This is a genomic window from Burkholderia sp. 9777_1386 (genome assembly GCF_015712265.1).
Taxonomy (GTDB): domain Bacteria; phylum Pseudomonadota; class Gammaproteobacteria; order Burkholderiales; family Burkholderiaceae; genus Burkholderia; species Burkholderia cenocepacia.
The window spans coordinates 1-54,365 of the sequence record NZ_JACCQB010000046.1 but is presented as its reverse complement, the minus strand read 5'-3'; the positions used below and the strand labels follow the sequence as shown (position 1 = coordinate 54,365).

The 54,365-nt window shown below is 67.3% G+C and carries 54 protein-coding genes; 20 read left to right on the top strand and 34 right to left on the bottom strand.

Features of this window, described 5'->3' with window-relative positions; translation table 11 throughout:
- Positions 1 to 4: 4 nt before the first annotated feature.
- The 3 genes from speE (at position 5) to H0X91_RS27065 (ending at position 2,152) form a co-directional block, all read left to right on the top strand.
- Positions 5 to 862, top strand: a complete 858-nt coding sequence (gene speE / locus H0X91_RS27075; RefSeq protein WP_006496731.1) for a polyamine aminopropyltransferase — start codon at positions 5 to 7, stop codon at positions 860 to 862.
- A gap of 88 nt (positions 863 to 950) precedes the next feature.
- Positions 951 to 1,367 (top strand): VOC family protein, encoded by a 417-nt coding sequence (locus H0X91_RS27070; RefSeq protein WP_006485715.1) that lies wholly within the window; start codon positions 951 to 953, stop codon positions 1,365 to 1,367.
- Between the two features lie 17 nt (positions 1,368 to 1,384).
- Positions 1,385 to 2,152, top strand: a complete 768-nt coding sequence (locus tag H0X91_RS27065) for a 16S rRNA (uracil(1498)-N(3))-methyltransferase (protein WP_062884123.1) — start codon at positions 1,385 to 1,387, stop codon at positions 2,150 to 2,152.
- Positions 2,153 to 2,306: 154 nt separating this feature from the next.
- Here the strand turns inward: H0X91_RS27065 and H0X91_RS27060 are convergent, their stop codons facing one another.
- The 3 genes from H0X91_RS27060 to H0X91_RS27050 all read right to left on the bottom strand — a co-directional run bounded on the left by H0X91_RS27060 (position 2,307) and on the right by H0X91_RS27050 (position 6,036).
- Complete coding sequence (locus tag H0X91_RS27060; RefSeq protein WP_006476945.1) at positions 2,307 to 2,870, bottom strand: barstar family protein; 564 nt, start codon at positions 2,868 to 2,870, stop codon at positions 2,307 to 2,309.
- 16 nt (positions 2,871 to 2,886) lie between these two features.
- A complete protein-coding gene (locus tag H0X91_RS27055; protein ID WP_006490731.1) occupies positions 2,887 to 3,318 on the bottom strand; it encodes a ribonuclease domain-containing protein in 432 nt (143 codons plus the stop codon).
- 375 nt (positions 3,319 to 3,693) lie between these two features.
- Entirely contained in the window at positions 3,694 to 6,036 is a 2,343-nt protein-coding gene (locus tag H0X91_RS27050) for an NADP-dependent malic enzyme (protein WP_034178301.1), read from the bottom strand.
- 134 nt (positions 6,037 to 6,170) lie between these two features.
- On the opposite strand from H0X91_RS27050, the gene thiL reads away from it, so the two are divergent.
- Genes thiL through H0X91_RS27035 form a run of 3 tightly spaced genes read left to right on the top strand, consistent with a single transcriptional unit; the run spans position 6,171 to position 8,236 of the window.
- Entirely contained in the window at positions 6,171 to 7,169 is a 999-nt protein-coding gene (gene thiL, locus H0X91_RS27045; protein ID WP_062911022.1) for a thiamine-phosphate kinase, read from the top strand.
- The gene (locus H0X91_RS27040; RefSeq protein WP_062884125.1) at positions 7,159 to 7,704 is read left to right on the top strand and encodes a phosphatidylglycerophosphatase A family protein; all 546 of its coding nucleotides are present in this window, start codon (positions 7,159 to 7,161) and stop codon (positions 7,702 to 7,704) included. Before thiL ends, H0X91_RS27040 begins: the two co-directional genes overlap by 11 nt.
- Positions 7,705 to 7,735: 31 nt before the next feature.
- On the top strand, positions 7,736 to 8,236 hold the full coding sequence (locus tag H0X91_RS27035) for a CinA family protein (RefSeq protein WP_006488662.1): 501 nt from the start codon (positions 7,736 to 7,738) through the stop codon (positions 8,234 to 8,236).
- A gap of 32 nt (positions 8,237 to 8,268) precedes the next feature.
- On the opposite strand, the gene H0X91_RS27030 is transcribed toward H0X91_RS27035, so the two are convergent.
- From H0X91_RS27030 to mpl, 18 genes are all read right to left on the bottom strand, one after another.
- Positions 8,269 to 9,327 carry a hypothetical protein gene (locus H0X91_RS27030; RefSeq protein ID WP_006496736.1) on the bottom strand — a complete coding sequence of 353 codons (1,059 nt, stop codon included), beginning with the start codon at positions 9,325 to 9,327 and terminating at the stop codon, positions 8,269 to 8,271.
- Positions 9,328 to 9,567: 240 nt separating this feature from the next.
- Positions 9,568 to 10,395 (bottom strand): orotidine-5'-phosphate decarboxylase, encoded by an 828-nt coding sequence (pyrF, locus tag H0X91_RS27025; protein ID WP_006483119.1) that lies wholly within the window; start codon positions 10,393 to 10,395, stop codon positions 9,568 to 9,570.
- A 39-nt stretch (positions 10,396 to 10,434) separates the two neighbouring features.
- On the bottom strand, positions 10,435 to 11,496 hold the full coding sequence (locus tag H0X91_RS27020) for an aldose 1-epimerase (protein WP_034201038.1): 1,062 nt from the start codon (positions 11,494 to 11,496) through the stop codon (positions 10,435 to 10,437).
- Positions 11,497 to 11,546: 50 nt separating this feature from the next.
- On the bottom strand, positions 11,547 to 12,353 hold the full coding sequence (locus H0X91_RS27015) for an SDR family NAD(P)-dependent oxidoreductase (RefSeq protein WP_062911023.1): 807 nt from the start codon (positions 12,351 to 12,353) through the stop codon (positions 11,547 to 11,549).
- A 28-nt stretch (positions 12,354 to 12,381) separates the two neighbouring features.
- Entirely contained in the window at positions 12,382 to 13,398 is a 1,017-nt protein-coding gene (gene araH, locus H0X91_RS27010) for an L-arabinose ABC transporter permease AraH (protein ID WP_006491027.1), read from the bottom strand.
- A 69-nt stretch (positions 13,399 to 13,467) separates the two neighbouring features.
- Entirely contained in the window at positions 13,468 to 14,979 is a 1,512-nt protein-coding gene (araG, locus tag H0X91_RS27005; protein WP_006493228.1) for an L-arabinose ABC transporter ATP-binding protein AraG, read from the bottom strand.
- Between the two features lie 67 nt (positions 14,980 to 15,046).
- Positions 15,047 to 16,042 (bottom strand): arabinose ABC transporter substrate-binding protein, encoded by a 996-nt coding sequence (locus H0X91_RS27000; RefSeq protein WP_006491025.1) that lies wholly within the window; start codon positions 16,040 to 16,042, stop codon positions 15,047 to 15,049.
- A 111-nt stretch (positions 16,043 to 16,153) separates the two neighbouring features.
- A complete protein-coding gene (locus H0X91_RS26995) occupies positions 16,154 to 16,933 on the bottom strand; it encodes an SDR family oxidoreductase (protein WP_043205483.1) in 780 nt (259 codons plus the stop codon).
- Complete coding sequence (locus H0X91_RS26990) at positions 16,933 to 17,610, bottom strand: 2-dehydro-3-deoxy-6-phosphogalactonate aldolase (RefSeq protein ID WP_062911024.1); 678 nt, start codon at positions 17,608 to 17,610, stop codon at positions 16,933 to 16,935. Before H0X91_RS26990 ends, H0X91_RS26995 begins: the two co-directional genes overlap by 1 nt.
- Positions 17,611 to 17,632: 22 nt before the next feature.
- The gene (locus tag H0X91_RS26985) at positions 17,633 to 18,658 is read right to left on the bottom strand and encodes a 2-dehydro-3-deoxygalactonokinase (RefSeq protein WP_006496741.1); all 1,026 of its coding nucleotides are present in this window, start codon (positions 18,656 to 18,658) and stop codon (positions 17,633 to 17,635) included.
- Entirely contained in the window at positions 18,655 to 19,554 is a 900-nt protein-coding gene (locus H0X91_RS26980; protein ID WP_012492967.1) for an IclR family transcriptional regulator, read from the bottom strand. The genes H0X91_RS26985 and H0X91_RS26980 overlap by 4 nt, the downstream gene beginning before the upstream one ends.
- 350 nt (positions 19,555 to 19,904) lie before the next feature.
- Complete coding sequence (locus tag H0X91_RS26975; protein ID WP_196433510.1) at positions 19,905 to 20,306, bottom strand: EF-hand domain-containing protein; 402 nt, start codon at positions 20,304 to 20,306, stop codon at positions 19,905 to 19,907.
- Positions 20,307 to 20,391: 85 nt separating this feature from the next.
- Positions 20,392 to 22,002 (bottom strand): S10 family peptidase, encoded by a 1,611-nt coding sequence (locus tag H0X91_RS26970; protein ID WP_006496743.1) that lies wholly within the window; start codon positions 22,000 to 22,002, stop codon positions 20,392 to 20,394.
- A gap of 426 nt (positions 22,003 to 22,428) precedes the next feature.
- Entirely contained in the window at positions 22,429 to 23,166 is a 738-nt protein-coding gene (gene mtgA / locus H0X91_RS26965) for a monofunctional biosynthetic peptidoglycan transglycosylase (RefSeq protein ID WP_006484660.1), read from the bottom strand.
- A gap of 14 nt (positions 23,167 to 23,180) precedes the next feature.
- Positions 23,181 to 24,047 (bottom strand): shikimate dehydrogenase, encoded by an 867-nt coding sequence (aroE, locus tag H0X91_RS26960; RefSeq protein WP_062911026.1) that lies wholly within the window; start codon positions 24,045 to 24,047, stop codon positions 23,181 to 23,183.
- Positions 24,044 to 26,128, bottom strand: coding sequence for an RNB domain-containing ribonuclease (locus tag H0X91_RS26955; RefSeq protein WP_006496746.1), 2,085 nt, complete (start codon positions 26,126 to 26,128; stop codon positions 24,044 to 24,046). Before H0X91_RS26955 ends, aroE begins: the two co-directional genes overlap by 4 nt.
- Positions 26,129 to 26,207: 79 nt before the next feature.
- A complete protein-coding gene (locus H0X91_RS26950) occupies positions 26,208 to 26,777 on the bottom strand; it encodes a YqiA/YcfP family alpha/beta fold hydrolase (protein WP_006489407.1) in 570 nt (189 codons plus the stop codon).
- A complete protein-coding gene (gene mpl, locus H0X91_RS26945; protein WP_006489410.1) occupies positions 26,774 to 28,159 on the bottom strand; it encodes a UDP-N-acetylmuramate:L-alanyl-gamma-D-glutamyl-meso-diaminopimelate ligase in 1,386 nt (461 codons plus the stop codon). Before mpl ends, H0X91_RS26950 begins: the two co-directional genes overlap by 4 nt.
- Before the next feature lie 246 nt (positions 28,160 to 28,405).
- Between mpl and H0X91_RS26940 the strand changes: the two genes are divergently transcribed.
- The 10 genes from H0X91_RS26940 to H0X91_RS26895 all read left to right on the top strand — a co-directional run bounded on the left by H0X91_RS26940 (position 28,406) and on the right by H0X91_RS26895 (position 36,714).
- Positions 28,406 to 29,050: a hypothetical protein gene (locus tag H0X91_RS26940; protein ID WP_034201043.1), complete on the top strand. Its 645-nt coding sequence runs from the start codon at positions 28,406 to 28,408 to the stop codon at positions 29,048 to 29,050.
- Between the two features lie 7 nt (positions 29,051 to 29,057).
- The gene (locus H0X91_RS26935) at positions 29,058 to 29,609 is read left to right on the top strand and encodes a TlpA family protein disulfide reductase (protein ID WP_080331128.1); all 552 of its coding nucleotides are present in this window, start codon (positions 29,058 to 29,060) and stop codon (positions 29,607 to 29,609) included.
- A gap of 194 nt (positions 29,610 to 29,803) precedes the next feature.
- The gene (gene aroQ / locus H0X91_RS26930) at positions 29,804 to 30,256 is read left to right on the top strand and encodes a type II 3-dehydroquinate dehydratase (RefSeq protein WP_011350880.1); all 453 of its coding nucleotides are present in this window, start codon (positions 29,804 to 29,806) and stop codon (positions 30,254 to 30,256) included.
- Between the two features lie 66 nt (positions 30,257 to 30,322).
- Complete coding sequence (gene accB, locus H0X91_RS26925) at positions 30,323 to 30,796, top strand: acetyl-CoA carboxylase biotin carboxyl carrier protein (protein ID WP_006496751.1); 474 nt, start codon at positions 30,323 to 30,325, stop codon at positions 30,794 to 30,796.
- Positions 30,797 to 30,882: 86 nt separating this feature from the next.
- Entirely contained in the window at positions 30,883 to 32,250 is a 1,368-nt protein-coding gene (gene accC, locus H0X91_RS26920) for an acetyl-CoA carboxylase biotin carboxylase subunit (RefSeq protein WP_006490723.1), read from the top strand.
- 2 nt (positions 32,251 to 32,252) lie between these two features.
- Positions 32,253 to 33,155, top strand: a complete 903-nt coding sequence (gene prmA / locus H0X91_RS26915) for a 50S ribosomal protein L11 methyltransferase (protein WP_062911028.1) — start codon at positions 32,253 to 32,255, stop codon at positions 33,153 to 33,155.
- A gap of 45 nt (positions 33,156 to 33,200) precedes the next feature.
- Entirely contained in the window at positions 33,201 to 34,622 is a 1,422-nt protein-coding gene (locus tag H0X91_RS26910) for a zinc-ribbon and DUF3426 domain-containing protein (RefSeq protein ID WP_196433509.1), read from the top strand.
- Positions 34,623 to 34,693: 71 nt separating this feature from the next.
- The gene (gene tpx, locus H0X91_RS26905) at positions 34,694 to 35,197 is read left to right on the top strand and encodes a thiol peroxidase (RefSeq protein WP_006476975.1); all 504 of its coding nucleotides are present in this window, start codon (positions 34,694 to 34,696) and stop codon (positions 35,195 to 35,197) included.
- A gap of 85 nt (positions 35,198 to 35,282) precedes the next feature.
- The gene (locus H0X91_RS26900) at positions 35,283 to 36,221 is read left to right on the top strand and encodes a carbohydrate kinase family protein (RefSeq protein WP_006490717.1); all 939 of its coding nucleotides are present in this window, start codon (positions 35,283 to 35,285) and stop codon (positions 36,219 to 36,221) included.
- A 19-nt stretch (positions 36,222 to 36,240) separates the two neighbouring features.
- Entirely contained in the window at positions 36,241 to 36,714 is a 474-nt protein-coding gene (locus H0X91_RS26895) for a glycine zipper 2TM domain-containing protein (RefSeq protein WP_006476977.1), read from the top strand.
- Between the two features lie 228 nt (positions 36,715 to 36,942).
- Here H0X91_RS26895 and H0X91_RS26890 read toward each other — a convergent pair whose 3' ends face one another.
- From H0X91_RS26890 to H0X91_RS26860, 7 genes are all read right to left on the bottom strand, one after another.
- The gene (locus H0X91_RS26890; protein ID WP_006490719.1) at positions 36,943 to 37,593 is read right to left on the bottom strand and encodes a histone H1-like DNA-binding protein; all 651 of its coding nucleotides are present in this window, start codon (positions 37,591 to 37,593) and stop codon (positions 36,943 to 36,945) included.
- Positions 37,594 to 37,621: 28 nt separating this feature from the next.
- A complete protein-coding gene (locus tag H0X91_RS26885; RefSeq protein WP_077021886.1) occupies positions 37,622 to 37,948 on the bottom strand; it encodes a hypothetical protein in 327 nt (108 codons plus the stop codon).
- Between the two features lie 82 nt (positions 37,949 to 38,030).
- Complete coding sequence (locus tag H0X91_RS26880) at positions 38,031 to 39,242, bottom strand: ribonucleotide-diphosphate reductase subunit beta (protein WP_006476978.1); 1,212 nt, start codon at positions 39,240 to 39,242, stop codon at positions 38,031 to 38,033.
- 365 nt (positions 39,243 to 39,607) lie between these two features.
- On the bottom strand, positions 39,608 to 42,610 hold the full coding sequence (locus H0X91_RS26875) for a ribonucleoside-diphosphate reductase subunit alpha (protein ID WP_059721672.1): 3,003 nt from the start codon (positions 42,608 to 42,610) through the stop codon (positions 39,608 to 39,610).
- A gap of 451 nt (positions 42,611 to 43,061) precedes the next feature.
- Positions 43,062 to 43,652: a 1,6-anhydro-N-acetylmuramyl-L-alanine amidase AmpD gene (gene ampD / locus H0X91_RS26870; RefSeq protein WP_006490721.1), complete on the bottom strand. Its 591-nt coding sequence runs from the start codon at positions 43,650 to 43,652 to the stop codon at positions 43,062 to 43,064.
- Entirely contained in the window at positions 43,649 to 43,963 is a 315-nt protein-coding gene (locus H0X91_RS26865) for a PP0621 family protein (protein ID WP_006491491.1), read from the bottom strand. Before H0X91_RS26865 ends, ampD begins: the two co-directional genes overlap by 4 nt.
- 13 nt (positions 43,964 to 43,976) lie before the next feature.
- Positions 43,977 to 44,870: a cytochrome C assembly family protein gene (locus tag H0X91_RS26860; protein ID WP_006489256.1), complete on the bottom strand. Its 894-nt coding sequence runs from the start codon at positions 44,868 to 44,870 to the stop codon at positions 43,977 to 43,979.
- An 89-nt stretch (positions 44,871 to 44,959) separates the two neighbouring features.
- Between H0X91_RS26860 and ffh the strand changes: the two genes are divergently transcribed.
- Together ffh and H0X91_RS26850 are read left to right on the top strand one after the other, a co-directional pair.
- On the top strand, positions 44,960 to 46,327 hold the full coding sequence (ffh, locus tag H0X91_RS26855; RefSeq protein ID WP_006476982.1) for a signal recognition particle protein: 1,368 nt from the start codon (positions 44,960 to 44,962) through the stop codon (positions 46,325 to 46,327).
- Positions 46,328 to 46,421: 94 nt separating this feature from the next.
- The gene (locus tag H0X91_RS26850) at positions 46,422 to 46,973 is read left to right on the top strand and encodes a hypoxanthine-guanine phosphoribosyltransferase (protein ID WP_006489240.1); all 552 of its coding nucleotides are present in this window, start codon (positions 46,422 to 46,424) and stop codon (positions 46,971 to 46,973) included.
- 84 nt (positions 46,974 to 47,057) lie between these two features.
- Here the strand turns inward: H0X91_RS26850 and H0X91_RS26845 are convergent, their stop codons facing one another.
- Both H0X91_RS26845 and H0X91_RS26840 read right to left on the bottom strand, forming a co-directional pair.
- Complete coding sequence (locus H0X91_RS26845; protein ID WP_006496761.1) at positions 47,058 to 47,666, bottom strand: MarC family protein; 609 nt, start codon at positions 47,664 to 47,666, stop codon at positions 47,058 to 47,060.
- 21 nt (positions 47,667 to 47,687) lie between these two features.
- Positions 47,688 to 49,424 carry a proline--tRNA ligase gene (locus tag H0X91_RS26840; RefSeq protein ID WP_006489236.1) on the bottom strand — a complete coding sequence of 579 codons (1,737 nt, stop codon included), beginning with the start codon at positions 49,422 to 49,424 and terminating at the stop codon, positions 47,688 to 47,690.
- A 228-nt stretch (positions 49,425 to 49,652) separates the two neighbouring features.
- Between H0X91_RS26840 and H0X91_RS26835 the strand changes: the two genes are divergently transcribed.
- Together H0X91_RS26835 and H0X91_RS26830 are read left to right on the top strand one after the other, a co-directional pair.
- On the top strand, positions 49,653 to 50,297 hold the full coding sequence (locus tag H0X91_RS26835) for an RNA pyrophosphohydrolase (protein ID WP_006496762.1): 645 nt from the start codon (positions 49,653 to 49,655) through the stop codon (positions 50,295 to 50,297).
- Between the two features lie 63 nt (positions 50,298 to 50,360).
- Positions 50,361 to 50,918, top strand: coding sequence for a CNP1-like family protein (locus H0X91_RS26830; RefSeq protein ID WP_006489238.1), 558 nt, complete (start codon positions 50,361 to 50,363; stop codon positions 50,916 to 50,918).
- A gap of 95 nt (positions 50,919 to 51,013) precedes the next feature.
- On the opposite strand, the gene proB is transcribed toward H0X91_RS26830, so the two are convergent.
- From proB to rplU, 4 genes are all read right to left on the bottom strand, one after another.
- On the bottom strand, positions 51,014 to 52,132 hold the full coding sequence (gene proB / locus H0X91_RS26825) for a glutamate 5-kinase (RefSeq protein WP_006476997.1): 1,119 nt from the start codon (positions 52,130 to 52,132) through the stop codon (positions 51,014 to 51,016).
- Positions 52,133 to 52,221: 89 nt separating this feature from the next.
- Positions 52,222 to 53,334, bottom strand: a complete 1,113-nt coding sequence (gene obgE / locus H0X91_RS26820; protein ID WP_006489254.1) for a GTPase ObgE — start codon at positions 53,332 to 53,334, stop codon at positions 52,222 to 52,224.
- 186 nt (positions 53,335 to 53,520) lie between these two features.
- Positions 53,521 to 53,784 (bottom strand): 50S ribosomal protein L27, encoded by a 264-nt coding sequence (gene rpmA, locus H0X91_RS26815; RefSeq protein ID WP_006476999.1) that lies wholly within the window; start codon positions 53,782 to 53,784, stop codon positions 53,521 to 53,523.
- A gap of 24 nt (positions 53,785 to 53,808) precedes the next feature.
- Positions 53,809 to 54,120 (bottom strand): 50S ribosomal protein L21, encoded by a 312-nt coding sequence (gene rplU / locus H0X91_RS26810; RefSeq protein ID WP_006025184.1) that lies wholly within the window; start codon positions 54,118 to 54,120, stop codon positions 53,809 to 53,811.
- Positions 54,121 to 54,365 lie beyond the last annotated feature (245 nt).

Below are 54,365 nucleotides of genomic sequence, written 5' to 3'. Positions count from 1 at the left end.
GCCCGTGAGCACCACCCTTCTCTTTCACCCTACGCCCGACGCCACCTACGGCTTCCCGAATGCGCGGCGGCTCGCGCACGTCGCGTCCCCGCACCAGCAGATCGAAGTCTGGGAAACCCCGCAGCTCGGCCGGCTGTTCACGCTGGACGGCCGGCCGATGACGTCGGTCGGCGACGAGTACGTGTATCACGAGTGCATGACGCACCCGGCCGCGCTCGCGCATCCGTCGCCGAAGAAGGCGCTCGTGCTCGGCGGCGGCGACGGCGGCGCCGCGCGTCAGTTGCTCAAGCACGCGTGCATCGAACGGATCGTGATCGCCGAACTCGACGACGAGGTGGTCGGGATGGCGCGCCGCTATCTCGACGACGTGCACCAGGGTGCGCTCGACGACCCGCGCGTCGAGGTCGTGATCGGCGACGCCGCGCATTTCGTCGAGGCGACGATCGAACATTTCGATCTCGTCGTGTTCGACCTCACGCCGCCCGATTCGCCGGCGTCCGGCCTCTATACGCGCGCGTTCTACGCGCGGCTCAAGCGGATCCTCACGCGCTGCGGCGCGATCTCGATGCATCTCGGCTCGCCGGTGTTCCACGCCGCGCGCATCGCGGCGCTGCTCGACGACCTGCGCGCGAGCTTCGCGGTCGTCGATCCGCTGTCCGCGCACGTGCCGCTGTACGGCTCGCAATGGCTGATGGCGATCGCGAGCGACACGCTCGATGCGGCCGCGCTGTTCGCGCACGACGTCGACGAACGGCTCGCGGCCCGCCGCGTCCACGGCCTGCGCTACTACGATGCGCGACTGCATGCGTCCCTCTTTGCCCTGCCGCGCGCGCTGCGCGATACACTGGGCGTTCGCCGCTGAACATCCGGACGGCCGCAACGTTCCGTTGTTCCAGCATGAGACCGGCGCAGGCGCGAGAAGCGCCGACACTGTGCAACAGGAGATTTTCATGACCGATCCACGTCCGGCCAACGTGCCTTGGTTGACGCCCTACCTGGCCGTGCGCAACGCGCGCGCGGCCATCGAGTTCTTCCAGGCCGCATTCGGCTTCACGGTGCGCGACGTGCACGACGAGGACGGCGCGATCATGCACGTCGAGATGGCCTATCGCGGCCAGCTGATCGTGATGTTCGCGCCCGAAGGCGCGTTCGGCTCGCCCGCGCTCACGCCGAAGCACGCGAACGCCACCGCGCCGCAATCGTTCTATCTGTATGTCGACGACGTCGACGCCACCTGGCAGCGCGCGCTCGACGCGGGCGCGAAATCGCTGAGCGCGCCGCAGGATCAGTTCTGGGGCGACCGGTTCGCGCAGATCGAGGATCTCGACGGCTACCGCTGGGCGCTCGGGTGCCGTCTCGACGCATGACCGAAACCGCCACACGCATGACCGAAGCCACCACCACCGCGGCCGTGCCGCGCTTTTTCGTCGACGCCGCGCTGCGCGCCGACGCCACGCTCGCGTTGCCGGCCGACGTCGCGCGCCACGTGCAGGTGCTGCGCCTGCAGCCCGGCGACGTGCTCGCGCTGTTCGACGGCACGGGCGGCCAGTACCGCGCGCGGCTCGTCGAGGTCGACAAGCGCAGCGCGCTCGTGCAGGTCGATTCGTTCGAGCCCGCCGAGGCCGAGCCGCCCTATCGCGTGACGCTCGCGCAGGGAATCGCCGGCGGCGACAAGATGGACTGGGTGATCGAGAAGGCCGTCGAGCTCGGCGTCGCAGCGGTCGTGCCGCTGTCGACCGCGCGTGGCGTCGTGAAGCTGTCCGGCGAACGCGCGGACAAGCGCGTCGCGCACTGGCGCGGCGTCGTGCGCGCGTCGTGCGAGCAATGCGGCCGCAACCGCGTGCCCGACGTCGCGCCGGTCATCGGCTTCAATGCATGGCTCGACGCGCTGCCTGCCGCTCCGGCCGACGGCGAACTGCGGCTGCTGCTGTCGCCGCGCGCGAGCATCCCGTTCGCGTCGCTGCCCGACGCGCCGCCCGCGGCCGCCGTCACGCTGCTGATCGGGCCCGAAGGCGGGCTGTCGCCCGAGGAGGAAAATGCAGCCCGCGCACGCGGGTTCACCGCGCTGTCGCTCGGGCCGCGCGTGCTGCGTACCGAGACGGCCGGGGCGGCCGTGCTGGCGGCGTTGGCGGCGCGCTGGGGCGGGTGGTAAAAGCGCGTCGGCGCGCCGCGTTCAACGGCTCGCCCCACACCGTGCTTCGCGCGCCACGCCCTGCAGCCGGACGCGAATCGCAGACGCAAAAAAGCCCGCTCGAAGCGGGCTTTTGACGGGTCGTTCGGCGAATCGGCCACGCGGACCGATGCGCTTACGCGAACGAGTAGAACACGCGGAACGCGACCTTGCGCTCGGCCCAGAATTCGGCCGCCTCGCGAAACACGTCGAGCAGCGTTTCGCGCCCTTCCTTGTCGAATTTCTGCGCGATCGGCAGCCCTTCGAGGACGATCACGAAACCGGGCTGCGCGCCGGCCTTCGCAACGAGGTCGGTCAGGCAGTCGTACAGCGCGTCGTAGTTCTTCCCGAAATGCTTCGGAAACAGGAACGAGGTCGCGATCGTTTCCATCACTTCCTGCTTCGACTGCGCGGCGCCGCAATACGCATACAGGAAATGCTGGCCGAGCCGACCGGCTTCGTCGGCGAGATCCTGCACGCGGAACGCGCGGATCGACTGCACGAGATTGGGTCGCACGGTCGTGAAAAGGCTCATAGGCTCCTCGTTCGATGAAAGCCCGGGCTCGGCTTCCTGTTGCTCCGGCGTGCCGCCGGCCTGCGCCGCCGCGTGCAGCTGAATCACACGCTGAAACAGATTGCCGTCGCCGGCCGCGAACAGTTCCGCCGCCGCCGTATCGTGCGCGTAGATGGAGTCGCTCATGCCATTCGTCCCGAAGTCATTCAACAATACGTTTAAAACTGTTGTAGTGGTCGCCCGTGTAATAACAGTTGTCGATCCGGCGCAACGGACCGCCACAGACGATCCGGCGCGCGCCGCGATTGCGCGCACGCGGCGTCGGCACCGTGTACTCATGGTAGTAGCCGCGCTTCGCCTTCGGCAGGATCCGCTCGCGATTGCCGAATACGACGCCGTCTTTCTCGTACGGATAGGGGCCGCCGGCGGCGATCAGGCTTAGCGTGGTCACGGCCTCGCGCGGAAGACTGGCAGTCGGGATCGTATCGAGCCCGCTGGCAGCCACGTCGGCCGGAACGGCCTCCCGTGCGTAAGCGGCGGAAACCAGACTGCCCGTCGGCGTGCCGACGATACCCATCGCGAACATCGCGAAGACGGACGCGAGCGCGCCGTTGCGGAGCCACTTGCGTGCCATGAACCAGGGTTCCCGCTGTTAAATCAAGTAGTTGACGACCAACAAAGGCGTTAGCGTAGCGTTATTGGCCGCGCGAATCAATGTCCGTTTGGGAATCGAAAGCCTCGCGATGCCGCGAATTCCGCATTTTTTACCGAAATCGCACTACATTTATCTTACATAAGATAGAATGCGTGCGGCACCTCTCGGTGGGCAAGAACTACTCCTTGCCTCGCTCGCTGCCTGGAGTGGAGAGATGCTGCTGTTGCTTTGCGGGAAGCGCGTGTGCGCCCTGCCCGGCGGCGTGCCCGTTGCGGGCACGCCTCTTTTTGCTTTTGTTTACAATTTTCCCGGACGCGCCACGCCGGTTCGACCGGGTGGCGCGTTCGTTCTGGCTCAGCGCGCGGCGTTCACGTCGGCGACCAGCAGCGCCGCCATGTTGACGATGCGACGAACGGTCGCCGATTCGGTCAGCACGTGCACCGGCTGCGCGGCGCCCAGCAGGATCGGCCCGATCGCGATGTTGTTGCCGGCGGCCGTCTTCAGCAGGTTGTACGCGATGTTGGCGGCGTCGATGTTCGGCAGGATCAGCAGGTTCGCGTCGCCTTCCAGCGTCGATTCCGGCAGGATCTCCTTGCGCAGCGCCGCGTCGAGCGCGACGTCGCCGTGCATTTCGCCGTCGACCTTCAGTTCCGGTGCGGTTTCCTGCAGGATCGCGAGCGTATCGCGCATCTTCTTCGCCGACGGTGCATTGCTCGTGCCGAAATTCGAGTGCGACAACAGCGCGACCTTCGGCTCGATGCCGAACCGGCGCACTTCTTCCGCGGCCATGATCGTGATCTCGGCCAGTTCTTCCGGGGTCGGATCGACGTTCACGTGCGTATCCACGAGGAAAATCTGGCGGCCCGGCAGCACGAGGCCGTTCATCGCCGCGTACACGCTGCAGCCCGGACGTTTGCCGATCACCTGGTCGATGAAGTGCAGGTGGCGGTGCGTGGTGCTGATCGTGCCGCAGATCATCCCGTCCGCTTCGCCCTTCTTCACCAGCATCGAGCCGATCAGCGTCGTGCGGCGACGCATTTCGACGCGCGCGAGCTGCTCGCTGATACCCTTGCGCGCCATCATCTTGTGGTACGTCTGCCAGAAGTCGCGGTAACGCTCGTCGTGCTCGGTGTTGACGACCGTGAAATCGGTGCCGGGCGTGAGGCGCAGGCCGTAGCGCTGGATACGGTGCTCGATCACCGACGGGCGGCCGATTAGGATCGGCTTCGCGAGCTTTTCGTCGACGATGATCTGAACGGCACGCAACACGCGCTCTTCTTCGCCTTCCGCGAACACCACGCGCTTCTTCTCTTCCGGCGCGGCGCGCGCGATCTGGAAGATCGGCTTCATCGTCGTGCCGCTGTGATACACGAACTGCTGCAGATGGACGCGGTACGCCTCCATGTCCTCGATCGGGCGGGTCGCGACGCCGCCGTCCATCGCGGCCTGCGCGACGGCCGGCGCGATCTTCACGATCAGGCGCGGATCGAACGGCTTCGGAATCAGGTATTCGGGCCCGAACGACAGATCCTGGATACCGTATGCGGTCGCGACGATGTCGCTCTGCTCGTGCTGCGCGAGCTCGGCGATCGCGTTGACGGCCGCGATCTCCATTTCACGCGTGATCGTCGTCGCGCCGACGTCGAGCGCGCCGCGGAAGATGAACGGGAAGCACAGGACGTTGTTGACCTGGTTCGGGTAATCGGTGCGGCCGGTGGCCAGCACGGCGTCCGGGCGCACTTCGAGCGCGAGCTCCGGCAGGATTTCCGGCGTCGGGTTCGCGAGCGCGAGGATCAGCGGGCGCTCGGCCATGCCCTTCACCATCTCCTGCTTCAGCACGCCGGCGGCCGACAGCCCGAGGAAGATGTCCGCGCCGTCGATCACCTCGGCCAGCGTGCGCGCGTCGGTCTCGCGCGCGAAACGCTCCTTGTCCGGATCCATCAGCTCGGCGCGACCCTTGTAGACCACGCCGGCCAGGTCGGTCACCGTGATGTTCTCGAGCGGCAGCCCGATGTCGACCAGCAGGTCGAGACACGCGAGCGCGGCAGCGCCCGCACCGGACGCCACCAGCTTGACCTTCTTGATGTCCTTGCCGACGACCTTCAGGCCGTTCGTGACGGCCGCGGCCACGACGATCGCGGTGCCGTGCTGGTCGTCGTGGAACACCGGGATCTTCATCCGCTTGCGCGCTTCGCGCTCGACGATGAAGCAGTCCGGCGCCTTGATGTCTTCGAGGTTGATCCCGCCGAAGGTCGGCTCCAGCGCGGCGATCACGTCGACGAGCTTGTGCGGGTCCGACTCGTTCAGCTCGATGTCGAACACGTCGATGCCCGCGAACTTCTTGAACAGCACGGCCTTGCCTTCCATCACCGGCTTCGACGCGAGCGGGCCGATGTTGCCGAGACCGAGCACCGCCGTGCCGTTCGTCACGACGCCGACCAGGTTGCTGCGCGCGGTGAAACGCGCCGCGTTGAGCGGATTCTCGACGATCTCCTCGCACGCGTACGCCACGCCCGGCGAATACGCGAGCGCGAGGTCGCGCTGGTTGATCATCTGCTTGGTCGGGGCGATCGCGATTTTGCCGGGGGTCGGAAATTCGTGATAGTCGAGCGCGGCTTCGCGCAGCTTGGCTTTGGAGGAGGCTTGGGTGGACATGTGTCTCGTGACGGGCGGATTAGAATAACTGTTCGACGGCATTGTAGCGCCAATCATCGGCCGCCAGACCGGCGATTCGGGTGCAACAGCCGCGACAAAAATGTACTGGATAGTGCAGGAGCGCCGCCACTCGCCTCGTACAATGCCGTTCCTTTCACCGTTTCGGATCGCCCGCCGTGCCAGCCGCCCTCTCCGAGTTTTCGCTGATCGAACGCTTCTTCACGCGCCGCGCCGCGCAGGGCGCGCGCGCGTCGACGCTCGGCATCGGCGACGATTGCGCACTGATTGCGCCCCGATCCGGGAAATTGCTGGCCGTTTCGACGGACATGCTGGTGGAAGGCCGACATTTCTTCCCCGACGTCGCGCCCGACGCGCTCGGTCACAAGACGCTCGCGGTCAACCTGTCGGATCTCGCCGCGATGGGCGCTGAGCCGCGCGCGTTCACGCTCGCATGCGCGCTGCCGCGCGCCGATGCGGCGTGGCTCGAGGCCTTCAGCAACGGGCTGTTCGCGCTGGCCGAGCGATACGGCTGCGAGCTGATCGGCGGCGACACGACGAGCGGGCCACTGAACCTGTGCGTGACCGTGTTCGGCGAAGTCGCGCCGGACGCGGCGCTGCGGCGCGATGCCGCGCGCGACGGCGACGACGTGTGGGTATCCGGCGCGCTCGGCGACGCGCGCGCGGGCCTCGGCGTCGCCCGCGGCGAGTGGACGGCCGGCGCGGACGAAGTCGCCGCGTTCCGGCACGCGCTCGAGCGGCCCGAACCGCGCGTCGCGCTCGGCCTCGCGCTCGCGGGCGTCGCGCACGCGGCGCTCGACCTGTCGGACGGCTTGGCCGGCGATCTCCAGCACATCCTGACGCGCTCGAACGTACGCGCCGAGATCGACGCCGACGCGGTGCCGCGCTCGGCCGCGCTCGCGACGCTGCCGGCCGACGTGCAGCGCCGCTGCACGCTGGCGGGCGGCGACGACTACGAACTGTGCTTCACCGCGCCGGTGGCAGCCCGCGCGGCGGTCGAAGCGGCGGGCGCCGCGGTCGGCGTGCCGGTCACGCGAATCGGTACAATACGCGCGTTGTCCGCGCCGTCGGCGCACCCCGCCATCGCGTGGCGCGACGCCGCCGGCGCGCCCCTCGCTCTCACGTTGCACGGCTTCGACCACTTCCATGCAGACTGATCCGACGCCCGCGCCCGCCGCGGCCGAGCCCGGCGCCGCGCCACCCGCGCCGACCCGCGTGACGGCCCGCTTCATGCTGTCGCACCCTGCGCATCTCGTGTCGCTCGGCTTCGGCAGCGGCCTCGCGCCGATCATGCCCGGCACGTTCGGCTCGCTGTTCGGCTGGCTCACGTTCGTCGTGCTCAACCGCTACCTGACGGTGCCCGAATGGTGGGCGCTGATCGCCGTCGGCTTCGTGGCCGGCGCGTGGGTCACCGGTTTCACCGCGAGAAAGGCCGGCGTGTCCGATCCGGGCGCCGTCGTCTGGGACGAGATCGTCGCGATCTGGCTCGTGATGCTGTTCGTCACGCCCGCGACCTTCGTCGGTCAGCTGTGGGCGTTCGTCGCGTTCCGCTTCTTCGACATGCTCAAGCCGCCGCCGATCCGCTACTTCGACCGCCGCCTGAAAGGCGGGCTCGGCATCATGGTCGACGACCTGGTCGCCGCGTTCATGACGCTGCTCGTGATCGCTCTGTGGCGCTCCGTCGGCGGCTGACCGATTTCCCGACTCCCGTTTCCCGACGCGCATGCCAACCGATTCCGTCGTCCATCAGCTTGCGATCCGCGCAGGCAACAAGCTGCGTGACGAGCACCTCACGCTCGCCACCGCCGAATCCTGCACCGGCGGGATGATCGCCACGGCGATCACCGACATTTCCGGCAGCAGCCAGTGGTTCGAGCGCGGCTTCGTCACGTACTCGAACCAGGCCAAGATCGAGATGATCGGCGTGCCCGCCGACCTGATCGACAAGCACGGCGCGGTCAGCGAGCCCGTCGCGCGCGCGATGGCCGAAGGCGCGCTGCGCAACAGCCGCGCGCAGGTCGCGCTGTCCGTCACCGGCATCGCGGGCCCGGCCGGCGGCAGCGAGAAGAAGCCGGTCGGCACCGTGTCGTTCGGCTGGAGCAACCGGCTGCATACCGATGTCGAGACGCTTGTGTTCAAGGGCGATCGCGAACAGATCCGCACGCAGGCAGCCGCGCATGCACTGCGCGGGCTGCTGAAGCTGCTCGACGAGCGCGAAGGCTGACCGGCCCGGGCGCGTGCCGCGCCCCTGTTCGGTTATTGAATCGCGTCGGGCTTCACGACGATCCAGTTCTTGTCCGCCGTCACCGGCAGGCCGAGCGACTTCTGCTTCGCGGCCGATTCGTCCGACCACGCGCGGATCTGCGCCATCTGCTTGTCCTTCTTGTTGACCCACACGCGCACGCCGCCGCGCGCGACGTCGGTCGCGTTCAGCAGCATGTAGCCGTCGGACGTCGGCGTGTCGCCCGCGACGAGCACCGGCTTCTTCCACTGGTCGATCCAGCCGACGATCGAACCGAGCTTGCCTTCGTACCACGTCATCGGGTTCATCAGGAACGGCGTGATCACCAGCGCGCGGTTCGCGGCCTCGTCGTACTTGCCGGCCTTGATCTGCAGCCGCGACGTCGTCAGCGCGCCGGTCGCCGGATTGCGCAGCAGCGTCGTCACGCCGATCACGTTCTGCGGCTTCACGTTGTAGCCGTACTTCGGGTCGGCCAGCACGAGCCGCGCGAGCTCCTCGTGCGCGGCTGTCATCACGTAGACCTCGATGCCGTTCTCGCGCAGCGCGTTGTACAGCTCCTGCATCCCGCGGAAGAAGCGCGGCGGATTGACCGTGCCGTCGACCACCTTGTCACCCTGCCAATAGCGGATCGGGATCGGCTTGCCGTCGGCGAGCATCGCGTCGACGTGGCGCTTCAGGTCGGCGAGCGACTGGCCGGCGAACGCCTGCGCGATCCACGGATAGCAGACCAGATCGTCGATCTCGCACAGCCGGTAGTAGTAGCTCGTCAGCGACTCCTTGTAGTCGGCGGAATCCTTGAACGGGATCAGCTTCAGCGACGGGTCGAGCGCGTCGCGCGTCAGCACGCCGCGGTTCTCGAGGTACGGCAGCAGCGATTCCTCGAGGTCGTAGCGGTAGGTCGTGTTGTCGGCGTCGAACACCGCGTAGTCGCCGCGGTTCGCGTGCGCGGCGATCATCGCGTTCAGCGCCTTCGCGCTGTCGGCCGGCCAGTGCGACAGATCCGCCGCATGGGCGAACGTCATGCACAGCGACGCGGCGAACGCGCTCAGAAGACGGCGGGACAGCTTGGGCATGGCGTCGCTCCCTTTCTTGACGTTTTCGTGACGGATCGATGACAAGCCGCAGCATCGCGCGATTGGTGCGCGGGGATGCGGTGCGGAAGCGACGGGAAGTTGTCCGCGTGCGCCAGCGCGCGCCGGGCCGGCAGAGGAGCGGAAAAACGGGAGGGAAGCGGCGGGCTCGCGCGCGGGAGCACGCCGGCGCCGGCTGCCCGGGCGGGCGCTGGCGCCGGCCCGGACCACCGGTGCGGCCGATCAGCGATGCGCGTTGATCGTGTCGCGCGTCTTCTGCGCGGCGAGCGCCGCGGCTTCGGCGAAATCCTCGCCCTTGCTCGCGTACAGGATCGCGCGCGACGAGTTGATCATCATCCCGGTGCCGTCCGCCGTGCGGCCTGCGTTGACGGTCGCCTGCACGTCGCCGCCCTGCGCGCCGATGCCGGGAATCAGGAGCGGCATGTCGCCGACGATCCCGCGCACGATCTCGATCTCCTTCGGGAACGTCGCGCCGACCACGAGGCCGAGCTGGCCGTTCTTCGCGTTCCATTTGTTCGCCGCGAGGTCGGCGACCACCTGGTACAGCGGCCGGCCGTTCGTGTCGAGGAACTGCAGGTCCGAGCCGCCCGGGTTCGACGTGCGGCACAGCACGATCACGCCCTTGCCTTCATGCTCGAAGTACGGCTCGACCGAGTCGTAGCCCATGTACGGATTCACGGTGACGGCGTCCGCGCGATAGCGCTCGAACGCCTCGCGTGCATACTGCTCGGCCGTGCTGCCGATGTCGCCGCGCTTCGCGTCGAGGATCACGGGCAGGCCCGGATGCTGCAGATGGATGTGCGCGATCAACCGTTCGAGCTGGTCTTCCGCGCGATGCGCGGCGAAGTAGGCGATCTGCGGCTTGAACGCGCTCGCGTACGGCGCGGTCGCATCGACGATCTGCCGGCAGAATTCGAAGATCGCGTCGGGCTGGCCGTCGAACTGCACGGGAAAGCGCGACGGCTCGGGGTCGAGGCCGACGCACAGCAGCGAATTCGTGCGTTGCCACGCGGCGCGCAGCGATTCGATGAAAGTAAGCGGGGAAGACATGGCGGGTACTCGCGGCAAACCGTTGGTAGACCGCGTATTTTACCCGCGTCGCCGGCGCCCCTCGTGTGTCGCGGCATTGCTGCGCGCATCGGCGCGCTCGACGGTGAACGCGAAACGCCGCGTGAGCCGCTCGCCGGGCGCGAGCAGCGTCATCCCGTGCGCGGCCGCGCCGCCCGGCAGGTTCACCGCATTGATCGGATGATCGACCGGCTCGAAGCAGAAGAAATCCTCGCCCGGCGGCGTGTAGAGCACGTATGCGTCGGCGTCGGCCGCGACGGTCAGCGACAGCCGCCGGCGCGGCCAGCTCACCGTCGCGTGGCCGCCCCAGCCGGTGAACGCGTGATTGACGAGCGTGGCCGGCAGCGGATACGCGACGCCGAACTGCCAGGCCGGCGGCACGCTGACGTGCCGCACCGGCAGGAAATCGGCGCCCGACAGCCACAGGCCGCCCGCCGCCGCGGCCAGCTCGGTCGCCGCATCGCGCACCAGGAACGGATGCACGCCGAGCCCGAACGGCAGCCGCGCGCGTCCCGCGTTCTCGATCGTCAGCGCGATCGACAGCGTCGCGTCGTCGAGCTCGAACGACTGGATCGCGCGGAATGCATACGGCGCGCCGGCCGTCCGGTCGAGCGACAGTTGCAGCGACGTGTCGGTCGCATCGTCGACCTGCCACGGCGCGAGCCAGCCGTCGCCGTGGATCGGCAGCGGCTCGTCGCGACGGTTGCGCGGCACCGCGACCTTGCGCCCGTCGCATTCGAAGCGCCCGTCGCCGATCCGGTTCGAGTACGGCAGCAGCGGATAGCACGCGAGCTCATTCGGGTCCGTCGCCGTCTCCGGGTGCTCGCAACGGCGGAACACCGGCACCAGCGCGCCGTTCTCGCCGCGCCAGTCGAAGCGCGCGATGCCGCCGCCGAGGTGCGGCAGCACGTCGAGCCGCAGCGACGCGTTCGACAGCGTGACGGCCGCCGCATGCGCGGCGCCGACGCCCTGCGCGAACACGGCCGTCTGCGGGCCGGGGCTGACCGGCTGGGCGGCGGCGGCCAGGCGCGCGCGGCGCGACTGGCTGGTGGACGACGATGCGCGCGAGGACGTGGCGGTCATGGTGAGCTCCTTTCCTTCGTCGAAGAAACGATGCAGGTCGGTGCGAACGGTCAGGCCCAGCCGCCGTCGACGATCACGTCCTGCGCGGTGATCATCCGGCTGTCGTCGGCCGCGAGAAACAGCGCCATCCGGGCGAGGTCGGCCGGCAATAGTTCGGCGTCGATGCACTGGCCGGCCTTGATCGCCGCGCGGCCCGCGTCGTCGAGCCACAGCCGGCGCTGCTTGTCGGTCATCACCCAGCCCGGCACCAGCGAATTCACGCGGATGCCGAACGGGCCGAGATCGCGCGCGAGGCCGCGCGTCAGGCCCTGCACGGCCGCCTTCGCCATCACGTAGACGGGATAGCCGCCGTTCTTCAGCATCCAGCTGATCGAGCCGAGATTGATGATCGCGCCGCCGCCCTGCCGCTTCATGTCGTCAATCACCGCCTGCGCGGCGAAGAACTGGTGACGCAGGTTCACCGCGATGCCCGCGTCGAACGACGCGGGCGTCACGTCGCCAATCGCGTGGCGCGTGTCGTTCGCCGCGTTGTTCACGAGCACCGCGATCGCGCCGATGCGCGCGCGGATCGCGTCGATCGCCCCGCGCAGCGCATCGATGTCGGTCAGGTCGCACGGCAGGAACAGCGGCGCATGGCGCGCGCGCGCGAGGCGTTCGGCCAGCGCGGCGCCGGCCGCCGCGTCGAGATCGACGAACGCGACGCGCGCGCCCTGTTCGGCGAAGTGCTCGACGAACGACGCGCCGATGCCGGTCGCGCCGCCCGTGATCAGCACCGCGCGATCCTCGAGGCTCGGGTAGCGCGCGAAGCGCGCGTCGCTCGCGGCGTGCGAGTCCGGCGCGGAAGTATCGATGGTCATGCGGATCGTCTCCGTGGAAACAGGTCGGTCAGTCGCGTACGCCGCGGTTCTTCAGCTGGTCGAGCAGCACGGCCGCGAGCAGGATCGCGCCACGCACGAGGTACTGGTAGAACGCGTCGATGTTCAGCAGGTTCATCACGTTCTCGACGGTGCCCATGATCAGCACGCCGATCACGACGCCCGAGATCGTCGCGCGGCCGCCCATCAGCGACACGCCGCCGAGCACGCACGCGGAGATCACGTTCAGCTCGAAGCCCTGCGCGGCGTTCGGCTGGCCCGACGTGATGCGCGACGCGAGAATCACGCCCGCGAGGGCTGTGACCGCGCCCTGGATCAGGAAGATGTACACGCGCGTGCGTTCGACGTTGATCCCCGCGAGCCGCGACGCTTCCGGATTGCCGCCGATCGCGAGCGTGTTGCGGCCGTACACGGTCTGGTTCAGCAGCACGCCGAAGCCGATGAAGCACAGCAGCGTGACCCAGATCGGCAGCGACACGCCGAACATCGACATCCCGCCGAGCGCGATGAAGGTATCCGACGACACGCCGACCGCCTGCCCCTTCGACACGATGAAGCCGAGCCCGCGCACGATCTCCATCGTCGCGAGCGTCGTGATCAGCGCGTTGATGCGCAGGTACGCGATCACCGCGCCGTTCACGAAGCCGATCGCGGCGCCGGCCGCGACCGCCGCGACGATCGCGACGAACGTGTTGTCGGTCGCGTTCAGCACCATCGCGCACAGCACGCCCGAGAACGCGACGGTCGAGCCGATCGACAGGTCGAAGTCGCGCGACGCGAGACAGAACATCATCGTGCACGCGACCATGCCGATCTGCGAGATCGACAGCGCGAGGCCGAGCATGTTGTCGATCGAGAAGAAGTGATCGACGGTCAGCGACATCGTGATGAACATCACCGCGAAGATCGCGATCAGGCTGTATTCGGTCAGATGCTGCCACCACTTCTGGCGGTCGCTCTGCTGCGGAACCAGCGCGTCGGCCGACGGCTTCACGGCGGCGCTGGCCAGGTTTTCGTTGACTTGCATGATGTGTCTCCTGCTCCTGCATCGCGCGGCCCGCGCCGCGCGTGTTCGATTCGAATGTCGTATGCCGCGTCAGGCCGCCTCGGCCGCGCTCGTCTGCGGCAGCGCGAGGTTCAGCACCGCGTGCTCGTTCGCCTGCGCGCGCGGCAGCTCGCCGGCGATCCGGCCTTCGCGCATCACGACGACGCGGTCGGACACGCCGAGCACTTCCGGCAGTTCCGACGACACCATCACGATCGCGCAGCCGCGCTCCGCGAGCCGGTAGATCACGTCGTAGATCTCGTGCTTCGCGCCGACGTCGATGCCGCGCGTCGGCTCGTCGAGGATCACGACCTTCAGGTCGGGCTCCGCGAGCCAGCGCGACAGGATCGCCTTCTGCTGGTTGCCGCCCGACAGGAAGCGGATCTTCTGGCGCCGGTTCGGCGTCTTGATCTTCAGCCGCTGGATGAAGCGGTCGGCCGTTTCGCTCTCGGCCTTGCCGTTGATGAACAGACCCGCGCGCAGCGAATGGCGGCGGCAGCTGATGTTGATGTTCTCCGCGACCGACGCGATCGCGATGATCCCTTCTTCCTTGCGGTCCTCGGGGCACAGCACGATGCCGTGGCGGATCGCGTCGCCCGTGCGCTTCACGTCGATGCGCGCGCCGTCGAGCGTCAGCACGCCCGCGCGCCGGCGGTCCGCGCCGTACACGAGCCGCATCAGCTCGCTGCGACCCGCGCCGACGAGCCCGAAGAAGCCGACGATCTCGCCCGCGCGCACCGAGAAGCTCGCCGGTTCGCGCAATGCCGGCCCGTCGATGCCTTCGGCGGAAAACCGCACGTCGCCGAGCGCGCGCGGCGCGTAATGGTAGATGTCCGCGATCTCGCGCCCGACCATCTCGGCGACGAGCCGCTCGCGCGGCACGTCGGCCAGCGCTTCGTGCGACGCGATCTTGCGGCCGTCGCGAAAGATCGTGCACGCATCGCACAGCCGGTAGATCTCGTCCATCCGGTGCGAGATGTAGATCAGCGCGCGGCCCTGCGCACGCAGGTCGTCGACCAGCTTGAACAGCACTTCCGTCTCGCGATGCGACAGCGAGCTCGTCGGTTCGTCGAGCGCGATCACGCGCGCGTTGCGCATCAGCGCCTTGCAGATCTCGACCATCTGCCGCTGCGCGATCGACAGCCGCCCGAGCCGCGCATCGGGATCGAGATCGACGCCCATCTCGGCGAGCCGCTCGCGCACGTAACGCTTCGCCTCGCGTTTCCTCACCCAGCCGAACGCGTTCGGCAGGCGGCCGAGCAGCAGGTTTTCCGCGACCGTCAGGTCGGGCACGTACTGCAATTCCTGGTGAATCACCGCGATGCCGGCCGCGATCGACGCGGCCGCATTCGCGAACTGCACGGGCTGGCCGTCGACCAGCACGCTGCCCGCATCGGGCTGATATTCGCCGCCGAGAATCTTCAGCAGCGTCGACTTGCCCGCGCCGTTCTCGCCCATCAGGCCATGCACCTCGCCCGCATGCACGTCGAACGAAATGCCGTCGAGTGCGCGCACGCCGGGAAACACCTTGCCGATATTGTCAAAACGCAGTGCCGCTGACACGTCGTCTCTCCACTTCAGAATCGATCGACCGCCGGCCGCCGCATCGCCGCGGCAGCCGGCGGGCCGCTTACTTCGACGCGAGCCCCATCTCCTCGCGCACCTTCGCCACGTTGTCGCGCGTCGCGAGCATGCCCGTCGTCAGCGTCAGCGGCGGCGGCGCCTTGCCCTGCGTGATCCACGCGTACATCAGGTCCGAGGTTTCCTCGCCGTGGCGCTTCGGGCTGATGATCACGGTGCCGTAGAAGCCGGTCGGCTGCGGCTTCTTGAACTCGTTCAATGCCGAATCGGAACCGCCGATGCCGATGCCGATCATGTTGTCGGCCTTGAAGCCGCGCCCTTCGGCCGCGCGCACCGCGCCGAGCACGGCCTCGTCGTTCAGGCCGTACGCGACCCAGTGCTTGAACTGCGGGTTCTTGGTGAGTGCGATGTTCGCCGCGTTGAACGCGTTCTCGGTGTCGGTCTTCGCCTGCGGCGCCGCGATCACGTTCGCCTTCGGGAAGCCGGCGGCGACCAGCGCGTCGGTCGCGCCGCTCGTGCGGTCGTGCGCAGTCGGCAACTGCTCGTAGGTGATGTCGATCGCGCCGACGTCCTTCATGTCCCAGCCGCGCTTCTTGATCTCGGCCGCGATGCCGTCGCCGACCTGCTTGCCGATGTTGTACGCGGAAATCCCCATGTGCGGCACCGACTCGATCGGCTTGCCCGCGCCGTCGACGAGGCGGTCGTCGACCGTCATCATCTTCAGGTTGTGCGACTTCGCCTTCGCGACGATGCCCGGCCCGAGTTTCACGTCGGGCGTGCAGATGATGAAGCCCTGCGCCTTCTGCGCGGACAGGTTGTCGATCGCGCTCATCACCTTCTCGCCGGACGGCGCGCCGATCTTCACGAGCGTGAAGCCCTTCTGCTTCGCGGCGATCTCGGCGAATTTCCATTCGTCCTGGAACCACGGCTCCTCAGGCTGCTTCACCAGGAAGCCGATCTTGACCGGGTCGGCCGCGTGCGCGACCGGGCTGCCCATCACCACCGCGGCCGCAGCGGCCAGCGTTACGAACGTTCTGCGTTTCATCTCCAGTGTCTCCTTGTTTTCATCGAACAGGATGCAGCCGCTTGTTGGTTTCGACGCAGCGTGCGCGCGGCCGTCGCACGTGCGGTCTTTCGAATCGTTACGTCACTTGCGTCAGTCGTGATACAGCGCCGCGCGCCCGCCGTCGACGGTGATGCACGCGGCGTTGATGAACGGCGCCTCGTCGGACGCCAGGAACACGGCCGTCATCGCGACCTCCTCCGGGCGGCCGATCCGCTTCATCGGCTGCAGCGCGAGCGTCTCCGCGCGCGCGGCGGCCGGATCGGGCTGCGCGTCCCACCAGTCGCGCGTCAGTTGCGTCTCGATGTAGCCCGGCGCGATCGCGTTCACGCGCACGTTGCGCGCCGCGTATTCGATGCCGAGCGCACGCGTCAGGCCGAGCACGCCGTGTTTCGCGACCGGATACGGGAAGCAGCCCGGGATGATCCTGAACGCATGTGTCGATGCGATGTTCACGATGCTGCCGCGACCGCGCTCGACCATGCCCTCCAGCGCCGCGCGGCAGCCGTGCCACACGCCGTCGAGATCGACCGCGAAGCAGCGCCGCCAGTCGTCGTCGGTCATCGTCAACGGATCGGCGAACACGTTGATGCCCGCGTTGTTCACGAGCACGTCGAGCGGGCCGAATGCCGCTTCGGCCTGCGCGAGCGCCTCGCGCACCGCCTGCTGCCGCGCGACGTCCGCCTGCAGCGGCAGCACGCGCGCGCCGTCGCATTCGTGCGCGATCGCGGTGGCCGTGTGCTGCGCCTGCGGGAAGTCGAGATCGACGAGCGCGACGGCCGCGCCTTCGCGCACGAACGCGCGCGCGATCGCGGCGCCGATGCCGCGGCCCGCGCCCGTCACCATCGCGACCTTGCCCGCGAGGCGGCCCATCATGCGGCTCCGCCGCGCGCCGCGCGCAAGCCGACCTGGAACGCGCGCGCGTTCGCCGCGGTCGTGTCGGCAGACTGGGCCGGGCGATACAGCGCCGAGCCAAGCCCGAAGCCGTTCGCGCCGGCGTCGAGGAACGGCCGCATGTTGTCCGGCGCGATCCCGCCGACCGGAATCAGCGGCACCGCGCGGTCGATCACCGCGCGCCAGGCCTTCACGACGCTCACGCCGAGCTGTTCGGCCGGGAACATCTTCAGCACGTCGGCGCCGTTCGTCAGCGCCGCGAACGCTTCGGTCGGCGTCGCGACGCCCGGCGCGCTCGCCAGCCCGCGCTCGCGCGCGCGGCGGATCACGGCTGCGTCGCTGTGCGGCATCACGATCAGCGCGCCGCCCGCATCCTGCACGCGGTCCACGTACTCGGCGCGCAGTACCGTGCCCGCGCCAACGATCATGTCGTCGGGCAACGCGCGGCGCAGCTCCGCGATGCTGTCGAACGGCTCCGGCGAGTTCAGCGGCACCTCGACGATCCGGAAGCCGGCTTCGTAGAGCGCGCGGCCGTGGTCGGCCGCTTCGGCGGGCGTGATGCCGCGCATGATCGCGATCAGCGGGCACGCATCGAACGCGCGCATCAGCGCGGCGTGGGGCGTGTATGGCGCGGGCAGTGTCAGGTCGGACGACATCGAAAGTTCCTCTGCAAGCAGTTCATTGATCCGCGCAGACGGGCTCGCCGTCCGCGCGCACGAGCCCGGCACGCGACGCGATCCGCCACAGGCCCAGCTCGGTCGCATGCGCGGCCACGCGCGCATGCGCATGGCCGAATACCTGGAGCGCATCGACGTAACGCGAACACAAGCCGTCGTCGCCGATCAGCAGCAGCGGCTGATCGGCGAGCGCGATGCCGCGCTCCGCGAGCATCGCGTCGAGCGCATTGAGCTCATGACCGATCAGCAGGCCCGACAGGTAGTCGCCCTGCGCATCGGGCGCGAGCCGGTCGGTCAGCCCCAGCGTGCGCGTGCTGAAAATCGTCGCGAGCAGCCCCGTGTGCTGCGCGCCGCGTGCGACCGATACGCCGCGCACGAACGCGTCGCGGTCGGGCGACGCACCCGGGCGCATCGTGCGGCCGAGGATCGTGTGATCGCGCAGCACCGCGAACAGCTCGCCGGTCATGAAGGTCTGGAAGCGTTCGATCAGCCCGTCCTTCACCCACGCCCATTTCGCATGCGTGCCCGGCAAGCCGATCAGTACCCCTGAACGATCGGCGCCAAGCGTGGGATCGCTCGCGAGCGCGCCGACGATCTGCGTTTCTTCGCCGCGCATCACGTCGGGCAATTCGCCCGTCGCGATCACGCCCGGCACGATCGAGACCGTCGCGCCGCGCGACGTCGTCACGGTGATGAGCCCCGCGACGAGCGCGTCGGCGCCGGCCGGCACCGCGACGTACGGCGCTTCGCGCCAGCCCTGCGCGCTGCCGACCATCCCGGCGGCGAGCACCGGCAGGCCGGGCGTACGGTCGAGCCAGTCGCCGCACGCTTCCTCGAACACCGCGTCGAACGCGCGCGCGCCGCCGCCCGGCACGTGCATCACGCCGGCCGCCCGGCTGCGCGTGTCGATCGGCACGCCGTGCGCGTCGTACAGATACGCGCGCAGCGACGTGGTGCCCCAGTCGAGCGCGATCAGCGACGGGGAAGCGGAACTGGCATCCGGAGCGGGCCGGGTCGAAGTCGTCATCGTTTGATCCTGCGGGTACCCTGCGGCGGGCTCCAGCCCAGTTCCGCGGAAATGGCTCGCGCTTCGCGCTGCACGAGCGGAATCAGTTCGTCCATGCGGTCGTGCGGCATGTACGGAATCGTGCTCGCGACCGACACCGCCGCGACGATCGCACCCGACGCGTCGCGGATCGGTGCGGCCACGCAGCGGATCGACGCCTCGTTTTCCTCGAGATCGAACGTATAGCCGCCGGCCGCGTAATGGGCCATGCGCTGCAGGAACGCGCTCGTCTCGGGCCGGTTGTCGGGCTTGAAGTTGACGCCGGCCAGCGCGCGCCGCGCGGCCTCGAACAGCGAGCGCCACAGGTCCGGATCGAGGTCGAGCATCATCGCCTTGCCGATACCCGTCGACGCGAGCGGCATCCGGTGGCCGACGCGCGAGCGCATCTCGAGGCCGCGCGTGCCGGGAATCTTGTCGATGTACAACACGTCGTCGCCGTCGCGCACGCCGAGATGGATCGTGTCGAGCGTCGCTTCCGCGAGCGCCTCGAGATGCGGCCGCGCCACCGCGGTGAGCGGCATCTGCTCGAGCGCGATCGTACCGAGCTCGATCAGCTTCGGGCCGAGCAGGTAGCCGCCCTGCACCTGGCGCAGATAGCGCGCCTGCACGAGGCTGCTGACGAGCCGGTGCGTCGTGCTGCGCGTCGTGCCGAGCGCGGCGCCGATCGCGCGCATGTCGCGCGCGCCGTTGGCGATCGCCTCGAGGATCGCGAGGCCGCGCAGCAGCGTCTGCGTGCCGGCCTGCTGCGCGGCGAGGTCGAGCGGCGTGCTGGTCGCGCCGATGCTGTCGGTCAGCGACGCATCGTCCGGCATCGCGCGCCGGGCGTCGAGGGCAAGGGAGTCTGGCATCTTGGTCATGGGGCGGGGCTTCTTCAACGGAATCGGTGAAGCCGCCCGCGCGGCGCCGGAACTGCGTCCGATGCGGCGGCGTGGCGGCGGTCGATGCACCGAGTAAAGCGCCCGGCGAACTTCATGGAAGGTGTCTCCGTGTGCGACGGGCGCCGCGCGATGCGTGGGTCCGAAGCTGTCGATGTGCTTCGGATTGTAGGAGCGCGCGCATTCGTCTCCAATATTTGAATGCGTTGCCCAAATAATGAGAATCCCGGCGAAATCCACGGCGAGCCCGACATTCCGGCCGCGCCATGCGCACGGGGGCGGAACCCGCCGTTCCGCAGGTTCCGCCCCCGTTTGTTCGCCGCGTGCCGCGCTTACTGCTGGCTCGTGCTGCTGCGCGCCTGCATGTAGCGCTGTACGTCCGCGAACGACACGCGGCCGCTACCGGCGGCATCCATCTGCCGGAAATGGTTCGCGACATAGCCGAGGCCGGCCGCGCGCGCCTGCGCCTCGGTGATCGACCCCGTGTTCTGCGTGTCGCCCGCGCTGAACTGCCGCGCGAGCTTGCGCACCACCTGCGCGTGCAGCGCGGCGCCGGTCGTCTGCGTGCCGGCGGTCGCGTGGCGCGCGGCCGGCGGCACGTACGGGTCGCCGAGCTGCGCCTGGCGCGCGCGCGCCGGTGCGGCGGCGTCGCTCGCCTGCGCGAATGCGGAGAGGGGTGTTGCGGCGCCGGCGCATGCGAGCGCCGCGGCAACGACGATGAAACGATTCTTCATGTCAGGCTCCAGTCTGGAATGAGGTCGTCGACGGCCGGCGAGCAGCGCCCACCCGGGGCGCCTGTCGCCGGCCTCACGCATCGCATCAGTGCGCGGCCGCGCCGTAGAAGGTCACGAGATCGGCTTTCTCCTGCGGACGCGACGTATCGTCGAGATAGACCATGTGCCCGCCCTGATAGTCCTTGATCGTCAGGTTCGGTTGCGTGCCGAGCCGCGCGAGGTCGAGCTCGGTCTGGTAGAACGGCGTCGCGATGTCGTGATACCCGTTCAGCGACAGCACCTTCAACTGCGGATTCAGCGTCAGCGCCGCGGCCAGATCGGGAATCGTGTCGGGCATCGCGAGGCCGTCGTGCGTCCAGTCCCACGTGTTGATCGCATTGCTGCTCACCGAGTAGGCCGACTGCGCGGTGTACTTCAGCTCGTTCGGCAGGTAGCTGCCGATCGTGTCGGTGAACGGCTTCGTGATGAACGAGCTGGACGGATCGCCGTCGGCCGCGAGCGGGCTCGACACGGGCACGTTCACGCGTGCGTCGTAGCGGCCGATCAGCGTGCCCGGAATCAGCGACAGCTGGAAGCTGTTGTCGAAGAAGGTCGGGACCACGTTGAAGTCGGCATTCCACAACGCCTGCTTCACGCCGGTCGAATTCGCCATCGTCGTAACGAGATTCGGCGGCGGCGGCGTGTGGCTCGCGAGGTACGCGTTCACGGCCGGCGCGTAGCTGCCGGCCGTCAGCAGGCGCATCTGGTCCGCATACTGCGGCAGGTTCGACGGGTTCGGATTGTCGAGCTGATAGTACGCGCCGACCGTGCCGTACGACGGCACGAAGCCCGCGCAGCTCACCGGGCTCGCGCCCCTGTTCGAGTTGCCGACATAGTCGCTCGCCATGTCGCAGTTGGTGTTGTAGTTCAGGATCGACGACTGCAGCACGATGCCGTCGAGCTTCACGCCGGCCGTCTCGAGCAGGTTCGCGAGCACGTCGGTGCGCGGCGTGCCGTACGACTCGCCGAACAGGTACTTCGGCGAAGCGCTGCGCTGGTTCACGCTCAGGTAGCGCGTCACGAAATCGCGGAACGCGCCGGCGTCCTGGTCGACGCCCCAGAACGTCTGGTTCGTGTTCGGCGCGACCGCTTCCGAGAAGCCGGTGCCGATCGCATCGACGAACACGAGGTCGGTCGTGTCGAGCAGGGTTTCCTGGTTGTCGACGAACGGGAACGTCGACGTGTTCGCGTTCGGGTCGCCGGTCTGGATCCGGCGCGGGCCGAACGAGCCGAGGTGCAGCCACACCGACGCCGAGCCGGGGCCGCCGTTGTACAGGAACGTGACGGGCCGCTTCGCCGCGGGCTGGTTGTCGGCCGTGTAGGCGACGTAGAAGAACGATGCTTCGGGCGCGCCCGTCTGCGGATTGCGGGCGACGAGGTGGCCGGCGGTGGCCGTGTACCGGATCGTCTTGCCGTTCAGCGTGATCTGATGGTGCGTGACGGCGGCCTTCTCGACCGCGGCGGACGCGTCGAGCGACGCGTTTGCACTCGACGAATAACTGTTCGGATCGTTGTACGCGCGGTCGACCTGACCGGCGGGATCGGCTGAATTCGCGACGCTCGCGGCAGACGACGACGTCACGTCGTCGTTGCAGGCCGTCAGAATCAGCGAAGAACACACCACCCCCAACAACAGCTTCGCTTTGCTCGCTGGCATCGTTGCGTTCCTTCTCTCGGATGTTTTTTGTGTCGAGCGGCCAGATAAGCCCCCCCCCGCCTCGATTGCGGCCGATAAGCCGAGGCGCTGGCCAATATACGCGAGCCCGTCAGCTTTGAAAAATTTTGAAATATTTGGCGCGCAAGCGGTGCAGCGCACACCTTTCAGGAATGCTTCGATTCGCGAAACGTTGCATTTCACAGCGCTTTCAGCGACTTTCGCGTTTACCCGCGGCGGCTAAAAAAGCACGGATTTCGTGCGACGCCGGTCAACAAAATCGCGCACTTATCGGTATTGCTCAGTAAAGCGAAATAGACGGATTCGTCTAAAGGATGTGGCCCGAAATGGCGGCGACACGGATGCGCTGCAGCGCACCAATCGCGCGTCGACGACGGAATGGACAACGCAGCAGCGCGGGCGCGCCGCTCACTCCGATTGCGGCAGCTCGGCCGCGCCCATCCGGCGCGCGATGACCGCCGCGCGCTGCGCCTGATAGGCCGAGCCGCGATGCGCATCGAACCAGCGCGGCTTCGGCAGCATCACCGCGAGACGCGCGGACTGCCACGCGCCGAGCCGGCTCGCGGGAATCTTGTAGTAATAGCGCGCGGCCGCTTCGGCGCCGTACACGCCGCGCCCCCATTCGACCGAATTCAGGTAGATCTCGAAGATGCGCTCCTTGTCGAGCACCGTTTCGAGCATCCACGTGATGATCAGCTCCTGGCCCTTGCGGATGTAGCTCTTCTCGCGCGACAGGAACAGGTTGCGTGCGAGCTGCTGCGTGATCGTCGAGCCGCCCGCGACGATCCTGCCGCGCGCCTTGTTCTTCTCCCACGCCTGCAGGATCGCGTCGACGTCGTAGCCGTTGTTGGTCGCGAAGGTCGAATCTTCGGACGCGATCAGCGCCCGCTTCAGGTTGCGCGAGATCTGGTCGTACGGCACCCATTGGTGCCGGATCTGCGCGGGCGGCGTGTCGCGCGACAGCCACCACGCGTCGGTGCGCATGAAGGCGGTCGAGCCCGGATTCACGAACGACCACAGCGCGATCTGCGCGAGATAGAACAATTGCGTCGCGAGCCACGCGCCCGCGAACACCGATCCCGCGTAGACGGCCCAGCGAGCGAGGCTCACGGTCCGCGTGCGCTGCGTGCCGCTCACCGCCACCACGTGCCGCGCTCCGTTCAGCTCGCCGCGAGCGCCTGGCGCAGCGCGGCCAGCACCGGCGCGCCGTCCGGCCGCACGCCGCGCCAGATGAAGAACGATTCGGCCGCCTGCTCGACCAGCATCCCGAGGCCGTCGGCCGTGCGCGCGCCGAGCGACGCCGCGTGCTGCATGAACACGGTCGGCTGCGCGCCGTACATCATGTCGTACGCGAGCGTGCCGGCACCGAACGCCGCGGGGTCGCATTCCGGCAGCGCGGCGTCGAGGCTGCCGGCCGTCGCATTGATCACCACGTCGTACGGCTCGGCCCGTACGACGCCGGGGCCACCGCCCGCGAGCGTGCAGCCCGCGTCGTGCGCGGCCTGCATGAACTGGCCGACGAGCGCTTCGGCCTTGCTCGCGGTGCGGTTCACGATTCCGATCGACAGCGGTGCGCGATCGAGCAGCGGCAGCACGACGCCGCGCGCGGCGCCGCCCGCGCCGAGCAGCAGGATGCGCGCGCCGGCGAGCGACACGCCGAGATTCGCCTCGATGTCGCGCACGAGGCCGACGCCGTCGGTGTTGTCGCCGTGGAGGCGGCCGTCGGCGTCGATGCGCAGCGTGTTCACCGCGCCTGCTGCCGCCGCGCGCGCCGACAGCCTGTCGGCGAGCGCATGCGCGTCCAGCTTGAACGGCACCGTCACGTTCGCGCCGCGCCCGCCTTCGGCGACGAACGCGCGCACGGCTGCCTCGAACCCGTCGATCGGCGCGAGCCGGTGCGTGTATTCGATCGGCTCGCCGGTCTGCGCGGCGAATTGCGCGTGGATGAACGGCGACTTGCTGTGCGCCACCGGGTTGCCGAACACGACATAGCGGTCGGCGCCGCTCGTCGACGCAGCTGCGCTCATGATGCGCGCCCCTCTTCGCCGTCGTTGCCGCTCGCGGCTTCGCCGCCGTCGGCCGCCGCGCCGTCTGCCTCGGCCAGCGCTTCGGCCTCGGTTTCCGCCGACGCGTCTTCCGCGTCGACCAGCGTGTCGTCGCCGCCTTCGGCGTCGTCCTCTTCGTCGGCCGCGTCGCCGCTCGTCACGGTCGGCGCGTCGAGCACGTTCAAGAGGCGCACCGACGCCTCGATCGTCAGCTCGTCGAGCGACATCACGTCGAGCAGCACGCGCGTGCCGCGCGCATGCACGCCGAGCCCCGGCACGTGCAGCAGCAGCGGGATTTCCTCGAGGCGCACGAGATCGCCCTTCACGACGCTCGCGACCACCTGCTTCTTCTGTTCCTGCGCGAGCCAGCGCAGGCACCAGAAGTACTCCATCCGGCGCTGGTAGTCGGCGTAGGCCGTATACGTATCGTCGAAGCCCTGCACGACCGCGTAGAGATCGGCGTCCTTCGGCTTGAACGGCGCGGCGAGCTTCGCGGTGACGCCGTGCTGCACGCACGCGAGCAGTTGCCACTGGTTCACGAGGTCGACGTAGCGGCGCAGCGGCGACGTGCTCCACGCGTACTGCGCGACGCCGAGGCCTTCGTGCGGCGCGGCCGTCGTCTGCATCCGCGTGCGCTTCGGGCCCGGCGCGCCGAAGCCGCGCTGCGAGCGGTAGATGCCCGGCACCGTGTGGTCGTGCAGGAACGCGCCCCAGGTCGAGTTCGCGAGGATCGCGAGCTCCGACACGATCAGGTCCAGCGGCGAGCCGCGGCGGCGCGGCGTGATCGTCACGTGCTCGCCTTCGACGTAGAAGTTGTAGTCGGTGTTGCGCTGCACCTCGCGCTTCAGGCCGTAGCCCGCGCGCGCGACCTGGCGCTTCTCGAACAGCGCCTGCGCGAGCGGCCACAGCACGGCGATGTCGTCCTTGTGCGGGTAGTCGCCGGTGCCGGCCGCGAGCGTCTCTTCGTTGACGAGCTCGTCGAGCGTGTTGTGGCGCAGGTTGCTCTTCACGAACACGAGCTCGGCGCGCGTCTCGCTTGCGACGATGTCCTGCGTGTCGCGGTTGACGATGATGTACAGCGACAGCGCCGGGCGGTAATCGCCCTCTTTCAGCGTGAACACGTCGACGACGTCGTCCGGCAGCATCGTGATCTTGTCGCCCGGCATGTAGACGGTCGACAGGCGCGCGCGCGCGATCGCGTCGACCGCGTCGCCGCGCACGATGCCGAGCGCCGGCGCCGCGATGTGCACGCCGATCCGCACGCGGCCGTCGGCCAGGTGCTCGACCGAGAACGCGTCGTCGATTTCGGTGGTCGTGATGTCGTCGATCGAGAACGCCTCGACGTCCGCGCGCGGCAGATCGTCCGGCAGCGGGCCGACCGTGACGGGCGGAAAGCCCGTGCCGTGCGGGAAAAATTCCGCAAGAAAGCGCGCTTCGTGCAGCGCACGCGGCGACTCGATGCCGCCGCAGTCGAGCATCAGCCGCGCCGGCGACACGCCGCGCGCGCCGGCCGCCGCTTCCATCGCCTTGTATTCGATCGAATTCTTGTCCGGCCGCGTGAGCAGCCCGAGCACCTTGCCCGCGAACGCTTCCGGCAGCTTGCCGGCCTTCAGCTCCTCTTCATACTGCGCCTGCACCAGCGCCTGCTGGCGCTTGCGCTCGAGCGACGCGAGCGCCATCTTGAGCTGCTCTTCCGGCGCGCGCTGGTACTGGCCGCGCCCCTTGCGACGGAAGTAGACGGGCGAGCCGTGCAGCCGCAGCACCAGCGCCGCGCGCTCGACCGGGCCGTACGTCGCGCCGAAGTACTCGGCGGCCAGCGCCGTGTACGCGAACTCGTCGGCCGGCGCGCATTCCCACAGGAAGTCCAGATCGATCTGCTGCGCGGCCGTGTCGGCCTCCTGCATCAGTTCGCCCGCGGCCGGCTTGTCGAATTCGATCAGCACGTCTTTCGCGCGCACCTTCGCACGCCGCCCGCCGGGCAACTCGACCTGAAATGCGTCGCCCTGGCGCGACAGCACGCTGCCCGCCTTGAAACTGCCCGATTCCTCGAAGAAAACGTTCACTCAGTACTCTCGTTCAGACTGCCGGGCGCCGCGTCGGCGGCGCCGCATGATGATGGGGATTCGATCGGCACGCGGCCGGTTAAGACGTCTTTCCGTCGCAAAACGCGAGAACGTCGTCGACATAGTCGGCAAATTCGCTGATCCCGTGATCGCTGCCGTCGATCACGCGGGTTTTCGCGCCCGGGTAATGGGCCAGCATCTCGCGGTAATCGAGCACTTCGTCGCCGGTCGCCGCGAACAAATAGTAGCGGTCGGCGCGCGTGATCGCCGGCACGCGCAGCGCGTCGAGTTCGTGCAGATGCCGGCGCTCGACGACGATCGTGCCGCCGCCGTGCCACAGCGGCTGTTCGCCCAGATGCTGCTCGAGATCGCGCTGCGGCACGATCGCCGGATTCAGCAGCACGGCCTTCCAGCCGTGCTTTTCGGCGAGCCATGTCGCGTAATAACCGCCGAGCGAGCTGCCGATCACGGTGACGTCGCGGGCACCCGCGACCTCGGCTTCCGCGACGGCGATCGCCTCGAGCGGCGACACCGACAGCGACGGGCACCGCCACTCGCCGGTGCGGCCGAGTTCGGCCATGCGTGCGGCGAGCAGCCGCGACTTCTGCGATTCCGGCGACGACCGGAAGCCGTGCAGATACAGGATCACGTGCGGCTCCCGAGCGCATCGAGCAGCTTCTGGTGCACGCCGCCGAAGCCGCCGTTGCTCATGACGAGCACGTGGTCGCCCGGACGCGCGGCCTCGACCACCGCCTTCACCAGCAGATGCAGATCGTCGAATGCGCGCGCGCGGTCGCCGAGCGGCGCAAGCGCTTCGGCGAGATTCCAGCCGAGCGCGTCGCGCCCGGTCGGCGCGCCGTAGCCGAACACGAGATCGGCATCGGCGAGGCTCGCCGGCAATTGCGACTTCATCACGCCGAGCTTCATCGTGTTCGAGCGCGGCTCGAGCACGGCGAGGATGCGGGCATTCTGGCGGCCGATGCGCGCACGAAGGCCGGCGATCGTGGTGTCGATCGCGGTCGGATGGTGCGCGAAATCGTCATAGACGGTCACGCCGTCGACGCTGCCGCGCACTTCCATGCGGCGCTTCACGTTGCGGAACGATGCGAGCGAAACGGCCGCCTGCGCGGGCGGCACGCCGACGTGGCGCGCGGCGGCGATCGCCGCGAGCGCGTTCATCCGGTTGTGGTCGCCCTGCACCTGCCACGCGACTTCGCCGACGCGCTCGGCGTGCGAATACACCGCGAAGCGTTCGTCGACCGGCACGCCGTCCTCGGCCGGCAGCGCCTGCCAGCCGCCGTCGACGCCGAAACGCTCGACCTCGCTCCAGCAGCCGCGCGCCAGCACGCGCTCGAGCGCATCCGAGCGGCCGTTCGTGACGATCCGGCCGACCCCGGGCACGGTGCGCACCAGATGATGGAATTGCGTCTCGATCGCGGCGAGATCGGGGAAGATGTCGGCGTGATCGAATTCGAGGTTGTTCAGTACCGCGGTACGCGGCCGGTAGTGGACGAACTTCGAGCGCTTGTCGAAGAATGCCGTGTCGTACTCGTCGGCCTCGATCACGAAGAAGCTCGAATCGGTGAGCCGCGCGGACACGCCGAAGTTCAGCGGCACGCCGCCGATCAGGAAGCCCGGGTTGAGCCCGGCGTCCTCCAGCAGCCACGCGAGCATCGACGACGTGGTCGTCTTGCCGTGCGTGCCCGCGACCGCGAGCACCCATTTGCCGGCCAGCACGTGCTCGCCGAGCCACTGCGGGCCCGACACGTACGGCAGGCCGCGATCGAGGATCGCCTCCATCAGCGGGTTGCCGCGCGTGACGACGTTGCCGATCACGAACAGGTCCGGTTTCAGGTCGATCTGCTCGGCGCCGTAGCCCTCGATCAGCGTGATGCCCTGCGCCTCGAGCTGCGTGCTCATCGGCGGATAGACGCCCGCGTCGCAACCCGTCACCGTGTGGCCCGCCTCGCGTGCGAGTACGGCGAGACCGCCCATGAAGGTGCCGCAGATGCCAAGAATATGGATGTGCATAGATGAATGCTTTCGCGCCGCCGGGCGCCGTCGATTCGGAAAGGATGCGTGTGCGTCGCGCCGGACGGGCCGTGCGGCCGGCGCCCGGCCCACGACTTTGCCGCGACACAAAGGACACTATTGTAACTGACGGCCTGCGATGCCCGGCGACCCGAACGATGCGCGCGAACGGCGCCGGCGCCCTCGGGCGGCGGGCCGCCGCACCCGTGCTCGGGCGCCGCGACGATCGAGTATGATTGCCGGATCATGTCTCGCAAACCTCTTGTCGATCCGCGGCGCGTCCGCGAGGAAATCGCCCAGTCCGCCGCCCGCCTGATCGCGGAGGACGGCCTGGACTACGCCGGCGCAAAACGCAAGGCCGCGCGCCAGTTGCTGGGCGATTCGCGCGTTGCCGGCGAATGGCTGCCGGATAACGACCAGATCGAGGAAGAATTGCGCGAGTACCTCGCGCTGTTCCAGAGCGACACGCAGCCGGACGAACTGCGCCGCCTGCGCGAGATCGCGCTCGACTGGATGCGCCGGCTCGCCGAGTTCCATCCTTATGTGACGGGCGCCGTGCTGAACGGCACCGCGAACGCGCATTCGGATATCCATTTGCAGGCATTCACCGACAACCCGAAGGACGTCGCGATCTACCTGCTGAACCAGAACGTCCAGTACGACGTATCCGAGACGCGGCATTTCGCGGGCCGCGGCGACGTCGAGACGCTCAGTTTCCTGTGGCGCCCGCGGCGCGACGTGGATGCGATCGGCATCCATCTCGCGCTGTATGCGAGCGACGACCTGCGCGGCGCGGTGAAGGCCGACGCGCGCGGCCGCGTCGCCCGCGCGGACGCCGCCGCGCTGCGCGCGCTCGTCGCGGCAGGCCAGGCCCCTTCCGAACCGGAATGATTCAACGATGATGATGAAACGCATGTTGGCGCTCGCGGTGGTCGCGGCCGCCGCCGTCGCCGGCGGAGTCGCCGCCGGTCACTGGTTCCGCGGCACGGTCGACGACGGTGTCGCCGTCGCCGCGCCGACCGCCCACGGCAATCCGGTCGAGCAGCTGTGGGCGTCGTCGCTCACCGGCGTCGACGGCAAGCCGGCGACGCTGACCGCCTTCAAGGGCCAGAAGGTCGTCGTCAATTTCTGGGCGTCGTGGTGCGGCCCGTGCGTCGAGGAGATGCCCGAGCTGGTCGCGCTGTCGCACCAGTACAAGCAGAAAGGCATCCGTTTCGTCGGGATCGGCGTCGATTCCGAGCAGAACGTGAAGAACTTCCTGCAGAAGGTGAAGGTCGACTATCCGGTGTTCGTCAGCGGCTACGCGGGCGCCGATCTGGCCCGTAATTTCGGGAATACCGCCGGCGCGCTGCCGTTTACCGTCGTCATCGACGAAACCGGCAAGATCCGCGAGACAAAATTAGGACAAATCCAGCCGGCCGAGCTGAAAAAGACGCTCGACGCGCTGTAATCGGCCCGGACAGCGGCCCGCGCGTTGCCGGCGATTTGCAGGTCGATCGCCGCAATTTCGCGGGAATTCGCCGATACTTTGCGTTCGCACCGGTAATTCTTGCAGGTCCGACGCGTCTGGCCGTTCGGCAAAACTAGACAAATTTCTCTAAATAGCGCTAAAGTTCGCGCAATTCCGCAGAAATAGAAGCGACCATGACACGATTGCTGGTGTTGCACGGCCCCAACCTGAACCTTCTCGGCACCCGGGAACCGGAGGTGTACGGCCGCGTCACGCTCGCGCAGATCGATCAGGCGCTTGCCGCGCGCGCCCGGGAAGCCGGCGCCGAACTGTCGTCGTTCCAGAGCAACCATGAAGGCGCGCTGGTCGACCGCATCCAGGCCGCGCGGGAGGAACAGACCGATTTCATCCTGATCAATCCGGCCGCGTATACGCACACGAGCGTTGCGATCCGGGACGCGATCGCCGGTGTTGGCATCCCGTTCGTCGAGGTTCACCTGTCGAACGTGCATCGCCGCGAAGCGTTCAGGCACCACTCCTACTTTTCCGACCAGGCCGAAGGCGTGATCTGCGGGCTCGGCTGGAAAGGTTATCTGTACGCGCTCGAGTACGCGCTGGACAAGCTGCAAGGCACGTCGCGCGGCTGATTTCGCGATCTAGATTCAGCGCCGGCCCCTAACCGGCGCTTTCACGTATTGAAAGGGGAATTCCCGATGGATCTTCGTAAGCTGAAAACTCTGATCGACCTCGTTTCCGAATCCGGCATCTCCGAGCTGGAAGTGACGGAAGGCGAAGGCAAGGTGCGTATCGTCAAGAACGCGCCGCCGGTCTACGTGCAGCCGACGGCTGGGTATGCCCCGCAAGTCAGCGCGCCCGCTCCGTCGGTCGCGCTGCCGACCGAAGGCGCTGCCGCGCCGGCCGCCGGCGCCGCCGCCGCACCGGCCGCTCCGCAGGGCCACGTCGTGACGTCGCCGATGGTCGGCACGTTCTATCGCGCGCCGTCGCCGGGCGCCGACCCGTTCGTGCAGGCCGGCGACACGGTCAAGGAAGGCCAGACGATCTGCATCATCGAAGCGATGAAGCTGCTCAACGAGATCGAGTCGGACAAGGCCGGCGTGATCAAGGAAATCCTCGTCGAGAACGGCCAGGCCGTCGAATACGGCCAGCCGCTTTTCGTGATCGGCTAAGTCCGCCGCGCGGCCCTGCCCGGCCGCGCGCCGCCGATGCTCGCCAGGCGCCGTTCGCGCGCCCCTCGAAGAGACGAATACTCGCTATGTTTGAAAAAATCCTCATTGCCAACCGCGGTGAAATCGCGCTGCGCATCCAGCGCGCGTGCCGCGAACTCGGCGTCAAGACGGTGGTCGTCTACTCGGAAGCCGACAAGGAAGCCAAGTACGTGCGCCTCGCGGACGAAGCCGTCTGTATCGGCCCGGCCCCGTCGAACCTGAGCTACCTGAACATGCCGGCGCTGATCAGCGCCGCGGAAGTCACCGATGCCGAGGCGATCCACCCCGGCTACGGCTTCCTGTCGGAGAACGCCGATTTCGCGGAGCGCGTCGAGCAGTCGGGCTTCACGTTCATCGGCCCGCGCCCGGAAACGATCCGCATGATGGGTGACAAGGTCACCGCGAAGCAGACGATGATCAAGACCGGCGTGCCGTGCGTGCCGGGTTCGGAAGGCGCGTTGCCGGACGATCCGAAGGAGATCGTCAAGATTGCGCGCACGATCGGCTATCCGGTCATCATCAAGGCGGCCGGCGGCGGCGGCGGGCGCGGGATGCGCGTCGTGCACACCGAAGCCGCGCTCGTCAACGCGGTCAACATGACCCGCGAGGAAGCCGGCCGTGCGTTCGGCAACCCGCAGGTGTACATGGAGAAGTTCCTCGAGAACCCGCGCCACATCGAGATCCAGGTGCTGTCGGACGCGTACAAGAACGCGATCTGGCTCGGCGAGCGCGACTGCTCGATGCAGCGCCGCCACCAGAAGGTGATCGAGGAAGCGCCGGCGCCGGGCATTCCGCGCCGCCTGATCGACCGTATCGGCGACCGCTGCGCGGACGCGTGCAAGAAGATGGGCTACCTCGGTGCGGGCACGTTCGAATTCCTGTACGAAAACGGCGAGTTCTACTTCATCGAGATGAACACGCGCGTGCAGGTCGAGCACCCGGTATCGGAGCTGATCACGGGCGTCGACATCGTGCAGGAACAGATCCGCATCGCGGCCGGCGAGAAGCTCACGCTGCGCCAGCGCGACATCCAGTTCCGCGGACACGCGATCGAATGCCGGATCAACGCCGAAGATCCGTTCAAGTTCACGCCGTCGCCGGGCCGGATCACGTCGTGGCATACGCCGGGCGGCCCGGGCGTGCGCGTCGATTCGCACGCCTACAATGGCTATTTCGTGCCGCCGAACTATGATTCGATGATCGGCAAGCTGATCACCTACGGCGCGACGCGCGAACAGGCGATCCGCCGGATGCGCATCGCGCTGTCGGAAATGGTCGTCGAAGGCATCCAGACCAACATCCCGCTGCACCGCGAGCTGATGATCGACTCGAAGTTCGTCGAAGGCGGCACCAGCATCCATTACCTCGAAAACCGGCTCGCGCAGAAGCAGCAGGTCGCACCGGAAGAAGCGTAAGCATGAGTTATCGCGAACTCGTCGTCGAACTGGCCCGCGAGCATGCGGAGGCCCTGTCCGACGCGCTGCTCGATCTCGGCGCGCTGTCGGTGTCCGTCGAAGACGCCGACGCCGACACGCCCGACGAACAGCCGCTCTTCGGCGAGCCGGGCCTGGTGCCCGATCGCACCGCGTGGCAGCACTCGCGCGTGGTCGCGCTGCTGTCGGCCGACCATGAGCCAGCCGTGCTGCTCGCGGCGGCCGCGAACGAGATCGGCCTCGCCGAAACGCCGAAGTTCGTCGTGCGCGAAGTCGAGGAGCAGGACTGGGTGCGGCTCACGCAGTCGCAGTTCGAGCCGATCCCGATCGGCGAACGGATCTGGGTCGTGCCGTCGTGGCACGATGCGCCCGACCCCGATGCGCTCGTCCTCGAACTCGATCCCGGCCTCGCATTCGGCACCGGCAGCCACCCCACCACCCGTCTGTGCATGGAGTGGCTCGAGCAGTCGGTGAAGCCCGGCCAGTCGGTGCTCGACTACGGCTGCGGCTCGGGCATTCTCGCGATCCTCGCGAAGAAATGCGGGGCGAACCCCGTGGTCGGCATCGACATCGATCCGCAGGCGGTCGAATCGGCGCGCCAGAACAGCGAACGCAACCGTGCGGAGGTCACGTACGGGCTGCCCGATGCATGCCCGGACGGCGAATTCGACATCGTCGTCGCGAACATCCTGTCGAACCCGCTGAAGCTGATGGCATCGATGCTCGCATCGAAGGTCAAGCCGGGCGGGCGCATCGCGCTGTCGGGCGTGCTCGCGCGCCAGGCGGACGAAGTCGCGGCCGTTTATGCGCGCTACGTCGACATCTCGGTCTGGCGCGAACACGAAGGCTGGGTATGCCTTGCCGGAACCCGCCGCGAAAGCCATTAGAATAGCGCTGTCCTTCACTCTGGCCAGCAGGCCGCCCGGCTCGACATGCTTCTTGCGACGCGCTGCCCTCATTGCGAAACCGTCTTCCGGCTGCAGCAGGAACAGCTCGCGCTGCATCAGGGGCTCGTGCGCTGCGGGCATTGCCACGAAGTCTTCAACGCCTCCGAATCGCTCGTTCCCGAGTACGCGCAGCAGCCCGAGCCGGCGTTGACCGAACCGGCTGCCGCGCCGAGCGACAGTGAGGCGCAGCCGCAGGCCGTGCCGGCCCGGCTGTTCGCCGCCGACGCACCGCCTTCCGGCCTGCCGACCGGCACCGACTACAAGCCGGAAGGCTGGGACATGTGGGCGCCGTGGCTCGACGCCGGCGTCGATCCGTCGCTGCAGCACAGCGTCGAGACCGTGCGCACCGAGCCGCTGATACCGGTCGCGCTCCCGTCCACGGAAGCCGGCGTCGTTCATCTGTCGGGTACGCCCGCACCGTTCGCGTCCTCGCCGGCCGAGCTGGATTCGTCGAGTGCCGTCGAGCAACCGGCCGAACCGCATTCGCCGCACACGCGGCACGAACCGCATGAACCCGAAGCGGCCGAGCACGCGCCCGTCGAGCGCGATCCGCGCGAGCCCCGCTTCGTCGCTCGTCCTCCGTCGGAAGCGGACACCGCGGCTGAACCCGCCGAACCTGTCGGTCACGCGCGTTTCGCCGCGCCGGACGACGAACACGCGCCGCGCGAACCGCGTTTTGCGTTCACGCCCGCACCGGCCGTCAGCGAAGCCGAAACCGCATCGGAACCCGATACCTTCGCCCGGCACGACACCAGCCCGACCGCGGCAGCGGCCGATGAACCGGCAGCCCGGCCGGCCGCCCAACCGGCCGTCCAACCGGCCGTCCAACCGGCCGTCCAACCGGCCGTCCCGTTCCCCGCCGCACTGGCCGATGACGATCGTCCACACTTCGCCGTCACGCGCGAGACCCGCGCGCCGCAGCGACGCGGGATGCTCGGCGGCTTTGTCGGCGGCCTCATCGCGGCCGCGCTCGTCGGGCTGCTCGCCGTGCAACTGGCGTGGTGGCAGCGCGAAACGCTGATGATCTACTGGCCCGTCACGCAAGGCTGGTTCCGGCAGGCCTGCACGCCGCTCGGCTGCACGGTCACGCCGCCGCGCGCGATCGACGGCCTGCGGCTCGACGCGACCGACCTGCGCCAGCTCGACGGCCCGCGCGAGCTCGAACTGAAGGTGCCGCTGACGAACCGCTACCGCGTCGCGCTCGCGTACCCGTCGCTCGAACTCACGCTGCTCGACGATACCAATCACGTCACCGTGCGCCGCGTGCTCGCGCCGCGCGACTACGTGCGCCCGGGCACGCCGATCGACGCCGGGCTGCCGCCCGGCACGACGCAGACGATGGTCGTCCGCCTCGAAACGAACGGCACGCCCGCCTCGAATTTCCGCGTCCAGATCTTCTATCCGTGACGCGCCGCGGCGCGCTTGCGCGCCCGTCTCAACCCGCGCGCCCGTGCGGCGCGCTATTTCGGAGCACGAACATGAGCAAAGTTACGCTGGGTGGCAACCCGATCGATCTCGCCGGCACGTTCCCGGCCGTCGGCGCGCAAGCCGCCGATTTCAAGCTGGTCGGCAAGGACCTCGCCGACCTGTCGCTCGCCAGCTTCGCCGGCAAGCGCAAGGTGCTGAACATCGTGCCGAGCCTCGACACGCCGACCTGCGCGACGTCGACCCGCAAGTTCAACGAAGCCGCGTCGTCGCTCGACAACACCGTGGTGATCGTCGTGTCCGCCGACCTGCCGTTCGCCGCCACGCGCTTCTGCACGACCGAAGGCCTCGCGAACGTCGTGACGGCATCGACGTTCCGCACCGGCCGCGCGTTCGCGAACGCGTACGGCGTCGACGTGACGAGCGGCCCGCTGAACGGCCTGACCGCACGCGCGGTGGTCGTGCTCGACGCGCAGGACAAGGTGATCCACGCGGAACTCGTCGGCGAAATCAAGGACGAGCCGAACTACGATGCAGCGCTCGCCGCACTGAAGTAAGCTTTCTTCCGCTTTCCCCTGCCGCGCCGCGCCCTTCGCGCGGCGTTGTCGCGCAGGGCCCCTCATTTCTACAGGAACGCACACCTTGGCTACGCTGATTTGCGGCTCGATCGCCTACGACTCCATCATGACCTTCGAAGGGCGGTTCCGCGAGCACATCCTGCCCGACCAGGTGCACCTCATCAACCTGAGCTTCCTCGTGCCGACGATGCGCCGCGAATTCGGCGGCTGCGCGGGCAACATCGGGTACGCGCTGCACCTGCTCGGCGGCGATGCGCGCATCATGGGCACGATGGGCGCGCTGGATGCGCAGCCGTATCTCGACCGGCTCGACCAGCTCGGCCTGCGCCGCGACCACGTTCGCGTGCTGCCCGATACGTACACCGCGCAGGCGATGATCACGACCGATCTCGACAACAACCAGATCGCGGCGTTCCACCCGGGCGCGATGATGCAGTCGCACCTGAACCATGCGGGCGACGCGCCGGACATCAAGCTGGCGATCGTCGGCCCGGACGGCTTCGACGGGATGGTCCAGCACGTGGAAGAGCTCGCCAAGGCCGGGGTGCCGTTCGTGTTCGATCCGGGCCAGGGTCTGCCGCTGTTCGACGGTGCGACGCTGCGCCGCAGCATTGAACTTGCGACCTATGTCGCGGTCAACGACTACGAGGCCAAGCTGGTGAGCGACAAGACGGGATGGTCCGAAGATGAAATCGCCAGCCGGGTCGACGCCCTCGTCATCACGCGCGGCGAGCACGGCGCGACCATCCGCCACAAGCAGGGCGCGGAGCAGATTCCGGTCGTACCGGCCGAGCGCATCGCCGATCCGACCGGTTGCGGCGACGCCTTCCGGGGCGGCCTGCTGTACGGCATCGAGCATGGCCTCGACTGGGCAACCACCGGCCGCCTCGCGAGCCTGATGGGCTCGCTCAAGATCGCCCATCAAGGGCCCCAGACTTACGTACTGACGCGCGCCGAAATCGACGCACGCTTCGAGACTGCATTCGGTTACAGTCTCAAATGAATATTGTGGGAGAGCAAAGATGTTGACGAAAAAAACCCTCACGCTCGCGGCCATGCTGACGGCCACGCTGACCCTCGCCGGCTGCTTCACGGCACCCGGCTCGGCGGATGTCTATAGCGTCGGCCAGGCGCAGCGCGAACAGACGGTCCGCATGGGCACGGTCGAAAGCGTCCGCGCGGTGCGCATCCAGTCCGACGGCGGCGGCAGCGCGATCGGCACGCTCGGCGGCGGCGCCCTCGGCGCGGTCGCGGGCAGCGCGATCGGCGGCGGCAAAGGCTCGATCCTGACGGCGATCGCCGGCGGCCTCGTCGGTGCGGTCGCGGGTAACGCAGTCGGCGAAAACCTCAGCACCGCGAACGGTGTCGAAATCACCGTGCGCCTCGACAACGGCGATCTGCGCTCGATCACGCAGGCGGCAAGCGGCGAAGCGTTCCGCGCCGGCGAGCGCGTGCGCCTGCTGTCGAGCGGCGGCGTCACGCGCGTCACGCACTAACCGGCATCCTCAGCACGCGGCGCAAGCCGCGGTCGAACGCATGTGCGAAGCCGCACATGCGTTTTTTTTCGTCCGCGCGCCTTTCCACGCACGCGTCGGCCAGCCGATCGATGATTCATACGGACGAAAAAAATCCCGCCACCTGAGCCAGATGGCGGGATTGATTGAGTAGCGCTACTCAACCCACGGACACCACGTGAGTGCCCGGGTGATGCTGCTCAGCCGCGATTACGGACGGCTGCCGGTCGGGAACGGCCATGCCGCTGCCGGGTTGAGCGCGGTCTTCACGCCCGATGCCGGCGCAACCGATGCGGTCGACGCGGTCGTTGCCGGTGCAGCCTTCTTCACGACGGCCTTCTTCGGAGCAGCAGCCTTCTTCGCCGGTGCGGCAGCCTTCTTCGCAGGGGCAGCCTTCTTGGCGGGCGCAGCCTTCTTCGCTGCAGCCTTCTTCGCAGGCGCGGCCTTCTTCGCTGCAGCCTTCTTCGCCGGCGCGGCCTTCTTCGCAGCAGCCTTCTTCGCCGGTGCGGCCTTCTTCGCAGCAGCCTTCTTCGCCGGTGCGGCCTTCTTCGCAGCAACCTTCTTCACTGCGACTTTCTTGGCGGCAACCTTCTTCGCAGCGGCCTTCTTAGCCGGTGCTGCCTTCTTCGCGGCGACCTTCTTGGCTGCAACCTTCTTCGTTGCGACCTTCTTGGCTGCGACCTTCTTCGCAGCGGCCTTCTTCGCCGGTGCTGCCTTCTTCGCGGCAACCTTCTTCACCGCGACCTTCTTCGCAGCAACCTTCTTCACTGCGGCCTTCTTCGCCGGAGCAGCAGCCTTCTTCGCAACGGTCTTCTTGGCAGCAACTTTCTTAGCAGCCGGTTTCTTCTTGGCAGTAGCCATGTTGTTCTCCTTCAGGTTCAGATGAGAGTCAGTTCAAACTACACCCTTCGTCAAAACCCGCTTCCCGCGGACGCTGTTCAGGACGTGCGCTTCGAAGCGGGCTATTCATCGGCGTACGCAGATACCGCGCGCTTACGCTAATGAATACGGTATGGCGCGCGTGACCACCCGGCCTCGCGCGCCAAATCAAGTCGGTAGCCGGCGCACCTCGCGCCGCTACCCCTAATCGCTTGATCAAGCGGACCGCCACATGGCCGTCCGCTTTTTCCGGAGGGAAGTTTGCCCATCCCACTGAAGGGTTCGCAAAGTGCCTGTCGTATCGTTGGGCCGTTAAGGCACCGGGCATGCTTTGCATCAGGCGTTCTTGCTCCTAAACCTTGGGCCGGGGCCGAGAGGCCACCGGCTGCTCCATCATGTAACGGGTTCGCTGCTGCGGGTTATTCCCAGGACAGCGCGCCCCCCGTCTGATACTCGATCACACGCGTCTCGAAGAAGTTGCGTTCCTTCTTCAGGTCGATCATCTCGCTCATCCACGGGAACGGGTTTTCCTCGTTCGGGAACAGCGGATCGAGGCCGATCTGCTGGCAACGGCGGTTGCTGATGAAGCGCAGATAGCTCTTGAACATCGACGCGTTCAAGCCCAGCACGCCGCGCGGCATCGTGTCCTCGGCGTAGCGGTATTCGAGTTCGACAGCCTGCTTGAACAGCTCGCGGATCTCGGCGCGGAATTCCGCGGTCCAGAGATGCGGGTTCTCGAGCTTGATCTGGTTGATCAGGTCGATGCCGAAGTTGCAGTGCATCGACTCGTCGCGCAGGATGTACTGATATTGCTCTGCAGCACCCGTCATCTTGTTCTGGCGGCCGAGTGCGAGGATCTGCGTAAACCCGACATAGAAGAACAGGCCTTCCATGATGCAGGCGAACACGATCAGCGACTTCAGCAGCTTCTGATCCGCCTCGAGCGTGCCGGTCTTGAAGGCCGGGTCCGTCAGCGTATGAATGAACGGGATCAGGAATTCGTCCTTCGCGCGGATCGACGTGACCTCGTGATACGCGTTGAAGATCTCGCCTTCGTCGAGGCCGAGCGATTCGACGATGTATTGGTACGCGTGCGTGTGGATCGCTTCCTCGAACGCCTGGCGCAGCAGGAACTGCCGGCACTCGGGCGCCGTGATGTGGCGGTACGTGCCGAGCACGATGTTGTTCGCGGCGAGCGAGTCGGCCGTCACGAAGAAGCCGAGGTTGCGCTTCACGATGCGGCGCTCGTCCTCGGTCAGACCGTTCGGGTCCTTCCACAGTGCGATGTCGCGGGACATGTTGATTTCCTGCGGCATCCAGTGGTTCGCGCAACCGGCCAGATACTTTTCCCACGCCCACTTGTACTTGAACGGCACCAGCTGATTGACGTCAGTCTGGCCGTTGATGATGCGCTTGTCGGCGACATTGACCCGCGCTTCCGTACCGCCGGCGGGAACAGCCGATGCTTGCGGCGGCACCGCAAGATCGCCTTCGAAAATGTCACGGACCTGATGGGCGGCAGGCGTTGCAGCCTGCATTCCGACAGCCATCCCGGCGGAGGTGCGCATCGCGTTTTGCTGCGCTCCGCTCGCGGGGGTTACGGCAGTCTTCTCGTCATCCCAGTTGAGCATAAATTCTCACCATCAATTTAGAACGGTTTGTACCATCTTTTCCTGAGCGATAAAAGGGTTCGCTCACGAAAAATCCTTTTTTCGATTCGCGTTGCGACCTCGATACAACACTTTGAGCAACGCATCGTCGTTCATGCAGCGCGCGATGTGAGTCGCGCTTGTATCGCGAGGTGCGCTCGACGCATCGAACGCTGATCGAAACGCGACGCCGTCGGGGCTGTTTCGATCGCTTGTCACTGCCTGCAACGCAGGTGTCGCGTTACAGATTCCTTATCATTTTTTTAGTTGAGAGCGGCGCACACTGCAACCTCGATCGGTCGTCGTGTGCGCCGCGCAGGCCTGCTTCTCAGGTCAGGCGCACTGCGTTACTGGCACGCTTCGCATTCGTCGAAGCCGGGATCGCCCGGACGCATCGTGCACACCGGACCGTCCGCTTCGACCGGCGCGAGTGCCGGCGCCGCGTTGATCGCACCCGACGATGCATCGCCGCCTGCCGCACCGAAACCGCCCGCCGCGCCTTGCGCGCCGCCGCTGCCCGAGCCGCCGCCTGCACCGCCCGTCGGCACTGCGTTCAGCGCGCCGTGTGCGACCGTCGACTTCTCGACGTGCGTCGCCGCCATCGTGCGGAGGTAGTAGGTCGTCTTCAGGCCGCGCAGCCATGCGAGCTTGTAGACCTCGTCGAGCTTCTTGCCCGACGCGCCGCCCATGTAGATGTTCAGCGACTGCGCCTGGTCGATCCACTTCTGGCGACGCGACGCCGCTTCGACCAGCCACGTCGGGTCGACCTCGAACGCGGTCGCGTAGATCGCGCGCAGGTCGGCCGGGATGCGGTCGATGCGCGACAGCATGCCGTCGAAGTACTTCAGGTCGGCGACCATCACCTCGTCCCACAGGCCGCGTTCCTTCAGGTCGCGGACGAGATACTCGTTCACCACCGTGAATTCGCCCGACAGGTTCGACTTCACGTACAGGTTCTGGAAGGTCGGCTCGATACAGGCCGACACGCCGATGATGTTCGAGATCGTCGCCGTCGGCGCGATCGCGACGCAGTTCGAGTTGCGCATGCCGTGCGCGGCGATCCGCGAACGCAGCGTCGTCCAGTCGAGCGATTCCGACGTGTCGACCTCGACGTAGCCGCCGCGCGCTTCCGTCAGCAGCTTCAGCGTGTCCTGCGGGAGGATGCCGCGATCCCACAGCGAACCGCGGTAGCTCGAGTAGCGGCCGCGCTCTTCGGCCAGCTCGGTCGACGCGTAGTACGCGTAGTAGCAGACGGCTTCCATCGAACGGTCCGCGAACTCGACCGCCGCTTCCGACGCGTACGGCGTGCGCAGCAGGTGCAGGCAGTCCTGGAAGCCCATGATGCCCATGCCGACCGGGCGGTGCTTCAGGTTCGAGTTACGCGCCTTCGGCACCGCGTAGTAGTTGATGTCGATCACGTTGTCGAGCATGCGCATCGCGACGCTGATCGTGCGCTTCAGCTTGTCGTGGTCGAGCGCGTAGCTGCCGTCGGCCTGCTTCACCAGGTGGGCGACGAGGTTCACCGAGCCGAGGTTGCACACCGCGATTTCGGTGTCGCTCGTGTTCAGCGTGATTTCCGTGCACAGGTTCGACGAGTGGACGACGCCGACGTGCTGCTGCGGCGAGCGCACGTTGCACGGATCCTTGAACGTGATCCACGGGTGGCCCGTCTCGAACAGCATGCCGAGCATCTTGCGCCAGAGCTGCTGCGCCGGGATCTTCTTGAACAGCTTGATCTCGCCGCGCGCGACCTTGTCTTCGTAAGCCGTGTAAGCCTTCTCGAAGTCGGCGCCGAACTTGTCGTGCAGGTCCGGGCAGGTCGACGGCGAGAACAGCGTCCAGTCGGCGCCTTCCATCACGCGCTTCATGAACAGGTCGGGAATCCAGTTCGCCGTGTTCATGTCGTGCGTACGGCGACGGTCGTCACCGGTGTTCTTGCGCAGCTCCAGGAACTCCTCGATGTCGAGGTGCCACGATTCCAGGTACGCGCAGACCGCGCCCTTGCGCTTGCCGCCCTGGTTCACCGCGACGGCCGTGTCGTTCACGACCTTCAGGAACGGGACCACGCCTTGCGACTTGCCGTTCGTGCCCTTGATATGCGAGCCGAGTGCGCGCACGCGCGTCCAGTCGTTGCCGAGGCCGCCCGCGAACTTCGACAGCAGCGCGTTCTCCTTCAGCGCTTCATAGATGCCGTCGAGATCGTCCGCGACCGTCGTCAGGTAGCACGACGACAGCTGCGAGCGGTGCGTGCCCGAGTTGAACAGCGTCGGCGTCGAGCTCATGAAGTCGAAGCTCGACAGCACGTTGTAGAACTCGATCGCGCGCGTTTCGCGGTCGATCTCGTTCAGCGACAGGCCCATCGCGACGCGCATGAAGAATGCCTGCGGCATTTCGATGCGGGTGCCGTCGACGTGCAGGAAGTAGCGGTCGTACAGCGTCTGCAGGCCGAGGTAGCCGAACTGCAGGTCGCGGTTCGCGTCGAGGGCTTCGCCGAGGCGCTTCAGGTCGAACTGCAGCAGCTTGTCGTCGAGCAGGCCGGCGTCGACGCCGCGCTTCAGGAACTGCGGGAAGTATTCGGCGTAGCGGGTCGACATCTCGGCCTGCACGACTTCCTCGCCGAGGATCTCGCGGCGGATCGTGTGCAGCAGGATGCGGGCCGTGACCTGGCTGTATGCCGGATCCTTTTCGATCATCGTGCGCGCCGCGAGGATCGCCGAGTCGTAGACCTGGCTCATCGGCACGCCGTCGTACAGGTTCTTCACCGTCTCCGCGACGATCGGGTCAGGGTTAACCGCAGCGCCGAGGCCGTCGCACGCCGACACGATCAGCGCGCGCAGCGCGTTCAGGTCGAGCGGGCGCGTGACGCCGTTGTCGACGACGTTGATGCCGGTGGTCGACTCGCCGCCCGCGGCCGCCGCTTCCTCGCCCGCATGCTGGCGCTCGAGGTGACGCTTCTCGCGATACAGCACGTACGCACGCGCGACGTTGTGCTCGCCGCCGCGCATCAGCGCGAGTTCGACCTGGTCCTGGATGTCTTCGATATGGAACGTACCGCCGTTCGGGCGGCTGCGCACGAGCGCGCGAACGACGTTGTGCGTCAGTTGTTCGACCTGCTCGCGTACGCGCGCCGATGCCGCGCCCTGCCCGCCATTGACGGCCAGGAAAGCCTTGGTCACCGCGATCGCGATCTTCGAGGGTTCGAACGACACCACGCTGCCATTGCGGCGGATCACCTTGTAGTCGGCGAACGTGGCCTGCGGCGCGAGCGCCTTCGCGCCCTGTTCGGTCCCGCCGAGCGGACGGCTCGAGGCGCTCTCGTACTGGGACGTCGCGTTGTCGGTGGTTTGCATGTGCAAAGCTCCTGGTGTTGGATGGTGCGGAGAGAACCGCGGATTAAAACGAACGCTGCGCAATGCGGTGCGCGAGCGGTAAGAGGCGAGCGATGCGCCGGGGAAGCCGGTTCGGTCGATGCGCGACAACCAAACCGGTCGTGTGCTTCGTCATGTATACCCTGCCCCGTCGATGTTCGCTGCGCTGATCGCGACGCCCGGACCGCCCGGCCTGACGCGCCGCCCTGAGAACCCTGTCCGCCGGCGTGGCCGCCGGCTGGTGCCGCTCGGGTTTTCCCCTGCGACACACACTATATCTAGTACAGAACTGCTCAACTGGCACCAAGTATAGTGGACATTCGGAGGACGTCCAAACGGATAATTTGCGATAGAGGTCTTGACATCGCTCACGCGCAGACACGGCAAGGCATTGGTCGGAGAAAAAACTTTCTCCGCTCAAAAAACCCCGCGATCAGTGCTGACGGAAAGGAAAGTATTCGGCGGAAAAACCGGCATCGCTCGCGAAGCGTTGCCAATCGAAATGCGGGCCCGGGTCGGTCTTGCGGCCCGGTGCGACGTCCGAATGCCCGGCGAACGCGTCGACCGGGTAGCGCGCGGCGAGCGCGCGGGAGAGCGCGGCGAGCACCGCGTATTGCGCCTCGTCGAACGGCACGTCGTCCGCGCCCTCGAGCTCGATGCCGATCGAGAAGTCGTTGCAGCGCGTGCGGCCGAAGAACTCGGACGCGCCCGCGTGCCACGCGCGCTCGTCGCACGACACGAACTGCACGAGCTCGCCGCCGCGGCGGATCAGGAAATGGGCGGACACGCGCACGCCGCGCAGGTGGCTCTGGTAATAGGGGTGCGCATCGCAGTCGAGGCGATTCAGGAACAGCGCCTCGATCGCGTCGCCGCCGAATTCGCCGGGCGGCAGGCTGATGTTGTGGACGACCACGAGCGTCGGCACCGCACCCGCGGGCCGCATCTCGAAGTTCGGCGACGGCGCATGGCGCGCTTCGCGCACCCAGCCGTTCGCGTCGACCGACAACGCCGGCGCGTCGCTCATCGCGCGTCGCGGCCGTTCACGCGCGCGGCGTGGCGCTGCGCATGCTCGACGCTGCAGAAGTATTCGCCGCTCGCGGCCACGGCGTCGCCCTTCGGCGCATGCACGCCGCATTCGGCGCAGCGCACCATCGGTTCCGGCAGCGACCGCGCGTCGCCGCTCGGGCGCGCCGCGCCGGCGCCAGCACCGGGCGCACCGTCGTAACCGGCGCCGCGGCCGGCGCGCGCCTGCGCCTGTTCCTGCGCGTGGCGCAGCTTGCGCGCGAGCCACGAACCCGCGAAGAAGAGAAGGATCAGGAGAAGAATCTGTCGCATCGGAAACCTGCGGTCAAACCACGGAGCGGTGCAGCAGCACCTCGAAAACGAACCGGCTGCCGACATACGCGAGCAGCAGCGCGGCGAACGACACGAGCACCCAGCGCGCGGCGCCGCGGCCGCGCCAGCCCGACGTCTTGCGGGCAACCAGCAGGCCGCCGAACATCAGCCACGACAGGATCGCGAACACCGTCTTGTGGTCGAGCCGCAACATGCGCGCGTCGACCTGCTCGCTGAACAGGATGCCCGACGCGAGCGTCAACGTCAGCAGCACGAAGCCAGCGCCGATCAGGCGGAACAGCAGCTTCTCGAGCGTGAGCAGCGGCGGCAGCGTTTCGAGCCAGCTCGCGATCCAGCCCGTCGAGCCGTCGCGCCCACCGCTTCTCAGCGACTGCAGGCGGCGCTCGACCATCAGCATCAGGATCGCGTGCAGCGCGGCGATCGCGAACAGCCCGTAGGCGATGTTCGCGATCAGGAAATGCAGCTTGAACAGCGGCGCTGCGGCATAAGGAAGCACCCGCACGCCGCCGAACACGAGCGGCAGCAGCGACGCGCCGCACGCGAGCGGCAGCACCAGCAGGCGCAGACTGTCGAGCGGGAAGAAGAAGCTCTCGATCCAGTAGATGCCGGCGCCGAGCCAGAACATCGCCGACAGCGCGAACGCGAAGCCGAACACCATCGCGTCGTTCGGAAAGATCGTCATGTGGAGCAGCACGCCGTGCGCGACCAGCGCGGCGAACAGCAGCGCGCGGCCGGCCCCGCTCATCCCGGACGCGGCGGACGCCGGAACCGGCACGGCCGGCACGCTCGCGACGAGCGGCGTCGCGCCCTGGCGGTGCGAGCGCCAGCCTGCGACGGCGAGGCCGCCGTACAGGAATGCGGTGAGGGCATACAGTACAATATCCATGTTCGAAGTTTACACTAGGCCCCCTTCCCGCGACGGCTCCCTTTGTTCGGTTCCGCCGCGCCTTCGGGCCCCACTGTCCATCGCTCCCCATGCTCGACAATCTCACTCAACGGATGGCGCGCGTCGTCAAGACGCTGCGCGGCGAGGCCCGGCTCACCGAGGCGAACACGCAGGAGATGCTCCGCGAGGTGCGTCTCGCGCTGCTGGAAGCCGACGTGTCGCTGCCGGTCGTTCGCGAATTCATCGCCAAGGTCAAGGAAAAGGCGCTCGGCGAAGAAGTGATCAGCAGCCTGTCGCCGGGCCAGGCGCTCGTCGGCGTGGTCCAGAAGGAACTGACCGCCGTGATCGGCGGCGACTACGAAGGCAAGGCCGCCGAGCTGAACCTCGCGGTCACGCCGCCCGCCGTGATCCTGATGGCCGGCCTGCAGGGCGCGGGCAAGACCACGACCGTCGGCAAGCTCGCGAAGCTGCTGCGCGAGAAGTACAAGAAGAAGGTGCTGACCGTGTCGTGCGACGTGTATCGCCCGGCTGCGATCATGCAGCTGAAAACGGTGACCGAGCAGGTCGGCGCCGACTTCTTCCCGTCCACGCCGGACCAGAAGCCCGTCGACATCGCGCTCGCCGCCGTCGACTGGGCGAAGCGCCACTACCATGACGTGCTGCTCGTCGACACGGCCGGCCGCCTCGGCATCGACGAGGCGATGATGCAGGAAATCGCCGCGCTGCACGGCACGCTGAAGCCGGCCGAAACGCTGTTCGTCGTCGACGCGATGCTCGGCCAGGACGCGGTCAACACCGCGAAGGCGTTCAACGACACGCTGCCGCTCACCGGCGTCGTGCTGACCAAGCTCGACGGCGACTCGCGCGGCGGCGCCGCGCTGTCGGTGCGTCACGTCACGGGCAAGCCGATCAAGTTCGTCGGCGTCGCCGAGAAGCTCGACGGCCTCGAGGTGTTCCACCCCGACCGGATGGCGAACCGGATCCTCGGCATGGGCGACATCCTCGCGCTCGTCGAGGAGGCGCAGCGCGGCGTCGATGTCCAGGCCGCGCAGAAGCTCGCCGACAAGGTCAAGAAAGGCGGCGATTTCGACCTGAACGATTTCCGCGCGCAGATCTCGCAGATGAAGAACATGGGCGGCCTGTCGTCGCTGATGGATAAGCTTCCCGCGCAGTTCCAGCAGGCGGCGGCCGGCGCCGACATGGGCCAGGCCGAGAAGTCGATCCGCCGGATGGAAGGGATCATCAGCTCGATGACGCCCGCCGAGCGCGCGAAACCCGAGATCATCAAGGCGACGCGCAAGCGCCGCATTGCAGCCGGCGCGGGCGTGCCGGTGCAGGAAGTCAACCGGATGCTGAACCAGTACGACCAGATGCGTACGATGATGAAGAAGCTGAAGGGCGGCAACATGCAGAAGATGATGCGCGGCCTGAAGGGCATGATGCCCGGCATGCGCTGATTTCGCCCGTCGGCGGGCGCGCGGGTTTTTGCCGTAGCGCGCGCCTGCCGTTCTGCTTCATTCTTATTTGTATACCGACTGCCCGCCAGAACACATGAACCGCGAAGAAGCCCTCCACATTTTCGACCACTCCGAAGAGATCGTCTCGGCCGATGCCGTCAACGCGTCGATCTCGAAGATGGCCGACGCGATCCGCGCCGAGATCGGCGACGCGTTCCCGCTCGTTCTCTCGGTGATGGGCGGCGCCGCGGTGTTTACCGGGATGCTGCTGCCGCATCTCGATTTCCCGCTCGAATTCGACTACATCCACCTGACCCGCTACCGCAACACGACGCAGGGCAGCCCGGAGATGCACTGGCGCGTCGCGCCGCGCGAATCGGTGAAGGACCGCATCGTGCTCGTACTCGACGACATCCTCGACGAAGGCGAGACGATGGCCGCGATCCGCGACCGCATCCTCGACATGGGCGCGCAGCGTTTCATGTCGGCCGTGCTGTGCGAGAAGACGCTCGCGAAGGCGAAACCGCTGCACCCGGACTTCTGCGGCTTCTCGGTGCCGGACCGCTACGTGTTCGGCTGCGGGATGGACGCGAAGGGCTACTGGCGCAACCTGCCGACGATCCGCGCGCTGACCGCGAACGTCTGATCGCCGCCCTGCCCGCCATATAAACAGAAAGCGGCGCGCCGGTTTCCCGGCGCGCCGCTTTTTTTCGTCGACCGCCCGCCCGCGCTACGGCTGCAACTGGTGCACGAACGCGCGAATGCCCGCGAGCAGCATCTCGACCGAGATCGCGACGAGCACGAGGCCCATCAGCCGCTCGAACGCCGCGACGGTCCGTTCGCCGAGCCACGCCTGAATCCTTTCGGCCAGCACCAGCGTGATCGCGCAGACGATCATCGTGACCGTCAGCGCGCCGACCCACTCGAACATCTTGCCCGGCGCCTGCGACGTCAGCAGCATCACCGTCGCGAGCGCGGACGGCCCGGCCAGCGCCGGAATCGCGAGCGGCACGATGAACGGCTCGCCGCCCGCGCGCGGATCGCTGCCGAGCGCGCCATCCGGATGCGGGAAGATCATCCGCAGCGCGATCAGGAACAGCACGATCCCGCCGCCGAGCCGCAGCGACAGGTCGGTGAGGCTCATCATCCGCAGGAAGCGGTCGCCGACCACCATGAAGAACAGCAGGATCACGAACGCGATCCCCACTTCACGCAGGATCAGCTTCACGCGCCGCTCGCGCGGCACATCCCGCATCGCCGAAATGAACAGCGGGATGTTGCCGAGCGGATCCGTGATCAGCACGAGGAGCACGGTGGCCGACAGGAACGTGTATTCCATCGTGTCCCCCGGTCGCCGCGCTTAGTGCGCGAGCGCGGCGCGGATCTTCTCGGCGACCGTCGCCGCGGCCGTGTCGGCCGGCAGCAGCGTCGCTTCGGCATCGCGGCGGCCCTGGTACTCGATCTTGCCTTCCTTCAGGCCGCGCTCGCCGATCACCAGACGATGCGGCACGCCGATCAGTTCCCAGTCGGCGAACATCACGCCCGGGCGCTCGCCGCGATCGTCGAGGATCACGTCGATGCCGGCCGCGACGAGTTCCGCGTACAGCTTGTCGGCCGTCTCGCGCACCAGGTCGCTGCGGTCATAGCCCATCGGGCACAGCACGACCTCGAACGGCGCGATCGACTCCGGCCAGATGATGCCGCGGTCGTCGAAGTTCTGTTCGATCGCCGCGCCGAGAATACGCGTGATGCCGACGCCGTAGCAGCCCATCAGCATCGGCTGCGGCTTGCCCGACTCGTCGAGGAACGTCGCGCCCATCGCTTCCGAGTACTTGGTGCCGAGCTGGAACACGTGGCCGACTTCGATGCCGCGGCAGATGTCGATCACGCCCTTGCCGTCCGGCGACGGATCGCCCTTCTTCACGTTGCGCACGTCGGCGACGTCCGGCTCCGGCAGGTCGCGGCCCCAGTTCACGCCGGCGATGTGATAGTCGACCTCGTTCGCACCGACGACGAAGTCGCTCATGTTCGCGACCGTGCGGTCGGCGATCACCTTCACCGGCTTCTTCGTGCCGACCGGGCCGAGATAGCCCGGCGGCGTGCCGAACCACTCGACGATTTCCTGCTCGGTCGCGAAGCGGTGGTTCTTCAGGCCCGGCAGCTTCGACACCTTGATCTCGTTCAGGTCGTGGTCGCCGCGCAGCATCACGAGCCAGATGGTCGGCTCGGCGCCTTCGTTGTCGGTTGCGAGCACGATCGACTTGATCGTGCGCTCGAGCGGGATCGACAGCAGTTCGGCGACGGCCTCGCACTTCGCCTTGCCGGGCGTCGCGACCTTTTCCATCGCTTCGGCGGGCGCCGCGCGCTCGGCAATCAGCGGCAGCGCTTCGGCCGCCTCGACGTTCGCCGCGAACTCGGACGTCGGGCAGTACGCGATCGCGTCCTCGCCGGTGTCGGCGATCACGTGGAACTCGTGCGAGAAGTTGCCGCCGATCGAGCCGCTGTCGGCCGCGACCGCGCGAAACTCGAGGCCGAGGCGCGAGAAGATGCGCACGTACGCGTCGTACATCTTGCGGTACGACTCGTTCAGACCGGCCGCATCCTTGTCGAACGAATACGCGTCCTTCATGATGAATTCGCGGCCGCGCATCACGCCGAAGCGCGGACGGATCTCGTCGCGGAACTTCGTCTGGATCTGGTAGAAGTTCACCGGCATCTGCCGGTAGCTCTTGATCTGGTTGCGCGCGATGTCGGTGACGACTTCCTCGTGCGTCGGCCCGATCACGAAATCGTTGTCCTTGCGGTCCTTGAAGCGCAGCAGCTCGGGGCCGTACTGCTCCCAGCGGCCCGACTCCTGCCACAGCTCGGCCGGTTGCACGGCCGGCATCAGCAGCTCGATGGCGCCCGCCCGGTTCATTTCCTCGCGCACGATCGCCTCGACCTTGCGAATCGAACGCAGGCCGACCGGCAGGTAGTTGTAGATGCCGCCGGCGACGCGACGGATCATGCCGGCGCGGACCATCAGCTTGTGGCTGACGATCTCTGCGTCGGCGGGTGCCTCTTTCAGGGTGCCGATAAAGAAACGGGAAGCTTTCATGCGGACGGTTCCAAAAACGGCGCCCCCAGGCGGGGCGCCCGAAAAAGTTTCAAGGTGAAAAAGCTGCGCGCGGCGAACAACGAGGGACGACGATGGCGCAGACGACGTAGCAGACTAATCAGGGACAATTCAGCCGGCGTACCCCGCGCGGATTCGCTCCGTCACGGTGCGCAGCGCCCGTTATCTGTTTATAATCAAAGCAATTTTAAAGGATTCGAAGGTGGTTGTATGCTGGATCGTGAAGGCTTTCGCCCGAACGTCGGCATCATCCTCTTGAACGCGCGCAACGAGGTGTTTTGGGGCAAGCGGCTCCGCGAGCATTCCTGGCAGTTTCCTCAAGGTGGGATCAAGTACGGCGAGACCCCCATGCAGGCGATGTACCGGGAACTGCACGAGGAAACGGGCCTGCATCCGGAACACGTCAAGATAATCGGCCGCACTCGCGACTGGTTGCGTTACGAGGTGCCTGACAAGTTCATCAAACGCGAAGTACGCGGTCATTACCGCGGCCAGAAGCAGATCTGGTTCCTGCTGCGGATGGTTGGACGCGATTGCGACATTTGCTTGCGCGCGACCGACCACCCGGAGTTCGATGCGTGGCGCTGGAACGAGTACTGGGTGCCGCTCGATGCGGTGATCGAGTTCAAGCGGGATGTCTATCAGTTGGCGCTGACGGAACTGTCGCGCTTCCTGCGCCGCCCGGCGCAGCGAGCCGAGAAGCCGCGCGGGCCGCGTGTGTCGCGCTATCCGCGCGTCATCGGCGCACAGGCCCAGACGCTGACGATTGTCGACGCATCGGTAGTCTGTTCGGAGATCGAAGTGGAGGCGAGCACGCTCGACGAGATGCCGCCCCGCGTAATCGTCGGCAAATGACGAGTCGGACTGCATGACCGGGCGCGACCTTGTGTCGCGCCCTTTTTTTACGAGGAATGCATATTGAAAGCGATTGCTCTCGCGCTCGCATCGATCGCCGCGCTGGCCGCCCTGGCCGGCTGCGCGAACTCGAAAGCGCCGTCCAACAAGGATGACAGCGAGTTCGTGTACCTGCTCGACCGTCAGGGAAGCTGGAAGGAAAATACCGTCGACACGCTGCCGCCGCTGCCGCAAACGGGCGATCTGCTGCCGTTCAACGTGTCGCAGAACACGCCACTCAAGTTCTTCGTCGATGCGAAGTCGCTCGACGTCGGCACCGACGGCGTCGTGCGCTACGCAGTCGTCATCACGAGCCCGGCCGGTGCCCGCAACGTGAACTACGAAGGCATCCGCTGCGACACCTACGAATGGCGCCAGTACGCGGGCCTGAACGCCGACCACAACGGCTGGGATCGCACGGTCGAGAACGACTGGCGGCGCATCGAGAACGGCGAGCTGAACGCCTACCACTCCGCGCTCTACCAGGACTACTTCTGCGCGAACAAGATGCCGCAGGGCTCGACCCGGCAGATCCTCGAAAACATCCGGTTCCACCGCACCGCGATGACGCAGTTGCGCTGACGGTACGCGATGCGGGCCGCCCGCATCGTCCCGCCGCACGAAAAAGCCCGCATTGCGCGGGCTTTTTCATTTGAACGACGGCACCCGGCCGGCGATCACACCAGCACGAGGTTGTCGCGATGAATCAGTTCGGGCTCCAGCATGTAGCCGAGCACGGTCTCGATCTCGCCGCTCGGCTTGCGGTGAATCAGCTTCGTTTCCGCACTGCTGTAGTTCGTGAGCCCGCGCGCCACCTCGCGCCCGTCCGGGCCGACACATGCGATGACTTCGCCGCGCGCGAATGCGCCCTGCACGTCGATCACGCCGATCGGCAGCAGGCTCTTGCCGCCGGCCGTCAGCTTCTCGACCGCGCCCGCGTCGATCACGACGTGGCCGCGGACCTGCAGATGGTCGGCCATCCATTGCTTGCGTGCCGCCATCCGCGCGGTCCGTGCGATCAGTTGCGTGCCGATCGCCTCGCCGGCCGCCAGACGCACGAGCACGTCGGCCTCCCGGCCGCTCGCGATCACGGTATTCGCGCCGCTGTGCGCCGCACGCTTCGCCGCGAGGATCTTCGTCAGCATCCCGCCGCGACCGAGACTCGAACCCGCGCCGCCTGCCATCGCCTCGAGCTCGGGGGCGCCCGCATTGGCCTCGCCGACGAGCGTCGCATTCGGGTCCTTGCGCGGATCGGCCGTAAACAGCCCCGACTGGTCTGTGAGGATGATCAGCGCATCGCCTTCGATCAGGTTCGCGACGAGCGCGCCGAGCGTGTCGTTGTCGCCGAACTTGATTTCGTCGGTGACCACCGTGTCGTTTTCGTTGATGATCGGCACGACGCCGAGCCGCAGCAGCGTGAGCAGCGTCGAACGCGCATTCAGGTAGCGCTCGCGGTCCGCCAGATCGGCATGCGTGAGCAGGATCTGCGCAGTGCGGATGCCGTGCTCGGTGAAGCGGCTTTCGTAGACTTGCGCGAGCCCCATCTGGCCGACCGCGGCGGCGGCCTGCAACTCGTCGATTTCCCGCGGCCGCTTGCTCCAGCCGAGCCGCTGCATACCTTCGGCAATCGCGCCCGAACTGACGAGCACGACTTCCTTGCCCTGCGCACGCAGCGCAGCGATCTGGGCCGCCCAGCGGCCGATTGCAGCATGATCGAGCCCCTTGCCGTCGTTGGTCACGAGGCTGGAGCCCACCTTCACCACCAATCGCTTCGAATCCGCGATGATCGAACGCATCCTGCACTGTCTCCTGTATCTGATGCCTGCCCGGCCGGGCGCGATTGAACGCCAACGCCGGGCGGCACGCCCGGCGCGTTGGCGAACGCTCAGGCGTCGTCGCCCGGCGTCGCACCGCCCTTCGCCGGCGGCGCATCGCGGAAACGCACGTCGGCCGCGAGATCCTCCGCCTCCGCCGCGCGATGCGCGTCCGAATGCTCGGAAAGGTAGTCGTAGATCGCGTAGCACAGCGCTTCGCAGCCCTGGCCCGTCAGCGCCGAGATCTCGAACACGGGGCCGTCCCAGCCGAAGCGGTCGAGGAAATCCGCGACGCGCGCCTCGCGCTCGTCTTCCGGCACCATGTCCAGCTTGTTGAGCACGAGCCAGCGCGGCTTCTCGTAGAGCGCCTCGTCGTACTTGCGCAGCTCGCCGACGATCGCCGTCGCTTCCGCGACCGGATCGACGCTTTCGTCGAACGGCGCGAGATCGACCAGATGCAGCAGCACACCGGTACGCTGCAGATGGCGCAGGAATTGATGCCCGAGGCCCGCGCCTTCGGCCGCGCCTTCGATCAGCCCCGGGATATCGGCGATCACGAAGCTCTTGCTCGGACCGACCCGCACCACGCCGAGATTCGGCGCGAGCGTCGTAAACGGGTAGTCGGCGATCTTCGGCTTCGCGTTCGACACCGACGAGATGAAGGTCGACTTGCCCGCGTTCGGCATGCCGAGCAGGCCGACGTCGGCGAGCACCTTCAGCTCGAGCTTCAGCATGCGCCGCTCGCCCGGCTTGCCGTCCGTCTTCTGGCGCGGCGCGCGGTTCGTGCTCGACTTGAAATGCAGGTTGCCGAGGCCGCCGGCGCCGCCCTGCGCGAGCATCACCCGCTGGTCGTGCTCGGTCAGGTCGGCGATCAGCTCGCCCGTGTCCATGTCGCTGATGATGGTGCCGACCGGCATGCGCAGCGTGACATCGTCGCCGCCCTTGCCGTAGCAATCCGAGCCGCGACCGTTTTCGCCGTTGCGCGCGAGGTGCTTCTTCGCGTAACGGTAGTCGATCAGCGTGTTGATGTTGCGGTCGGCGATCGCGTAAACGCTACCGCCGCGGCCGCCGTCGCCACCGTCCGGCCCGCCGAACGGGACGAATTTCTCGCGGCGCATCGACGCGCTGCCATCGCCTCCGTCGCCGGCGATGACTTCGATTCGTGCTTCGTCAATGAACTTCATTCGTCACTCCGCCCAGTATTTCCGCTATTGTGCCGCGCGCCGGCACGCTTGAACAATCTGCCGTTCGGCCGATCGTACGCCGGTCGCGCGAGGGTCGCCGGCCCGCATTTGCAGGCGGCGACCCAATAAAAAAGGCCCCGCGAAGACTGCGGGGCCTTTCGGCTACGAAGCCCGTGGGTGCCTGACTTAGGCAGCCGCCGGGACGACGATGACCAGATGCTTCTTGTCCGCGCCCTTCGTCGCGAACTTGACGTGACCGTCGACCAGCGCGAACAGGGTGTGATCCTTGCCCATGCCGACGTTCTCGCCAGCGTGCATGCGCGTACCGCGCTGACGCACGATGATGCCGCCGGCATTGATTGCCTGGCCGCCGTACACTTTCACGCCGAGACGTTTCGACTCGGAGTCGCGGCCGTTCCGGGAAGAGCCGCCTGCCTTTTTGTGTGCCATCTGATTGCTCCTTTACCGAGGCGCTTACGCGTTGATCGCGTCGATGCGCAGCTCAGTGTAGTTCTGGCGGTGGCCGCCGTGCTTTTGGTAGTGCTTCCGGCGACGCATCTTGAAGATGGTGACCTTGGCATGACGACCGTGCGACACAACGGTGGCCTTGACGGAAGCCCCACTGACCAGCGGCGTACCGAACTTAATCGATTCGCCTTCGCCCACTGCGAGAACCTGGTCGAGCGTGATTTCAGCGTCAATGTCAGCCGGTATCTGTTCTACTTTGAGTTTTTCGCCAACGGCAACCTTGTACTGCTTGCCGCCGGTTTTTATGACCGCGTACATTGAGAACCTCACTCTGGATCCAATTTTTCCGCACACCACGCGCGGAAAACACGTGATTATACATGGGGTTAGCACCGAAGTCAAAACCGATCGACGATTACCGCGCGCGGGCCTCGGCCAGACGGCCAAAATCGCGCTGCCGGTACGTCTGACAGACCGGCATATCGCGGATTCGACTTATAATCCGCCGCATCACCCAATTCCATCATCATGTCGTCGTCCACCGCCTCCCCCACCCTCAGCGC

Excerpts from the sequence above, each read along its gene's own strand:
- H0X91_RS26970 (WP_006496743.1), bottom strand. The coding sequence starts at position 22,002 with ATGCCAGCGAGCAAAGCGAAGCTGTTGTTGGGGGTGGTGTGTTCTTCG.
- H0X91_RS27030 (WP_006496736.1), bottom strand. The coding sequence starts at position 9,327 with ATGCCCAAGCTGTCCCGCCGTCTTCTGAGCGCGTTCGCCGCGTCGCTG.
- H0X91_RS27020 (WP_034201038.1), bottom strand. The coding sequence starts at position 11,496 with ATGACCGCCACGTCCTCGCGCGCATCGTCGTCCACCAGCCAGTCGCGC.
- H0X91_RS26975 (WP_196433510.1), bottom strand. The coding sequence starts at position 20,306 with ATGAAGAATCGTTTCATCGTCGTTGCCGCGGCGCTCGCATGCGCCGGC.
- H0X91_RS26980 (WP_012492967.1), bottom strand. The coding sequence starts at position 19,554 with ATGACCAAGATGCCAGACTCCCTTGCCCTCGACGCCCGGCGCGCGATG.
- H0X91_RS27015 (WP_062911023.1), bottom strand. The coding sequence starts at position 12,353 with ATGACCATCGATACTTCCGCGCCGGACTCGCACGCCGCGAGCGACGCG.
- H0X91_RS27060 (WP_006476945.1), bottom strand. The coding sequence starts at position 2,870 with ATGAGCGACTCCATCTACGCGCACGATACGGCGGCGGCGGAACTGTTC.
- mpl (WP_006489410.1), bottom strand. The coding sequence starts at position 28,159 with ATGCACATCCATATTCTTGGCATCTGCGGCACCTTCATGGGCGGTCTC.
- aroE (WP_062911026.1), bottom strand. The coding sequence starts at position 24,047 with ATGAGCGCAGCTGCGTCGACGAGCGGCGCCGACCGCTATGTCGTGTTC.
- pyrF (WP_006483119.1), bottom strand. The coding sequence starts at position 10,395 with ATGTCTTCCCCGCTTACTTTCATCGAATCGCTGCGCGCCGCGTGGCAA.
- H0X91_RS26885 (WP_077021886.1), bottom strand. The coding sequence starts at position 37,948 with ATGCAAAGCATGCCCGGTGCCTTAACGGCCCAACGATACGACAGGCAC.
- H0X91_RS26995 (WP_043205483.1), bottom strand. The coding sequence starts at position 16,933 with ATGGGCCGCCTCGCGGGCAAGGTCGCGATGGTGACGGGCGCGGGCCGC.
- H0X91_RS26845 (WP_006496761.1), bottom strand. The coding sequence starts at position 47,666 with ATGGAATACACGTTCCTGTCGGCCACCGTGCTCCTCGTGCTGATCACG.
- H0X91_RS26940 (WP_034201043.1), top strand. The coding sequence starts at position 28,406 with ATGTCTCGCAAACCTCTTGTCGATCCGCGGCGCGTCCGCGAGGAAATC.
- H0X91_RS26935 (WP_080331128.1), top strand. The coding sequence starts at position 29,058 with ATGATGATGAAACGCATGTTGGCGCTCGCGGTGGTCGCGGCCGCCGCC.
- H0X91_RS26840 (WP_006489236.1), bottom strand. The coding sequence starts at position 49,424 with ATGAAAGCTTCCCGTTTCTTTATCGGCACCCTGAAAGAGGCACCCGCC.
- accC (WP_006490723.1), top strand. The coding sequence starts at position 30,883 with ATGTTTGAAAAAATCCTCATTGCCAACCGCGGTGAAATCGCGCTGCGC.
- H0X91_RS27070 (WP_006485715.1), top strand. The coding sequence starts at position 951 with ATGACCGATCCACGTCCGGCCAACGTGCCTTGGTTGACGCCCTACCTG.
- rplU (WP_006025184.1), bottom strand. The coding sequence starts at position 54,120 with ATGTACGCGGTCATAAAAACCGGCGGCAAGCAGTACAAGGTTGCCGTT.
- ffh (WP_006476982.1), top strand. The coding sequence starts at position 44,960 with ATGCTCGACAATCTCACTCAACGGATGGCGCGCGTCGTCAAGACGCTG.
- tpx (WP_006476975.1), top strand. The coding sequence starts at position 34,694 with ATGAGCAAAGTTACGCTGGGTGGCAACCCGATCGATCTCGCCGGCACG.
- proB (WP_006476997.1), bottom strand. The coding sequence starts at position 52,132 with ATGCGTTCGATCATCGCGGATTCGAAGCGATTGGTGGTGAAGGTGGGC.
- H0X91_RS27000 (WP_006491025.1), bottom strand. The coding sequence starts at position 16,042 with ATGAAACGCAGAACGTTCGTAACGCTGGCCGCTGCGGCCGCGGTGGTG.
- H0X91_RS26875 (WP_059721672.1), bottom strand. The coding sequence starts at position 42,610 with ATGCAAACCACCGACAACGCGACGTCCCAGTACGAGAGCGCCTCGAGC.
- H0X91_RS27035 (WP_006488662.1), top strand. The coding sequence starts at position 7,736 with ATGCCAACCGATTCCGTCGTCCATCAGCTTGCGATCCGCGCAGGCAAC.
- araH (WP_006491027.1), bottom strand. The coding sequence starts at position 13,398 with ATGCAAGTCAACGAAAACCTGGCCAGCGCCGCCGTGAAGCCGTCGGCC.
- H0X91_RS26865 (WP_006491491.1), bottom strand. The coding sequence starts at position 43,963 with ATGCGACAGATTCTTCTCCTGATCCTTCTCTTCTTCGCGGGTTCGTGG.
- H0X91_RS26850 (WP_006489240.1), top strand. The coding sequence starts at position 46,422 with ATGAACCGCGAAGAAGCCCTCCACATTTTCGACCACTCCGAAGAGATC.
- H0X91_RS26860 (WP_006489256.1), bottom strand. The coding sequence starts at position 44,870 with ATGGATATTGTACTGTATGCCCTCACCGCATTCCTGTACGGCGGCCTC.
- H0X91_RS27065 (WP_062884123.1), top strand. The coding sequence starts at position 1,385 with ATGACCGAAGCCACCACCACCGCGGCCGTGCCGCGCTTTTTCGTCGAC.
- H0X91_RS26990 (WP_062911024.1), bottom strand. The coding sequence starts at position 17,610 with ATGTCGTCCGACCTGACACTGCCCGCGCCATACACGCCCCACGCCGCG.
- prmA (WP_062911028.1), top strand. The coding sequence starts at position 32,253 with ATGAGTTATCGCGAACTCGTCGTCGAACTGGCCCGCGAGCATGCGGAG.
- H0X91_RS27055 (WP_006490731.1), bottom strand. The coding sequence starts at position 3,318 with ATGGCACGCAAGTGGCTCCGCAACGGCGCGCTCGCGTCCGTCTTCGCG.
- H0X91_RS26910 (WP_196433509.1), top strand. The coding sequence starts at position 33,201 with ATGCTTCTTGCGACGCGCTGCCCTCATTGCGAAACCGTCTTCCGGCTG.
- H0X91_RS26880 (WP_006476978.1), bottom strand. The coding sequence starts at position 39,242 with ATGCTCAACTGGGATGACGAGAAGACTGCCGTAACCCCCGCGAGCGGA.
- H0X91_RS26985 (WP_006496741.1), bottom strand. The coding sequence starts at position 18,658 with ATGACGACTTCGACCCGGCCCGCTCCGGATGCCAGTTCCGCTTCCCCG.
- H0X91_RS26890 (WP_006490719.1), bottom strand. The coding sequence starts at position 37,593 with ATGGCTACTGCCAAGAAGAAACCGGCTGCTAAGAAAGTTGCTGCCAAG.
- H0X91_RS27040 (WP_062884125.1), top strand. The coding sequence starts at position 7,159 with ATGCAGACTGATCCGACGCCCGCGCCCGCCGCGGCCGAGCCCGGCGCC.
- H0X91_RS27050 (WP_034178301.1), bottom strand. The coding sequence starts at position 6,036 with ATGCCGTCGAACAGTTATTCTAATCCGCCCGTCACGAGACACATGTCC.
- aroQ (WP_011350880.1), top strand. The coding sequence starts at position 29,804 with ATGACACGATTGCTGGTGTTGCACGGCCCCAACCTGAACCTTCTCGGC.
- ampD (WP_006490721.1), bottom strand. The coding sequence starts at position 43,652 with ATGAGCGACGCGCCGGCGTTGTCGGTCGACGCGAACGGCTGGGTGCGC.
- rpmA (WP_006476999.1), bottom strand. The coding sequence starts at position 53,784 with ATGGCACACAAAAAGGCAGGCGGCTCTTCCCGGAACGGCCGCGACTCC.
- H0X91_RS26895 (WP_006476977.1), top strand. The coding sequence starts at position 36,241 with ATGTTGACGAAAAAAACCCTCACGCTCGCGGCCATGCTGACGGCCACG.
- accB (WP_006496751.1), top strand. The coding sequence starts at position 30,323 with ATGGATCTTCGTAAGCTGAAAACTCTGATCGACCTCGTTTCCGAATCC.
- H0X91_RS26835 (WP_006496762.1), top strand. The coding sequence starts at position 49,653 with ATGCTGGATCGTGAAGGCTTTCGCCCGAACGTCGGCATCATCCTCTTG.
- obgE (WP_006489254.1), bottom strand. The coding sequence starts at position 53,334 with ATGAAGTTCATTGACGAAGCACGAATCGAAGTCATCGCCGGCGACGGA.